Below are 57671 nucleotides of genomic sequence, written 5' to 3'. Positions count from 1 at the left end.
TATCTGTTCGATAACGGCATCTCCCCGTACTTCAGCTACAGCGAATCGTTCGAACCGGTATCGGGTTCCAATAGCACCGGCAAGCCGTTCGATCCGTCGCGCGGTAAGCAGTATGAAGCCGGAGTGAAGTATGTGCCGAAAGATATGCCGGTGGTGGTGACCGCGGCGGTCTATCAGCTGACTAAAGATAAGAACCTGACGGCAGACCCGAACGATCCGACCGGACTGTTCAGCGTGCAAACCGGCGAAATCCGCTCCCGCGGCTTTGAGCTGGAGGCGAAGGCGGCGGTCAATGCCAATATCAACCTGACCGCGGCATACAGCTATACCGACGCCGAATACACTCACGACACCGTCTTCGAAGGCAAGCGTCCGGCGGAAGTGCCGCGTAACATGGCGTCACTGTGGGCGGATTACACCTTCCACGAAACCGCGCTTAGCGGGCTGACGATTGGCGCGGGCGCGCGTTATATCGGTTCGACGGTCAGCTACTACAAAAATGACACCAGCACCGGTAAGAAAAATGATTCCTTCAATGTGGCCGGTTATGCGCTGATGGATGCGACGGTGAAATACGATCTGGCGCGCTTTGGTCTGCCGGGGTCTTCGGTCGGCGTCAACGTCAACAACCTGTTTGACCGCGAATATGTCTCCAGCTGCTATAGCGAGTACGCATGCTACTGGGGAGCGGAACGTCAGGTTGTTGCTACCGCAACCTTCCGCTTCTAACTACTCACGGGCGCGGTTCGCCGCGCCCAATATCAGGTTGTTGCTATGCAGGAACAGACTCCGCACTCTGAAACGACGTTTGCGTTAAATCGCGTGACCTTTCGCGTGCCTGGCCGCACGCTGCTTCATCCCCTTTCGTTGACCTTCCCGGCAGGAAAAGTCACTGGCCTGATAGGCCATAACGGTTCCGGCAAATCCACGTTACTGAAAATGCTTGGCCGCCATCAGCCGCCTTCCGAGGGCGATGTGCTGCTGGACGGCCAGCCGCTGGACAGCTGGAGCAGTAAGGCGTTTGCCCGCAAAGTGGCCTATCTGCCGCAGCAGCTGCCGGCGGCGGAAGGGATGACGGTGCGCGAACTGGTGGCGATTGGCCGCTATCCGTGGCACGGCGCGCTGGGGCGCTTCGGCGCGGCGGATCGCGAAAAAGTAGAAGAGGCCATTGCGCTGGTGGGGCTGAAACCGCTGGCGCATCGGCTGGTGGACAGTCTTTCCGGCGGCGAACGCCAGCGCGCGTGGATCGCCATGCTGGTGGCGCAGGATAGCCGCTGTTTGCTGCTCGATGAACCGACGTCGGCGCTGGATATCGCCCATCAGGTCGATGTGCTGGCGCTGGTGCATCGTCTCAGCCAGCAGCGTGGCCTGACAGTGATCGCGGTCCTGCACGATATTAATATGGCCGCCCGCTATTGCGATTATCTGGTCGCGCTGCGCGGCGGCGAAATGATCGCCCAGGGGACGCCCGCGGAGCTGATGCGCAGCGAAACGCTGGAGCAAATCTACGGCATCCCGATGGGGATCCTGCCGCACCCGGCGGGCGCAGCGCCGGTAAGTTTTGTCTATTGATGGAAAATTCGAACTTTTTCTCACGTCGACGCCTGTTGACGGCAATGGCGCTGTCGCCGCTGCTGTGGCAGATGCGCGACGCGCAGGCGGCAAACGTTGATCCGCAGCGCGTCGTCGCGCTGGAGTGGCTGCCGGCCGAACTGCTGCTGGCGCTCGGCGTTACGCCCTACGGCGTAGCCGATATTCCCAACTACAACCTGTGGGTCAATGAGCCGGCGTTACCCGCTTCGGTGATTGATGTCGGCCTGCGCACTGAACCCAATCTTGAGTTGCTGACACAGATGAAACCGTCGTTTATCGTCTGGTCAGCAGGCTATGGCCCGTCGCCGGAAAAGCTGGCGCGTATCGCGCCCGGTCGCGGTTTCACCTTCAGCGACGGCAAACGGCCGCTGGCGATGGCCCAGCGTTCGCTGCGGGAAATGGCCGACCTGCTGGGTAAGCAACAGCAGGCGAAGCACCATCTGGCGGAGTTCGACGCGTTGATGGAAAGCCTGCGTCCACGATTTGTCGACCGTGACGATCGTCCGCTGCTGATGATTTCGCTACTTGATGCTCGCCATGTACTGGTATTCGGCGAGAACTGCCTGTTCCAGGAAGTGCTCGATCGCTTTGGCATCAAAAACGCCTGGCACGGCGAAGCGGCATTCTGGGGCAGTATCACCGTAGGCATCGATCGGCTGGCGGAATTTAAAGAGGCCGATGTTATCTGTTTCGATCATGGCAACGATCGGGAGATGGCCCAACTGATGGCGACCCCGCTGTGGCAGGCGATGCCTTTCGTGCGTGCGGGGCGTTTCCAGCGTCTTCCGGCGGTGTGGTTCTATGGCGCGACGCTGTCGGCGATGCATTTCGCCCGCGTACTGGCCGATGCGCAGGGGAGGGCAGTATGAACGCGCGTTTCTCGCCGTTAGCTATGATCCTGCTGGCTGTACTGCTGGTTGCCGCTTTCGCGCTGAGCATCGTCAACCTTCAGGTGGCTTTACCTTACGCGCAGTGGCATCAGGCGCTGTGGCAGCCGGATAGCGATAATATCGCCCAGATGCTGTTCCATTACAGCCTGCTGCCGAGGCTGGCTGTATCGCTGCTGGTCGGCGCCGGACTGGGGCTCGTTGGCGTACTGTTCCAGCAGGTACTGCGTAACCCGCTGGCGGAGCCGACCACGCTCGGCGTCGCCACCGGCGCGCAGCTCGGAATGACGGTGACGACGCTATGGGCGATCCCCGGTGTGCTGGCGTCGCAGTTTGCCGCGCTGGCTGGCGCTTGCCTGGTCGGCGCGCTGGTGTTCGGCGTCTCGTGGGGCAAACGTCTATCGCCGGTGACGCTGATTCTGGCCGGTCTGGTGGTGAGTCTCTATTGCGGCGCGGTCAATCAACTGATGGTGATTTTCCATCACGACCAGCTGCAAAGCATGTTCCTGTGGAGTACCGGTACGCTGACGCAGACCGACTGGAGCGTGGCGCAGCGCCTGTGGCCGCAGCTGCTTGGCGGCGCGATGTTGACGCTGCTGTTGTTACGCCCGTTAACGTTGATGGGGCTGGATGATGGCGTGGCGCGGAATCTCGGGCTGGCGCTCTCTCTGGCGCGCCTTGGCGTCTTGACCCTGGCGATAGTAATAAGCGCGCTGCTGGTCAACGCGGTCGGTATTATCGGCTTTATCGGTCTGTTCGCGCCGCTACTGGCGAAAATGCTCGGCGCCCGCCGCCTGCTATCGCGGCTGGTGCTGGCGGCGCTGCTTGGCGCGCTGATCCTGTGGCTTTCCGACCAAATTATTCTCTGGCTCAGCCGGATATGGCGGGAAGTGTCTACCGGGTCAGTCACCGCGCTGATTGGCGCGCCTTTATTACTGTGGCTGCTGCCGCGGCTGCGTAGCATCAGCGCGCCGGTGATGAATGGCGGCGATAAAGCGCTGATTGAGCGCCGCAACGTGCAGTGGTTCGCGCTGGGCGGACTGGCGCTGATGTTGTTGGCGGTAACCGCCGCGCTGACCTTTGGCCGTGATGCGCAGGGGTGGCAATGGGCCAGCGGCGATCTGCTGGAGCAATTGATGCCCTGGCGCTGGCCGCGGGTATTCTCGGCGCTGTTTGCCGGGGTGATGCTGGCCGTTGCGGGTTGTATTATTCAACGCCTGACCGGTAACCCGATGGCCAGCCCGGAAGTGCTGGGTATCAGCTCTGGCGCGGCGTTCGGCGTGGTGTTGATGCTGTTCTTCGTGCCGGGCAACGCTTTTATCTGGCTGCTGCCAGCCGGCAGTCTTGGCGCGGCGGCGACGCTGCTGGTCATCCTGGTCGCCGCCGGGCGCGGCGGATTCTCGCCGCACCGGATGCTGCTGGCGGGGATGGCGCTAAGTACCGCCTTCACCATGCTATTGATGATGCTACAGGCCAGCGGCGATCCGCGAATGGCGCAGATCCTGACGTGGATGTCCGGTTCGACTTATAGTGCGACGCCTGAGATGGTGCTGCGTAGCGGCGTGGTAATGCTGGCGCTATTGGCGCTGGCGCCGCTCTGTCGCCGCTGGCTGACCATCCTGCCGCTCGGCGGCGAGGCGGCGCGAGCGGTAGGGATGGCATTGACGCCATCGCGTATTGGGTTGCTGCTGCTGGCGGCGAGCCTGACGGCAACGGCGACGCTAACCATTGGGCCGTTAAGTTTTGTTGGCCTGATGGCGCCGCACATTGCGAGGATGATGGGCTTTCGCCGGACGATGCCGCATATGGTCATTTCCGGGCTGATTGGCGGGATGCTGCTGGTGTTCGCCGACTGGTGCGGGCGAATGATCATGTTCCCCTACCAAATCCCGGCAGGGCTGTTATCGACGTTTATCGGCGCGCCGTATTTTATCTATTTATTAAGAAAGCAGAGCCGCTAACGATCCCGATGGCCTCAACATCCCCGGTAGCGCTAGCGCTTACCGGGGCTACAGCGTTGTGCGATTTGGTAGCCCGGACAAGGCGCAATGCGCCGCCTCCGGGAAAATCCCCGGTGGCGCTAGTGCTTACCGGGGCTACAGCGCTGTGCGATTTGGTAGCCCGGATAAGGCGCAATGCGCCGCCTCCGGGAAAACCCCTGCGCTACCAGGCATTCAAATACCTTACAGTTTGGCAAACACCCGACGCGCGGCATCGATAGTGTTGTTGATATCCTCTTCGCTATGGGCGATGGACATAAAGCCGGCTTCAAACGCCGACGGGGCGAGGTAAACCCCTTCTTCCAGCATCAGGTGGAAGAAACGCTTGAAACGTTCAACATCGCACTTCACCACGTCCTGATAGCAGGTGACGGTTTCGGCTTCGGTAAAGAAGATGCCGAACATGCCGCCGACATTATTCACCACCAGCGGGATCCCGGTTTCGCGCGCCGCGTTCAGCAGGCCATCCGCCAGTTGATTGGTCAGCTCGGTCAGGGTTTCATGCACGCCCGGCTGCGCCACTTCGCTTAAGCAGGCGAAGCCTGCGGCCATGGCGATAGGGTTGCCTGACAGCGTACCGGCCTGGTATACCGGACCGGTCGGCGCCAGCGCGTCCATGACCTCGCGGCGACCGCCGAAAGCGCCCACCGGCATACCGCCGCCGATGATTTTACCCAGACAGGTCAGATCCGGCTCCACGCCGTAATAAGATTGGGCGCCCGCCAGCGCGACGCGGAAGCCGGTCATCACTTCGTCAATTATCAGCAACGCGCCAAACTCGTCGCACAGCGCGCGCAGGCCCGGCAGGAACTCCGGCTGCGGCGGAATGCAGTTCATATTGCCGGCCACCGGTTCGACGATGATACAGGCGATATCCTGCGGATATTGCTCAAACGCCGCGCGTACCGAGGCAAGATCGTTATAGGTGCAGGTCAGGGTATGCTTCGCGAAATCCGCCGGTACGCCCGGCGAGTTCGGCTGGCCGAGAGTCAGCGCGCCGGAGCCGGCTTTCACCAGCAGGCAGTCGGCATGGCCGTGGTAGCATCCTTCGAACTTGATGATTTTGTCGCGGCCGGTGAAGCCGCGCGCCAGGCGAATGGCGCTCATGGTGGCTTCGGTGCCGGAGTTTACCATGCGCACCATATCCATGGTCGGTACCAGTTCGGTAACCAGTTCCGCCATTTTGACTTCCATTTCGGTTGGCGCGCCGAAGCTTAACCCGCGCTCTGCCGCTTCAATCACCGCATTACGAATGGCCGGATGGTTGTGACCCAGCACCATTGGGCCCCAGGAACCGACATAATCGATATAAGCTTTACCATCGACATCGTACAGGTAGGCGCCATCCGCACGTTCAATAAACAGCGGGGTGCCGCCGACGCCAGTAAAGGCGCGGACCGGCGAGTTGACGCCGCCGGGGATAAGTTCGCGGGCGGCGTTATACAGATTTTCAGATTTGCTCATGGCCAGGATCCTGGTTCGTGAATAAAGTTATCGGGCTATTCTAAGTTATTCCATGAAGGTTATGAAAGTTTTGCCCAATTGAAACATTAAGCGGACGAAACAATTTTTTGGCGACGCGCGGCGCGGAGGCGGCTAGAATGCCTCTCTTCTCATTTGTATTACCAATAAATGATAATGGCATGAAAGCAGAAACTCCCTCTTTTGAAGCACATCAGTTTGTTCGCGTGCGCCGTAGCGATGCGGTCCGCCGTTTGATTCAACGCGACAAAACGCCGCTGGCGGTATTGTTGATGGCGGCGGTGGTCGGCACGCTGGCCGGGCTGGTGGGCGTGGCGTTTGAAAAGAGCGTGAACTGGGTGCAGAACCAGCGAATTGGCGCCCTAGTGCAGGTGGCGGACCACTGGTACCTCGTCTGGCCGCTGGCCTTCATTCTGTCGGGGCTGCTGGCGATGGTTGGCTATTTTCTGGTGCGCCGCTTTGCGCCGGAGGCCGGCGGTTCCGGGATCCCGGAAATCGAAGGCGCGCTGGAAGAGTTGCGCCCGGTACGCTGGTGGCGCGTGCTACCGGTAAAATTCATCGGTGGTATGGGGACGCTGGGCGCCGGGATGGTGCTGGGGCGCGAAGGGCCGATGGTGCAGCTTGGCGGCAATATCGGGCGCATGGTGGTGGATGTGTTTCGTCTGCGCAGCCCGGAAGCGCGGCACACGCTGTTGGCCACCGGCGCGGCATCAGGCCTCTCCGCGGCCTTCAACGCGCCGCTGGCGGGCATCCTTTTTATCATCGAAGAGATGCGCCCGCAGTTCCGCTACAATCTGATTTCGATTAAAGCCGTGTTTACCGGCGTGATCATGTCGAGCATCGTGTTTCGTATTTTTAACGGCGAAGGGGCGATTATCGAAGTCGGCAAGTTAAGCAATGCGCCGGTGAATACCCTGTGGCTGTATCTGGTGCTGGGCATGATCTTTGGCTGTTTCGGGCCATTGTTTAATGCTCTGGTGCTGCGGACGCAGGATATGTTCCAGCGCTTCCACGGCGGCAATATCAAAAAATGGGTGTTGATTGGCGGGCTTATCGGCGGCCTTTGCGGCCTGCTGGGCCTGATGCAGCCGACCGCGGTGGGCGGCGGTTTTAACCTTATCCCGATCGCCGCAGCCGGCAACTTCTCGGTTGGGCTGCTACTGTTCATTTTTATTGCTCGCGTCATTACCACGCTGCTGTGTTTCTCTTCCGGCGCGCCGGGAGGGATTTTCGCCCCGATGCTGGCGCTCGGCACGCTGCTGGGAACGGCATTCGGCATGGCTGCCATCCCGCTGTTTCCCTCCTATCATCTGGATGCCGGTACCTTCGCTATCGCCGGGATGGGGGCGTTGCTGGCGGCTTCGGTACGCGCGCCGCTCACCGGAATTGTACTGGTGCTGGAGATGACCGATAACTATCAGCTCATTTTGCCAATGATTATTACCTGCCTTGGGGCAACACTATTGGCGCAGTTCCTCGGAGGTAAGCCTTTGTATTCGACCATTCTGCAGCGTACCCTGGCGAAACAGAAGGCCGAAGAGGCGGCGAAAGCGCAGCAGGTACCCCGGGAGAATACTTGAACGATTTACCAGGGTATTAGATAATGGCTCAAAAGGTCCGGTTATTCTTTAATCGGCCGGAAGTATCAATGGGAGCAAAAAATGAGTGATGACGTAGCGTTGCCGCTGGAATTTACCGAAGCCGCAGCGAATAAAGTAAAACATCTGATTGCGGATGAAGATAATCCGAACCTGAAACTGCGCGTGTACATCACCGGCGGCGGTTGCAGCGGTTTCCAGTATGGCTTCACCTTTGACGATCAGATCAACGAAGGCGATATGACCATCGAGAAACAGGGCGTCGGCCTGGTGGTTGACCCGATGAGCCTGCAGTATCTGGTTGGCGGCGCCGTCGACTATACCGAAGGCCTGGAAGGTTCACGTTTCATCGTGACTAACCCGAACGCGAAAAGCACCTGCGGCTGCGGCTCCTCGTTCAGCGTTTAAAGATAGTCATACCAGCCCTCTGCCACAGAGAGCAACGAACACGAAAAACGGTAACCATGAGGTTACCGTTTTGCTTTTATTACCGTCCGTTATCATCCAACGCAAAGGTCGGCAGCTTCAGGTGCCAGCGAATCGCCGCCAGGCGTATTACCAGCGTCACCATCATGCCTAACATCGCCGAGTTTTCCAGCGACAGCTGAAAGGTATAGTGCGCCGTCGCGTGCACGATACCGCCGACAATGCAGGCGGTGGCGTAGATTTCGGTGCGCAGAATCATCGGAACTTCTCGCGCCAGCACGTCGCGGATAATCCCGCCGCCGACGCCGGTGACCACGCCCATGCAGATCGCTACCAGCGGGCCGGTATGGGCAATAAAGGCTTTATTCACGCCGATGCCCACAAACACCGCCAGGCCGACGGCATCCAGCACCGGCAGTACCCATTTCGGCATGCGCCGCGGCTGGCGGACCAGTAGAATCGTTAACATACTGGTGACCATCGCTACCACCAGATCGGTCGGATCCTTTACCCAGAACACCGGGCCATTGGCCAGCGCCATATCGCGGATAGTCCCGCCGCCCACGGCGGTAACCACGCCTAATACCAGCACGCCGAAAGGGTCCATGCGTAATTTTCCTGCCAGCAATACGCCGGAGATAGCAAATACGGCTGTGCCAATAATATCCAGCCAATAGACAAGCATCGTCAGTTCCCGCTAAAAGCCTGCTGCCAGGCGGTTATTTTACCTGCTCAAGCGCAGTACAGAGTTGTTTTGCGGCAAGGATAATACGTGGGCCCGCGCGTTCAAACCAGTCGCTATGTAAGGCGATGAGCGAAATTGTGAGCTGATTTTGCCAATAGCGGTCCACGGCGGGAATTTTATCAGGATCGCCGGTGATGACGATCGCCTGCGGATGCCGTGACAGCACCTGTTCGCGGCTGACCTGCGGCCAGGGAACGCGGCTGGCGGCAAAAATATTTTCCCCACCGCACAGGCTCAATACTTGATTCTGGATCGAGGCGCTGTTGCTGGTGAACAGCGGGTTGGCGCCAAACTGCAGAAATACGCGTTTTTTCGGCGCGTTGGCATAGCGGGCTTTTAGCGCCTGGTAATCGTCTTGCATCGCCTGTGCGGCCTGACGGGCTTTTTCCGGCTGCGGGCTCCACGGCGCCAGCATCCGCAGAGCGCTGATGATTTGCTCAATCGAACCGGTTTCAACCCAGATAACTTTGATTCCCAGCGAACTGAGCTGATTCACCTGGCGTTCGGCATTGCCGCCGCGCCATGCCAGCACCAGATCGGGCTTCAGAGCGACGATACGTTCAAGGTTCATTCCCTGCCAACTGGCGACTTGTTCGATTTTCGCCGCGGCGGGAGGGTAGTCGGAATAACTGCTGACGCCGACCGGCGTAATGCCGGCAGCAAAGGCCAATTCGGTATTGGCCGGGGAGAGCGTCACCACCCGCGGCGCGGCGAAAAGCCACGCCGGGGCGAGTAACAGCAGGGCGGTTAACGCCTTCTGTAGCGACTTAGCCACGCGCCAGGTTCTGCACCAGGTTTTCCACCATCAGGGTGGACTGCTTGGCGGCGACGGCGAGGAACTCGTCGAAGCTAAGATGCGACTGCTGGTCAGCGACGTCAGAGATTGCGCGCACCACCACAAAGGGAATGCTGAAGTTATGGCAGACATGGGCGATGGCGGTCGCTTCCATTTCTACGGCAACGGCCTGCGGGAAGTTGTGGCGGATTTTCGCCAGCCCTACCGAGCCGTTGATGAATGCGTCGCCGCTGACGATCAGCCCACGAACGGCGTTGAGATTCAGCGCCTTAATGCAGGTTTCCGCGGCGGCAATCAGTTTGTCATCAGCTTTGAAACCCGCCGGACAGCCAGGTAGTTGGCCGTATTCGTAGCCGAACGCGGTGACGTCGGCATCATGATAACGCGCTTCGTCAGAGACCACGATGTCGCCGACTTTCAGCGTCGGCGCCAGACCGCCCGCGGAACCGGTATTGATAATCACATCCGGCTTGCAGCGCTCCAGCAACAGGGTGGCGCCCATGGCAGCTGCTACTTTACCAATGCCGGATTTCAGCAGAGCAACCTCGGTACCGTGAAGTTGGCCGGTATAGATTTCGCTACCGCCGATAGAGATAGTCTGGCGGTTCTCGATTTTGTCGCGCAGAAGGGTAACTTCTTCTTCCATGGCGCCAATAATGCCAATTTTCATAGATTTACTCGCGATGTGTCAGGATTAGCTGCATAGTCTATCATGCGCTTAAGGGGAAGCGTATTGCTCGCGCGGGAGAGGCTATGGCAAATATTGATTTTCGCAACAAGATTCACTGGCGTCGGCGCTACCGTTCGCCGCAGGGTGTAGAGACGGAACGCGAGATCCTGCGGGTGTTTGAAAGCGATCGCGGGCGCATTATCAATTCACCGGCCATCCGCCGCCTGCAGCAAAAAACCCAGGTCTTTCCACTTGAGCGTAACGCGGCGGTCCGCACCCGACTCACTCATTCGCTCGAAGTCCAGCAGGTCGGGCGCTACATCGCCAAAGAGGTGCTAAGCCGCCTGAAAGAGCAAAAGCTGCTGGAATGCTACGGTCTGGATGAACTGAGCGGCCCGTTTGAAAGCGTGGTGGAGATGGCCTGTCTGATGCACGATATCGGCAATCCGCCATTTGGCCATTTTGGCGAGGCGGCAATTAACGATTGGTTCAGCAAACGGCTGGCGCCGAAAGATGCCGCCAGCCAGCCGTTAAGCCAGGATCGCTGCCAGGTTGACGCGCTGCGTCTGCACGATGGCGAAGGGGTGCTCAACGAACTACGGCGTAAGGTGCGTCAGGATTTGTGCTGCTTTGAAGGCAATGCTCAGGGCATCCGTCTGGTGCACACGCTGATGCGTATGAACCTGACCTGGACCCAGGTCGGCTGCATTCTGAAATATACGCGGCCGGCGTGGTGGCGGGGAGAGACGCTTGCCAGCCATAGCTACTTAATGAAAAAACCTGGTTATTATTTAGCCGAAGAAGAGTATATCGCGCGGCTGCGTAAAGAATTGGATCTGGCGCCTTACAATCGTTTTCCATTAACGTGGATTATGGAAGCTGCCGATGATATCTCATATTGCGTTGCTGACCTCGAAGATGCGGTAGAAAAACGAATATTCAGCGCGGAGCAATTGTATCAGCATCTCTATGATGCGTGGGGCACTCATGAAAAAGGATCATTGTTCGCCCAAGTTGTAGAAAACGCGTGGGAGAAATCGCGCGCAAATTCACTGAGCCGCAGCACTGAAGATCAGTTCTTTATGTATTTACGGGTTAATACGTTGAATAAACTGGTGCCTTATGCGGCGCATCGGTTTATCGAAAACTTACCGGCTATTTTTAGCGGCGATTTTAATCATGCGCTGTTAGAGGACGACAGCGATTGTAGTCAGCTACTTGAACTTTATAAAAACGTCGCCATAAAACAGGTGTTTAGTCATCCTGATGTTGAACAGCTGGAATTGCAGGGCTACCGGGTTATCAGCGGACTGCTGGATATCTACGAGCCGTTACTGAAATTATCGCTGGAGGAGTTCAGCCAATTGGTGGAACAAGATCGGGTACGCAGTTTGCCTATTGCTTCGAGGTTGTTCCAGAAACTTTCGACCCGACATCGGTTGGCTTATGTGGAGGCGGTAAATAAGCTTTCGCGCGATACCGAAGAATATCCCGTGCTGGAGTATTATTACCGCTGTCGATTGATTCAGGACTATATCAGCGGAATGACGGATTTGTATGCGTGGGATGAATATCGCCGTCTGATGGCGGTGGAATAAGTCTGAGTTTTGTAAAGACGGACAATAAATTTTTACTTTTACCGAAACTTAACTCTGGAACTTCGCGCTATAAAATGACTCTGAGAGTGCGTACACAGCAACTTTTTCGTTATCCGAAATTTGAAATTGAGATTGAAACCTATGAAAAAAACCACGTTAGCAATGAGTGCTCTGGCTCTGAGTTTAGGTCTGGCGTTGTCCCCGCTCTCTGCGAGCGCGGCTGAAACGGCTTCCTCGGCGACCACTGCGCAGCAGATGCCGAGCCTGGCGCCGATGCTGGAAAAAGTGATGCCGTCTGTGGTGAGCATCAACGTTGAGGGCAGCACGACTGTTAACACGCCGCGGATGCCGCGTAACTTCCAGCAATTCTTCGGTGACAACTCGCCGTTCTGCCAGGATGGTTCGCCATTCCAGAGCTCTCCATTCTGTCAGGGCGGCGGCCAGGGCGCCCCTGGCGATAACGCGCAGCAGCAGAAATTTATGGCGCTCGGTTCCGGGGTAATTATTGATGCGGCCAAAGGCTACGTGGTGACCAATAACCACGTGGTCGATAATGCCACCACGATTAAAGTTCAGCTGAGCGATGGCCGTAAGTTCGATGCGAAAGTCGTCGGTAAAGACCCGCGCTCCGACATCGCGCTGATTCAAATTCAGGATCCGAAAAACCTGACGGCGATTAAGCTTGCCGACTCTGACGCGCTGCGCGTCGGCGACTACACCGTGGCGATCGGTAACCCGTTCGGCCTCGGCGAAACCGTGACTTCCGGTATCGTCTCCGCATTGGGCCGCAGCGGCCTGAACGTGGAAAACTATGAAAACTTTATCCAGACCGATGCGGCTATTAACCGCGGTAACTCCGGCGGCGCGCTGGTGAATCTCAACGGTGAACTGATCGGTATCAACACCGCAATCCTTGCTCCGGACGGCGGCAACATCGGTATCGGCTTTGCTATTCCGAGCAACATGGTGAAAAACCTGACCGAGCAGATGGTCAAGTTTGGCCAGGTGAAACGCGGCGAACTGGGGATCATGGGTACCGAGCTGAACTCCGAGCTGGCGAAGGCAATGAAAGTTGATGCCCAGCGCGGCGCGTTTGTAAGCCAGGTGATGCCGGGCTCTGCGGCGGCGAAAGCGGGTATTAAAGCTGGCGACGTGATTACCACCCTGAACGGCAAGCCGATCAGCAGTTTCGCGGCGCTGCGTGCGCAGGTCGGTACGATGCCTATCGGCAGCAAAGTCGAGCTGGGCCTGCTGCGCGACGGCAAGCCGGTCAACGTTACCGTTGAACTGCAGCAGAGCAATCAGAACCAGGTTGACTCCAGCAGCATCTTTAACGGCATTCAAGGCGCGGAAATGAGCAACAAGGGCCAGGACAAAGGTGTGGTGGTGAGCAACGTGAAAGCGGGCACGCCGGCGGCGCAGATTGGTCTGAAGAAAGGCGATATCATTGTCGGCGCTAACCAGCAGCCGGTGAAAAACATCGCTGACCTGCGCAAAATCTTCGATGCAAAACCGTCCGTACTGGCGCTGAATATTCAGCGTGGTGATACCTCTATCTACCTGCTGATGCAATAATCTATCAGCGCGCATAAGCCCCTTTCCCGTGCCGGGAAAGGGGCTTTTTTTATTCTGCCCGCAAGTTCTGTGATTCCCCCCACAACTCCATACTTCTCTGTCACGCTTTGTGCATATGCACAGTGCGTAGTTTCAGACACTCTTTTATGCTGATGCCCTGCTCAGGGGAGGGTTACATGGCTGGCTGGCATCTTGATACCAAAATGGCGCAGGATATCGTGGCGCGAACGATGCGCATCATTGATACCAATATTAACGTAATGGATGCCCGCGGGCGCATTATTGGCAGCGGCGATCGTGAGCGTATTGGTGAATTGCACGAAGGCGCGCTGCTGGTGTTGTCGCAGGGGCGGGTGGTTGATATCGATGATGCGGTCGCTCGCCATCTGCACGGCGTGCGTCAGGGGATTAACCTGCCGCTGCGTCTTGAAGGGGAAATCGTCGGCGTTATCGGATTAACCGGCGAGCCCGAATCACTGCGTAAGTATGGTGAGCTGGTGTGTATGACCGCGGAGATGATGCTCGAACAGTCGCGGCTGATGCATCTGCTGGCGCAGGACAGCCGCCTGCGTGAAGAACTGGTCATGAACCTGATTCAGGCGGAAGAAAATACCCCGGCGCTTAACGAATGGGCGCAGAGACTGGGCATCGACCTCAATCAACCACGGGTGGTGGCGATGATTGAAGTTGATAGCGGCCAGCTTGGCGTCGATAGCGCGATGGCAGAACTACAGCAGTTGCAGACAGCGCTGACCACGCCGGATCGCAACAACCTGGTGGCGATTGTCTCGTTGACCGAGATGGTGGTATTGAAACCCGCGTTAAATGCCTTTGGCCGCTGGGACGCCGACGACCACTGCAAGCGCGTTGAGCAACTGATTACCCGTATGAAAGAGAACGGCCAGCTACAGTTCCGCGTTGCGTTAGGTAATTTCTTTACTGGTCCGGGCAGTATCGCACGCTCTTATCGGACCGCGCGTACGACGATGATGGTAGGGAAGCAGCGGATGCCGGAAAGCCGCAGCTACTTTTATCAGGATCTGATGCTGCCGGTGCTGCTGGATAGCCTGCGCGGCGGCTGGCAGGCCAATGAGCTGGCGCGCCCGCTGACGCGGCTGAAGGCGATGGATAACAACGGCCTGTTGCGCCGCACCTTACAGGCATGGTTTCGTCATAACGTGCAGCCGTTGGCCACCTCAAAGGCGCTGTTTATTCATCGTAATACCCTGGAGTATCGGCTCAATCGGATTTCGGAACTAACCGGATTGGACCTGGGAAGTTTTGACGACCGTCTGCTACTGTACATTGCATTGCAGCTGGATGAGCAACGCTGACACACTCCCGCCTCAGGCGGGAGTGGAAATGACGGATTACAGGCGCTGCAGCCCGCGGGGGGTCACTTGCCAGGTGACGGTATTGGGTTGTTGCCAGCTATTGCCATTGAGTGGATTAATAATAACGGAACGATTTCCCGCTTCGGCATGGAAGACTTCAATGGTATAGCCCTCATCCAGGATGGCGGTATCTACATAGTCGCCAAGCTGCGACGATCCTTTAATTGACTGGCGATACACCACCGAACCACGCGTATTGTAGACATTGACCGTGGCGTAAGTGGTCGTAAAGTGCTTATTCGGTACCACCGAATTGGCGCTAAAGGTCAACGCGCCGCTGCCAATATCCATCTCCATCCCGGCAAAGCAAACATCATCATCGCCAAGCAGTTGCCAACTGAAGCGATCGCCATACAGTGCGGTGGTCTCCTAAGTTTCCTCTTCTGTATCAGTGGCTTCCTCATCCGGTTCAGCAGGCGTGAGCGCATAGACTTTGAGGCCCGTTTTCACCACGCGCCAGCGGTTATGCTGTTTCAGTGTGACGGCGTTTTGGGTCGTGCCATTAGTGGCGCTGGAGCGGTATGGTTCATCATGGAAAATCTCGATGATCATCCCTTCCGCGAGGGTAATCGTTTCGCTGTTTGCCAGATTGTTGGTAGCACCGGCGTAGCTGCGTTGATAAACAACCGTATCGTCCTCGGCAGTAACCGTAATGCTGGCATAGGTATGGGTGGTGTAATACGAGTGCGGTGTGCCGGCCCGTGTCGCGACCGTCATTGCGCGTTGTTTATTATCGATAACGATCTGGCAAAACTCGTTATTGCCCTGGCCGCGGAGATCGAGCGTCACGCTTTTGCCCGTTAGCTCGCCCGGATCGTTATTATCCTGAGGCAGGACATCGGCATACGCTTTAAGCAGTTCACTGCGCCGGGGTTCTTCAATATGGGGGAGCATCAGCCAAAGATCGTTTTTACAGACGCACTCTTCCTGCGCTACCAGCGAGGGCTGAGTACGGATAGCCTGAGCGTTATGCTCGAAAATCGCCTCTAAGTCATCCGCCGGACTATTGCCGAGAATAAAGTTATACAGGCCATTATCATCAATGCGCATCAGTTGGTATTTCTCACGCGCGACCAGCGTTAAATATCCCGGCGAGGTTTTCAGCCGTCCCGGCTCCATGTGGGTGATATATAAGTGATAGTGAGGGCTGAATGGAATAATTACTTTACCCGTCGCGCAGTTGGTGCCGTTCATTTTACGCTCAAACACTTTTTCACCGTTGGCGGAGAGTACACTGACTGCGGCATACAATGTCCCGGGGTAGTAGCTGTGCGGGTTGGCGCTGGTCACATTCAGAATAAGCTGCTGGTTTTCGTAATCAACATCCAGGTGGGCAAAAGGCGCATCGCTATAACCTAAAAAGGAGATCGTCACGTTACGTTCGCTGGTATCGTTTTGCTGAACGTAGTTGACGGTGACCGTATTGGCGCCTTCTTTTACGGTGATATAGCTGATATCCGGGCGATATTTTTGCGAGCGGCCTTTAGGCAGTTCGACCTGATACACGCCGATTGGCATGTCCTTCAGGGTCAGGACGTCACTATTAATCACCAGTGAATAATGGTTGCCGCAATTATCCTTGATAGCCAGCGTCTGACCGTAAATTTGCTCCGGGCGATCGATATTCAGCGTCAGGGTCAGCGCCCCCGTTTTGCCTAATATTGCCAGTTCGCTGTTATCCACCAGCCAGAAGAAGGAATCCAGCCCTAACTGTTGGCGCGCGCTATCCCATTCGCTTTGCGGTAGAAAACGATACAGCGGATAGAGCGGTTTTGTCGCCAGCGAGACGATATTTTCCCGGGTGGCGTTTTTCAGCGTTAAACCGCAGAGCTCGATAAACGGCGTCACATCATATCCCGCGGAGGTAGCGATGGCGGTTGCCAGCATATCGGCAAGCTGATGATCCGACTGCTGGAAGCTCTCGCTATTGGCAAGTTGGCGATAGTTCTGATTAAAGGTGCGGAAGGATGCGATACCTGCTTTGAATAACATCAGCATCAGGAATTGCAGGCGAGAACGCAAACCCCAACTGGTGACCGGCGTCTTGTCGGTAATATAGTTAACCAACTGTGCTTCCTGCGCGGCCAGCTTACCGTAGTTGTATAGCCAGCCATCGGTATACAGATGATTATCCTGACTCAGCGTGAGCTGTTGATAGAAGGAGGCGTAAATATTGTTCCACACTTCGCTGACGGAAAGCGTGGGATCCTGCATAAATTTACCCTGATAGCCGTGGCCGATTTCATGCAGGATAACCCACTGCGTGGCGACGTTATCCAGCCAGCCTTCGCCAACCGTTGAGGCGGTCTGCGCGCACCAGTTGGTATTATAATAAGCCGAACCGACGCCATGTTTATCCGCCCGCAAAAAGTAGCGGTTGGCAACGTTCTGATTCCATTGCGAATCGGGATTTTCGCTTAGTCCGGCCCAATCGTTATAGCTGGTGAAAAGGTGGTTATAAAAACGGTGTAACGACGCTAATCCCGCTTTCATCGCGTTGTCGCGGTCGGCGTAGGGCAACAGCAGATTGATAACATCCAGATCCACCAGCGCGAAAGACGATTTATTATTCTCCCAATCCAGGAAAAACGTCTCTTCAGACTGTCCTGATTTCCAGCTGGGGAGCGGTTTCGTCGCCGCGGGTTGTTGGTAAATCACGGAGAACTCGCAGGGGCTGTCGGTAAACAACGTATCGACAAACGGCACAGAATCGACGGTGGTGCTAATCGTTGTCCAACTGGTGGTCAGAGCGCTGGATTTTTCCACTGCGCTATCATCACACATCAGGCGCAGGGTCGAGATGCCGTTGCTGAGATCGGTTTGCCGAATTTTCAGCACCGTATTGGCGGGCAGAATAAAGCCCAGCGCCTGACGATCGTGTTTTCGTCCTTTCTCAAAACCCGCCTTATCCAGCCAGGTGGCGGATTGTAGGGTGTAACATTTTTGTTCAATTTCCTGTGTCATAGCTTGACCTCCTTTTAGGTGGAAATTGAACATAAATGAATTTAAAAAAATAAGTAATTCATATAGATACGTTGATGATGGGAAATGATGTTAGTGAGGGATAACTGAGTTTTGCTGTTAGCGAAGATGATCTACGGGTGACAAAATTGAGGATGGAGTCGGGGAAGAGGGCCAGTAGCTGGCCCGTAGCAGGCGGATTTATTTGCGCGTCAGTTTTTCCAGATCGGCTTCAATTTCACTGATCTTATTGGTGACGACGCTTTCCAGATGGCGTAAATCGTCAAGGATCTTACGCTTGAGGTCGATTTCAGTACGATCGCGCTGGCAGAGCTGATCCAGTTCGTCGATGACATAACGCAGGTTCGGACTAATCTCCTGCACTTCTTTGTAGCCCTGACCGACGCCGTCGGCGACCACGGTTTTACGCTGGCGTGGGTATTTAAACTTCACGCTTTTAGCGAAGAATTCGCCTTTATCTTTCTGGAAATAGATCTTCAGGATGTCGTTGTTAGCTTCCTGGCGCAGGCTATAGCGATCGATTTCATCAGGATTGGTAATGCCAAGACTTTTCAGATTATCGTACATAACGGTACCTTTGATATCATCATAACCATTGAATAATTAACGAAAAAATTCATCTTCGCCAGCGTCAGATATAAAAAAAGCGGGATATCTCCCGCTTTTTGTTCTGCTTAGTCGATGGTACGCAGCAGTTCGTTGATACCGACCTTACCGCGGGTCTTCGCATCAACCTTTTTCACGATCACCGCACAGTACAGGCTGTATTTGCCATCTTTCGACGGCAGGTTGCCGGAAACGACAACCGAGCCCGCCGGCACGCGGCCGTAATGGACTTCGCCGGTTTCGCGATCGTAAATTTTGGTGCTCTGGCCGATGTACACGCCCATGGAGATCACCGCGCCTTCTTCAACGATAACGCCTTCAACGATTTCAGAGCGCGCGCCGATGAAGCAGTTATCTTCGATGATGGTCGGGTTAGCCTGCAGCGGCTCGAGAACGCCGCCGATACCGACGCCACCGGACAGGTGAACGTTTTTACCGATCTGCGCGCAAGAGCCGACGGTGGCCCAGGTATCAACCATGGTGCCTTCATCAACATAAGCGCCGATGTTGACGTAGGACGGCATCAGCACGGTATTACGCGCGATGAACGCGCCCTGGCGGACTGCCGCCGGCGGCACTACGCGGAAGCCTTCTTTCTGGAAGCGTGCTTCATCGTAGTCGGCGAATTTCATTGGAACTTTATCGAAGTAGCGGCTTTCCGCACCATCGATAACCTGGTTATCGTTAATACGGAAAGAGAGCAGTACCGCTTTCTTCAGCCATTGATGCGTCACCCACTGACCGTCGATCTTCTCAGCGACGCGCAGCGCACCGGAATCCAGCAGGGCAATAACCTGGTTAACCGCTTCGCGGGTGACGGTATCCACATTTGCCGGCGTGATGTCGGCGCGACGCTCAAAGGCGGACTCAATAACGTTCTGTAACTGCTGCATTGTTTCTTTCCATTCACTTAAAAAAAATACGTTACCCTTTATCGTTTGGATTGAGGGCCTCTGTCAACCGTTGTTGCACTTCTTGTTGCAGCTCATTATTAAGGGCACGCCGGTCGGCGGTGGCGATTATAAATAAATCTTCTACTCGCTCGCCAATTGTCGTAATTCGGGCTCCGTGAAGCGAAATCCCGAGGTCGGCGAACACCTGACCGACGCGGGCGAGCAGCCCTGGCTGATCGAGCGCAATGAGCTCAAGAAATGATTTCCGGTCGGTATGGGTCGGCAGAAAATTCACCTCAGTGGCGACGGAAAAATGACGTAGTTTAGCCGCCTGGCGACGCGGGGCCGGCGGCTCCCAACTGCGTTGAGTTATTGTCTGCTCAAGACCGTGGCGAATCGCCTCGTGGCGATCGGCGGAAAGCGGGCTGCCGTCGGGTTCAAGGACGATAAAGGTATCCATCGCCATGCCGTCGCGGGTGGTGAAGATCTGCGCATCGTGAACGCTGAGGTTGCGCCGATCCAGTTCGCCGCAGACGGCGGCGAACAGGTAAGGGCGGTCCGGGCTCCAGATGAAGATCTCGGTGCCGCCGCGGGTGGCCCGCGAACTCAGCAGGATCATCGGTTTACTGAGATCGTGCTTCAGCAGGTTGCGGGCGTGCCAGGCGAGCTGGTTCGGCGTATGCCGCACAAAGTAGTTCGCCCGGCAGCGGTTCCAAATCTGGTGCAGCGCCTCTTCATTGATATTGTCCATGCGCAACAGCGCCAGCGCCTGCAGCTGATGGTGGCGTACCCGTTCACGCATATCCGGCGTGCTCTGCATACCGCGGCGCAGCTGTTTTTCGGTGGCGAAATAGAGCTCGCGTAGCAGGCTTTGCTTCCAGCTGTTCCACAGCGTTTCGTTGGTGGCGCAGATATCGGCGACGGTCAGGCATACCAGATAGCGCAGGCGATTTTCCGTCTGTACCTCTTCGGCGAACTGTTTAATCACCTCCGGGTCCTGAATGTCGCGGCGCTGGGCGGTTACCGACATCAATAGATGCTGGCGTACCAGCCAGGCGACCAGCTGCGTCTCCCGCGAATTGAGCCCGTGGAGCTCGGCGAATTTCAGCACGTCTTCGGCGCCGAGAATCGAGTGATCGCCGCCGCGGCCTTTAGCGATATCGTGAAACAGGGCGGCGATGAGGATAAGTTCAGGATGGGCCAGCCGCGGCCACAGCTCAACGCACAGCGGATGGCGGCTGCGGGTCTCTTCTTTCGCGAAGCTTTCCAGCTTTAACAAGACGCGTATGGTGTGTTCGTCGACGGTATAGGCGTGAAACAGGTCGAACTGCATCTGACCGACAATATGCGACCACTGCGGCATATAGGCCCACAGCACGCTGTGGCGATGCATCGGCAGCAGGCCGCGACTCACCGCGCCCTGATGGCGCAGCATGCTGAGGAAGAGAGTTCGCGCCTCCGGGATATAGCACAGCGGCTGCGTCAGGTGGCGGCGCGCGTGGCGCAGGTGGCGCAGAGTAGTGGAGTAAATGCCGGTGATGCTGCTGTTGCGCACCATAATAAAGAACATCCGCAGAATTGCCTGCGGCTCGCGCATAAACAGGGTGTCGTCACGCAGGTCTATCAGGGTGCCGCGCAGTTGGAAATCATCATCAATAGGCCGCGGCTTTTCGTTCTCGGTTAGCGCGAGGATCGCCTCGTCAAACAACTGCAGTAGCATGTTATTGAGTTCACTCACCCGACGCGTGACGCGGAAGAAATCTTTCATCATGTGTTCGATCGGCTGATTACCTTCGCCTTCATAGCCGAGGCGGTGGGCGACATTCAACTGACGATCGAAAAGCAGGCGGTTATCGTAGCGATTCACTTCAAGATGCAAAGCAAAACGGATACGCCAGAGCTGGTGCAGGCACTCGTTAAGCTCGTTGCGCTCGGCTTCGGTGAGGAAGCCGAAACCGACCATTTCATCAAGCGAGGTGGCGCCGAAGTGGCGGCGGGCCACCCATTGTAGGGTATGTATATCGCGCAGGCCGCCGGGGCTGCTTTTGACGTCCGGCTCCAGGTTGTAACTGGTGCCATGGTAGCGCTGGTGGCGAACATTCTGCTCTTCAACCTTGGCGGCGAAGAACTTTTCCGACGGCCAGAAGCCGTCGCTGAAAATATGTTTTTGCAGTTCAAGAAACAGCGCGACATCGCCGATGAGTAGGCGGGATTCAATTAAGTTGGTGGCGACGGTAAGATCTGAAAGCCCTTCGAGCAAACACTCTTCGAGGGTACGCACGCTGTGGCCGACTTCGAGCTTAACGTCCCACAGCAGGGTCAGGAGCTCGCCGACCTTTTGCGCCTGCTCGTCCGGCAGCTTTTTACGGCTCAGAATTAGCAGGTCGACGTCGGAGAGCGGGTGCAGCTCGCCGCGGCCATAGCCGCCAACGGCCACTAGCGCCAGGTCGCAGACAGATTCAAAACCATAGTCGACCCACAGCCGCTGCAGCAGCTGGTCGATAAACTCGGTGCGCGCCGCGATGAGCTGCTCTGCGGCGATGCCGTTATCAAATGCCTCTCCGAGCCAGTGCTGGAAGGTATCGATGTGCGCCTTGATTGCGGCACAGTTCAGATCGCCCTGCGGCCAGTTCACCGGATGTTCCGGCGGGATGGGCAGAAGAGGGGAGGCTGTGTCAGGTAAAGAGTTGCTCATCGCGTCACCATAAGAAAAAACTATCTAATAAAAAAGCCGGCGGGCGCCGGCTTTTCATTATTCGTCGTGCGAGATTATCGCCGGGATGGTGTCATCCTTGCGTAGCGTCAGAATTTCGCAGCCGTTATCGGTTACCACAATAGTATGCTCGTACTGCGCAGACAAGCTACGGTCTTTGGTTTTCACCGTCCAGCCGTCCTTCATGCTGCGGATCTCTTTCTTACCGGCGTTGACCATCGGTTCGATGGTGAAGGTCATACCCGGCTTGAGCACCACGTCGGTTTCCGGCGAATCATAGTGCAGTACCTGCGGTTCTTCGTGGAAGCCGCGGCCGATACCGTGCCCGCAGTACTCGCGCACCACGGAAAAACCTTCCGCTTCAACGAATTTCTGGATCGCCGCGCCGATCGCGCGCAGGTTGATCCCCGGTTTAACCATCTTCAGCGCCAGATAGAGGCTTTCCTGGGTGATGCGGCACAGGCGCTCGCCGAGGATAGTCGGTTTACCGACGATGAACATTTTTGAGGTATCGCCGTGGAACTCATCTTTAATCACGGTCACGTCGATATTAACGATGTCGCCGTCTTTCAGCAGTTTGCCGTCATCCGGGATGCCGTGGCACACCACTTCATTAATAGAGATACAGACCGATTTCGGGAAGCCGTGATAGCCGAGGCAGGCGGAGACCGCTTTCTGTTCATTAACAATGTAGTCGTTGCAGATGCGATCCAGCTCGCCTGTGCTGACGCCCGGTTTGACGTAGGGTTCGATCATTTCCAGCACTTCGGCGGCCAGGCGGCCGGCAACGCGCATTTTTTCGATGTCTTCAGATGTCTTGATAGAGATAGCCATGGAATATGTCCAGCAGTGTCGATTTTTTCGACAATAATAGATTAAGTCCTGTCAATGGTAACAGTCCGGGTACGCTGGTGCCAAATTGAGAATCATTAACAGCACGAGACGTCAACAAGAGTTGGTGTCTGGCCAGGTTTTGTGGTATAAAGCGCGCCGGACTTCCGTTCCATCTCAGATACACAAGGATGGGCGTAAGCGACATACTCATATTGTGTAAATAACACACACGTATCGGCACATATTCCGGGGTGCCCTTTGGGGTCGGTAATATGGGATACGTGGAGGCATAACCCCAATTTAATCTATAGAGGTTTTAAACATGGCAACTGTTTCCATGCGCGACATGCTCAAGGCTGGTGTTCACTTCGGTCACCAGACCCGTTACTGGAACCCGAAAATGAAGCCTTTCATCTTCGGCGCGCGTAACAAAGTTCACATCATCAACCTTGAGAAAACTGTACCGATGTTCAACGAAGCTCTGGCTGAGCTGAACAAAATCTCTGCCCGTAAAGGCAAGATCCTGTTCGTTGGTACTAAGCGCGCTGCAAGCGAAGCGGTAAAAGAAGCTGCTAACAGCTGCGACCAGTTCTTCGTGAACCATCGCTGGCTGGGCGGTATGCTGACTAACTGGAAAACCGTTCGTCAGTCCATCAAACGTCTGAAAGACCTGGAAACTCAGTCCCAGGACGGTACTTTCGAGAAGCTGACCAAGAAAGAAGCGCTGATGCGCACTCGTGAGCTGGACAAGCTGGAAAACAGCCTGGGCGGTATCAAAGACATGGGCGGCCTGCCGGACGCACTGTTCGTTATCGACGCTGACCACGAGCACATCGCTATCAAAGAAGCAAACAACCTGGGTATCCCGGTATTTGCTATCGTTGATACCAACTCTGATCCGGACGGCGTAGACTTCGTTATCCCGGGTAACGACGATGCAATCCGCGCAGTTAGCCTGTACCTGGGCGCTGTTGCAGCTACCGTTCGTGAAGGTCGCTCTCAGGACCTGGCTTCTCAGGCGGAAGAAAGCTTCGTAGAAGCTGAATAATAAGGTTTAAGCCCTTATTAGTACCGTGTATGAATAGGGGCCAATTTTAGGCCCCTTTTTTCAATTTATGCTGTTTGGCCGCAGGCCGGGCAGTTTCCACATCTCCCGAGGATTTTAGAATGGCTGAAATTACCGCTTCCCTGGTAAAAGAGCTGCGCGAACGTACTGGCGCAGGCATGATGGATTGCAAAAAAGCACTGACTGAAGCTAATGGCGACATCGAGCTGGCAATCGAAAACATGCGTAAATCCGGCGCGATCAAAGCGGCGAAAAAAGCAGGCAACGTTGCTGCTGACGGCGTGATCAAAACCAAAATCGACGGCAACTACGGTTACATTCTGGAAGTTAACTGCCAGACTGACTTCGTTGCTAAAGATGGTGGTTTCCAGGCATTTGCTGACAAAGTACTGGACGCCGCTGTTGCTGGTAAAATCTCCGACGTTGAAGTTCTGAAAGCGCAGTTCGAAGAAGAACGTGTTGCCCTGGTTGCTAAAATCGGTGAGAACATCAACATCCGTCGTATCGCTATCCTGGAAGGCGACGTTCTGGGCAGCTACCAGCACGGTGCGCGCATCGGCGTTCTGGTTGCCGCTAAAGGCGCTGACGAAGAGCTGGTTAAGCAGCTGGCAATGCACGTTGCTGCAAGCAAGCCGGAATTCGTTAAGCCGGAAGACGTTTCTGCTGAAGTAGTAGAAAAAGAGTACCAGGTTCAGCTGGACATCGCGATGCAGTCCGGTAAGCCGAAAGAAATCGCAGAGAAAATGGTTGAAGGCCGTATGAAGAAATTCACCGGCGAAGTTTCTCTGACTGGTCAGCCTTTCGTTATGGAACCGAGCAAATCTGTTGGTCAGCTGCTGAAAGAGCACAACGCCGACGTTACTGGCTTCATCCGCTTTGAAGTGGGCGAAGGCATCGAGAAAGTTGAGACTGACTTTGCAGCAGAAGTTGCTGCGATGTCCAAGCAGTCTTAATTTTTAAAAAAAGGAGCCGCCTGAGGGCGGCTTCTTTTTGCGCCTCTCTTGTAAAATCAGCCAATCGCTTATAGTGACTGCGCTGAACGATGACATACAATGTCGTCAGAATTAACTCATCTCAATCGTTGACAGTCTCAGGAAAGAAACATGGCTACCAATGCAAAACCCGTCTACAAACGTATTCTGCTGAAGTTAAGTGGCGAAGCTCTGCAGGGTTCAGAAGGCTTCGGTATTGATGCAAGCATACTTGACCGTATGGCTCAGGAAATCAAAGAACTGGTTGAACTGGGTATTCAGGTTGGCGTAGTGATTGGTGGCGGTAACCTGTTCCGTGGTGCTGGTCTGGCGAAAGCGGGTATGAACCGCGTTGTGGGCGACCACATGGGCATGCTGGCAACGGTCATGAACGGCCTGGCAATGCGTGATGCGCTCCATCGCGCCTATGTGAACGCTCGCCTGATGTCCGCAATCCCGCTGAACGGCGTGTGTGACAACTACAGCTGGGCGGAAGCGATTAGCCTGCTGCGTAACAATCGCGTGGTGATCCTCTCCGCAGGTACCGGCAATCCATTCTTTACTACCGACTCCGCAGCCTGCCTGCGCGGTATTGAAATCGAAGCCGACGTGGTACTGAAAGCGACCAAGGTTGACGGCGTGTTTACCGCTGACCCGGCGAAAGATCCTTCCGCCACCATGTACGATCAGCTGACCTACAGCGAAGTACTGGATAAAGAGCTGAAAGTGATGGATCTTGCCGCCTTCACCCTGGCGCGCGACCACAAACTGCCGATTCGCGTATTTAACATGAACAAGCCTGGCGCGCTGCGTCGTGTGGTGATGGGCGAAAAAGAAGGCACATTGATTACGGAATAATTCCCGTCGGCGCTAATTCCGGGTAATATTCCGCTTTACTTTAGCGGGGAAGTTGCCCGGTTAATTGAATTAATCCGGACTATACTTAGCTCACTTTTGCGGTGAGCGACCGTGTGGTCTGTCTGAGACAAGTTTTCAAGGATTCGTAACGTGATTAGCGATATCAGAAAAGATGCTGAAGTACGCATGGAAAAATGCGTTGAAGCATTCAAAAACCAAATCAGCAAAATTCGCACGGGTCGTGCTTCTCCAAGCCTGCTGGATGGCATCATTGTAGAATACTACGGTACGCCGACTCCGCTGCGTCAGCTGGCAAGCGTTACGGTAGAAGATTCCCGTACGCTGAAAATCAACGTCTTCGACCGCTCTATGAGCCCGGCCGTTGAAAAAGCGATTATGGCGTCTGACCTGGGTCTGAACCCAAGCTCTGCGGGTAGCGATATCCGCGTTCCGCTGCCGCCGCTGACAGAAGAACGTCGTAAAGATCTGACCAAGATCGTGCGTGGCGAAGCTGAACAGGCGCGTGTCGCCGTGCGTAACGTTCGCCGTGACGCGAACGACAAAGTTAAAGCTCTGCTCAAAGAGAAAGAGATCAGCGAAGATGACGATCGCCGCTCTCAGGACGACGTGCAGAAAATGACTGACGCCGCCATTAAGAAAGTTGATGCGGCGCTGGCAGAGAAAGAAGCGGAACTGATGCAGTTCTGATTTTCTGCCGTTACGCGGGCCCGGGATATTCGGGCTGCGTAAAGTCTGAAACGCCGTACAGAAGACCGTACGCTCAATATTTGGGATTGCGTAAAAATAGCTGGCCTTGTAGCCTTCCGTTCTATACCGAAGGTCATTCGCCGCCGTTTTAGCCCCGAGGATTGATGCATAAAGGGCTTGCTGGCGGCGTTTTGCTTTTTATCCTGTCACAATTCTTCTGGACGTCTCATGAAGCAATTAACCGTTCTCGGTTCGACCGGTTCAATCGGCTGCAGCACGCTGGACGTGGTGCGCCATAATCCCGAAAGCTTTTCCGTCGCCGCGCTGGTCGCGGGGAAAAATGTCGACCGTATGGTTGAACAATGTCTGGAATTTTCTCCCCGCTTCGCGGTGATGGATGATGCGCAAAGCGCTGAGCGTTTGCGTACGCTGCTGCGTGAGCAGGGCTGCCGCACGGAAGTGCTGAGCGGTAAGCAGGCGGCGGCCGACGTCGCGGCGCTGGATGAGGTCGATCAGGTGATGGCGGCCATCGTTGGCGCGGCCGGTCTGGCGCCGACGCTGGCGGCCATTCGCGCCGGCAAAACGGTGTTGTTAGCGAATAAAGAGTCGCTGGTGACCTGCGGCCGCCTGTTTATGGACGCGGTTCAGCAGTACGGCGCTCGCCTGTTGCCGGTTGATAGCGAACATAACGCGATTTTTCAGAGTTTGCCGGAAACAATTCAAAACCATCTGGGATACGCTGACCTGACGCAGAACGGCGTCTCGTCGATTCTGCTGACCGGTTCCGGTGGACCTTTCCGGGAAACGGCGATTTCTGAGCTGGCGGCAATGACGCCGGATCAGGCTTGCCGCCATCCGAACTGGTCAATGGGACGCAAAATTTCCGTTGATTCCGCCACGATGATGAATAAAGGGCTGGAGTACATCGAAGCCCGCTGGCTGTTTAATGCCTCTGCTCAGCAGATGGAAGTCATTATTCATCCGCAATCGGTGATTCACTCCATGGTTCGCTATCAGGACGGCAGCGTGCTGGCGCAATTAGGCGAGCCGGATATGCGCACGCCGATCGCCCATACCATGGGTTGGCCGCAGCGCCTGAACTCCGGCGTTAAACCGTTGGACTTCTGTCAATTGAGCAACCTGAGTTTCTCAGCGCCGGATTACGATCGCTATCCGTGCCTGAAGCTGGCAATGGACGCTTTTGATGTCGGCCAGGCCGCGACGACGGCGTTGAATGCCGCTAACGAAGTTTCGGTGGCGGCGTTTCTGAATAGTGAAATCCGCTTTACCGATATTGCGGCGGTTAACCAGGCGGTGCTGGATAGTATGGCGCTCAATGAACCGCAAAGTATTGATGAAGTGGTTGCGATTGATGCCGAAGCGCGCGTCGCCGCACAGCGACAACTCCGATAACACATGGCGTAGGGGAGCCCCTGTAACGCGTTGTGATATTTGTGGGCGCTGGGCTTCGGTGATATAGTCTGCGCCACCCGATCGTTGCATTTTGTTGTGAAAGATTACGGTGGCCGTGGCAAGACACGGCTTTTTTGCGTAAAGCTTTTGGTTGTTCTCTGCGATTGGCTGTAGCTCCGGCGCCGGATAAAAATGCGTATTCAGCGCTGCCCGGCGGCGTGTGTGTTGTGGCTTAGCTAATCCTTATTATGGACTTAAAACGCGTTATGTTGTCTGCTAATCAAACTGTCAGCAAAATGTCGCCTGCGCATGGTTGTCGCCATGTCGCCATTATCATGGACGGCAACGGTCGTTGGGCGAAACAACAAGGTAAAATTCGCGCCTTTGGCCATAAAGCTGGAGCGAAATCTGTTCGTCGCGCGGTCTCCTTCGCGGCGAATAATGGTATTGAAGCATTAACGCTTTACGCATTCAGTAGTGAAAACTGGAACCGTCCGGCGCAGGAAGTGAGCGCGCTGATGGAACTGTTTGTCTGGGCCCTGGATAGCGAAGTAAAAAGCCTGCATCGTCACAATGTCCGCCTGCGGATTATCGGCGAGACGACGCGCTTTAATGCCCGGCTGCAGGAGCGTATCCGTAAGGCGGAAGCGCTAACGGCAAACAATACCGGACTAACGCTGAATATCGCCGCTAATTACGGCGGCCGCTGGGATATCGTCCAGGGCGCGCGTCAACTAGCCGAACAGGTACAAAACGGGTTGCTAAAACCTGAAGAGATCACGGAAGACATGTTGAGTCAGCAGGTGTGCATGCATGAACTGGCTCCCGTTGATTTAGTTATTAGGACCGGGGGAGAGCACCGAATAAGTAACTTTTTGATTTGGCAAATTGCCTATGCCGAACTTTACTTTACGGATGTTCTTTGGCCCGATTTTGCTGAACAGGACTTTGAAGGTGCACTCCATGCATTCGTTAGTCGAGAGCGTCGTTTTGGCGGCACAGAAGAGCCGGGTGGCAGTCATGCCTGATGGGGGTCACTTTTGCTGAAGTATCGCCTGATTTCCGCTTTCGTTTTAATTCCCGTCGTAATTGCGGCGCTTTTTCTATTGCCGCCCGCGGGTTTTGCTATCGTCACCCTGGTCGTTTGTATGCTCGCCGCGTGGGAGTGGGGGCAATTAAGCGGTTTCACCTCAACGACGCAGCGCGTGTGGCTGGCGGTGCTTTGCGGCCTGCTGCTGGCGCTAATGCTCTTTATGTTGCCTGAATACCACTATGACGCTCATCAACCGATGGTTGAGGGATCGTTATGGGCTTCGTTTGGCTGGTGGATTGTCGCCTTGGTGCTGGTGCTCTCTTATCCGGCCTCGGCGGCGTTGTGGCGCCATTCAAAAGCGCTGCGTCTGATCTTCGGCGTGCTGACTATTGTCCCGTTTTTCTGGGGCATGCTGGCGCTGCGGGCCTGGCATTATGCCGATAACCACTATAGCGGCGCGGTGTGGCTGCTGTACGTCATGATTCTGGTGTGGGGGGCGGATTCCGGCGCCTACATGTTCGGTAAAATGTTCGGTAAGCATAAGCTGGCGCCAAAGGTTTCCCCGGGGAAAACCTGGCAGGGTTTCTTCGGTGGCCTGCTGACGGCCGCGGTTATCTCCTGGGCGTACGGCATGTGGGCTCATCTGGATGTCACCCCAACCGTGTTGCTGATTTGCTCGGTGGTGGCGGCGCTGGCTTCAGTGCTGGGCGATTTGACGGAAAGTATGTTTAAGCGTGAAGCCGGCATCAAGGATAGCGGGCATCTGATCCCTGGACATGGCGGTATTTTAGATCGCATTGATAGCCTGACGGCTGCGGTGCCGGTGTTCGCTTGTCTGCTGTTGTTAGTCTTCAGGACGATTTGACGGAAGGTTTTATGCTGAGCGTTCTCTGGAATTTGGCCGCTTTTATTATTGCGCTTGGCGTACTGATCACCGTGCACGAGTTCGGCCATTTCTGGGTGGCTCGTCGCTGCGGCGTGCGCGTTGAACGTTTTTCCATTGGTTTTGGTAAAGCGCTGTGGCGCCGCGTAGATAAGCAGGGTACTGAATTTGTTATCGCGCTGATCCCGCTTGGCGGCTATGTGAAGATGCTCGACGAACGCGTCGAGCCGGTGGCGCCGGAAATGCGTCATTACGCTTTCAATAATAAAACCGTCGGTCAGCGTGCGGCCATCATTGCCGCAGGCCCTATCGCCAACTTCATTTTTGCCATCTTTGCTTACTGGCTGGTGTTTATCATCGGCGTCCCTGGCGTACGTCCGGTTGTTGATGAAATATCGCCCAATTCCATCGCTGCGCAAGCACAAATTGCAAAAGGAATGGAACTTAAAGCGATAGATGGCATCGAAACGCCTGATTGGGATGCAGTTCGTATGGCGTTAGTCGCGAAGATCGGCGACCAACAAACAATACTTACCGTCGCCCCTTTCGGGACGAACCAACGTCAGGATAAAATCCTCGATCTGCGTCACTGGGCGTTTGAGCCGGATAAACAAGATCCGGTGGCCTCGCTGGGCATCAAGCCGCGTAGCGCGCAGATTGATACCGCGCTGGCTGAGGTACAATCTCAGTCGGCCGCGCAGAAAGCAGGTTTGCAAGCGGGAGACAGGATCGTTAAAGTCGATGGTCAACCGTTAACGCAGTGGATGACGTTTGTTAATCTGGTGCGTGATAATCCGGGCAAGGCGCTGGCTCTGGAGGTCGACAGACAAGGTACGCCGCTGTCGTTGACTTTGACTCCGGATACGAAGTCGGTGAAAGGCAAGGCTGAAGGGTTTGCAGGGGTAGTACCAAAGGTTATCCCGCTGCCTGATGAATACAAGACAGTGCGTCAGTACGGGCCGTTTGCCGCCATCGCCGAAGCCACGGATAAAACCTGGCAACTGATGTCGTTAACGGTCAGGATGCTGGGCAAATTGATAACCGGTGATGTCAAACTGAACAACCTCAGTGGGCCGATTTCTATCGCTCAGGGGGCTGGAATGTCAGCGGAATTTGGGTTGATTTACTATCTGATGTTCCTTGCGCTGATAAGCGTGAACCTTGGAATAATCAACTTGTTCCCGTTACCCGTCCTCGACGGGGGGCATCTGCTGTTTTTGGCGATTGAAAAGCTGAAGGGCGGGCCGGTATCCGAGCGAGTTCAAGACTTTAGTTATCGCATTGGCTCAATACTGCTGGTGCTGTTAATGGGGCTTGCACTTTTCAATGATTTCTCTCGGTTGTAAGAGAGTTTGTTAGGAAGAACGCATAATAACGATGGCGATGAAAAAGTTGCTCATAGCGTCGCTGCTGTTTAGCAGCGCGACTGTATACGGTGCTGAAGGGTTCGTGGTGAAGGACATTCATTTCGAAGGCTTGCAGCGTGTCGCTGTTGGTGCGGCCCTCCTCAGCATGCCAGTGCGTCCTGGCGATACGGTGACCGATGATGATATCAGTAACACCATTCGCGCTCTGTTTGCCACTGGCAACTTTGAGGACGTCCGCGTCCTGCGCGATGGTGATACCCTGCTGGTGCAGGTGAAAGAGCGCCCAACAATTGCGAGCATTACCTTCTCCGGCAACAAGTCGGTGAAGGATGACATGCTCAAGCAAAACCTTGAGGCATCCGGCGTTCGCGTTGGGGAATCTCTCGATCGCACCAAGCTTGCCGATATCGAAAAAGGGCTGGAAGATTTCTACTACAGCGTCGGTAAATATAGCGCCAGCGTTAAAGCTGTCGTGACGCCGCTGCCGCGTAACCGCGTCGACCTGAAACTGGTTTTCCAGGAAGGCGTCTCGGCGAAAATCCAGCAGATTAACATTGTCGGTAACCACGCTTTCACCACTGACGAACTGATTTCTCACTTCCAACTGCGCGATGAAGTGCCGTGGTGGAACGTTGTCGGCGATCGTAAATACCAGAAACAGAAACTGGCGGGCGACCTTGAAACCCTGCGCAGTTACTATCTGGATCGCGGCTACGCGCGTTTCAACATCGATTCGACGCAGGTTAGCCTGACGCCGGACAAGAAAGGCATCTATATCACCGTAAACATCACCGAAGGCGAGCAGTACAAGCTCTCCGGCGTGCAGATTACGGGCGATCTGGCGGGCCATTCCGCGGAAATCGAATCGCTGACCAAAATTGAGCCGGGCGAGCTGTATAACGGCACCAAAGTGACCAAAATGGAGAATGATATTAAGAAACTCCTCGGTCGCTATGGTTACGCCTATCCGCGCGTCCAGTCGCAGCCGGAAATCAATGACACGGATAAAACCGTGAAGCTGCATATCAACGTTGATGCCGGTAACCGTTACTACGTGCGTAAAATTCGCTTCGAAGGTAACGACACCTCCAAAGATTCCGTCCTGCGCCGCGAAATGCGCCAGATGGAAGGAGCGTGGCTGGGCAGTGACCTGGTCGATCAGGGTAAAGACCGTCTTAACCGTTTAGGTTATTTCGAAACCGTCGATACCGATACCCAGCGCGTGCCGGGTAGCCCGGATCAGGTCGATGTCGTTTACAAGGTGAAAGAGCGTAATACCGGTAGCCTGAACTTCGGTATCGGCTACGGTACCGAAAGCGGCGTCAGCTTCCAGGCAGGCGTTCAGCAGGATAACTGGTTAGGCACCGGCTACTCCGTTGGCATCAACGGGACCAAGAACGACTACCAGACCTATGCTGAACTGTCGGTCACCAACCCGTATTTCACCGTAGATGGCGTGAGCCTCGGCGGCCGCATCTTCTATAACGACTTCGATGCGAACGACGCGGATCTGTCTGACTATACCAACAAAAGCTATGGTACAGACGTCACCCTCGGCTTCCCGATCAACGAATACAACTCGCTGCGCGCAGGTTTAGGTTACGTTCATAACTCCCTGTCCAATATGCAGCCGCAGGTGGCGATGTGGCGTTACCTGAATTCGATGGGGCAGTACCCGGATACCACCAACGACAATAACTCGTTTAGCGCCGACGACTTCACCTTCAACTATGGTTGGACGTACAACCGCCTCGATCGCGGCTACTTCCCGACTGAAGGTTCGCGTGTCAACCTGAACGGTAAAGTCACTATTCCGGGCTCTGATAACGAATACTACAAAGTGACGCTGGATACTGCGACCTATGTACCGATCGATGACGATCATCAGTGGGTCGTGCTTGGTCGTACGCGCTTCGGTTACGGTGATGGACTCGGCGGCAAAGAGATGCCGTTCTATGAGAACTTCTATGCCGGTGGTTCAAGTACCGTTCGCGGCTTCCAGTCGAATACGATTGGTCCGAAAGCGGTTTATCTCCCTTCAACTACCAGTCGTGATGACTATGATACGGAATGTGCGAGCACTGAAAGCGCGCCTTGTAAATCGGACGATGCGGTGGGCGGTAACGCCATGGCGGTCGCCAGCCTTGAGCTGATTACCCCAACGCCGTTTATCAGCGATAAATACGCTAACTCGGTGCGTACTTCCGTGTTTATGGATATGGGGACCGTCTGGGATACTAACTGGGATTCCACGAAGTACGGTGGCTACCCTGATTACAGCGATCCAAGCAACATTCGTATGTCTGCGGGTATCGCGGTACAGTGGATGTCGCCGTTGGGGCCGTTGGTCTTCTCCTACGCCCAACCGTTTAAAAAGTACGATGGAGACAAAGCCGAGCAGTTCCAGTTTAACATTGGTAAAACCTGGTAATTGTCGGCGACAACGGAATGTAAGTGCAGTATAGCGCTGACTGTAGGCGATGGCGGATGCTATCGCCTGGCCACGCAAATAACGGTACCCCTGGGTACTCATGGGATGGTAAGGAGTCAATTGTGAAAAAGTGGTTATTAGCTGCAGGTCTGGGTTTAGCAATGGTAACTTCCGCTCAGGCGGCAGATAAAATTGCTCTGGTTAACATGAATAACCTGTTCCAGCAGGTTGCTCAGAAAACTGGCGTTTCCAAAACGCTGGAGAACGAGTTCAAAGGCCGCGCTAGCGAACTGCAGCGTATGGAAGGCGATCTGCAGTCTAAAATGCAGCGTCTGCAGTCCATGAAACCGGGCGCAGATCGTACCAAACTGGAAAAAGACGTGATGTCTCAGCGTCAGACCTTCTCTCAGAAAGCACAGGCTTTTGAGCAGGATCGCGCACGTCGTTCCAATGAAGAACGTGGCAAACTGGTTACCCGTATCCAGACTGCCGTTCAGAGCGTAGCGAAAGATCAGAGCATCGATCTGGTTGTTGACTCTAATGCCGTGGCATACAACAGCAGCGATGTTAAAGACATCACCGCTGATGTACTGAAACAGGTTAAATAAGTAATGCCTTCAATTCGACTGGCTGACTTAGCACAGCAGTTGGATGCAGAATTACACGGTGATGGCGATATCGTCATCACCGGCGTTGCGTCCATGCAGAGCGCTAAAGCAGGCCAAATTACTTTCATGGTAAATCCTAAATACCGTGAACACCTGGCCGCTTGCCAGGCCTCCGCCGTTGTCATGACGCCGGACGATTTACCGTTTGCCCATAGCGCCGCGCTGGTAGTGCGTAATCCCTACCTGACCTACGCGCGCATGGCTCAAATTTTAGATACCACGCCGCAGCCGGCGCAAGACATCGCCGCAAGCGCGGCGATCGACCCAACGGCGAAGCTGGGTAACAACGTCTCCGTCGGCGCGAATGCCGTTATCGAATCCGGCGTGGTGCTGGGCGATAACGTGGTTATTGGCGCTGGCTGTTTCGTTGGCAAAAATAGCAAAATCGGCGCCGGCTCGCGTTTATGGGCCAACGTTACCATTTACCACGAGATTGAGATCGGTGAAAATTGCCTGATCCAGTCCAGTACGGTGATCGGCGCGGACGGTTTCGGTTACGCTAACGATCGCGGTAACTGGGTGAAGATCCCGCAGCTTGGTCGCGTTATTATTGGCGATCGTGTGGAGATCGGCGCCTGTACCACCATCGATCGCGGCGCGCTGGACGATACCGTGATCGGCAATGGCGTTATCATTGATAACCAGTGCCAGATTGCGCACAACGTGGTGATTGGCGACAATACCGCCGTCGCTGGCGGCGTGATTATGGCCGGCAGCCTGAAAATTGGGCGTTACTGCATGATCGGCGGCGCCAGCGTGATTAACGGCCATATGGAAATCTGCGATAAAGTCACCGTAACCGGGATGGGGATGGTTATGCGTCCTATCTCTGAACCTGGCGTCTATTCCTCAGGTATTCCGCTGCAGCCGAACAAGGCGTGGCGTAAAACTGCGGCGCTGGTGATGAATATTGACGAGATGAGCAAGCGCCTGAAAGCGGTTGAGCGCAAGGTTAATCAACAAGACTAAATTCATCATTCGGTCACGTTACATTCCCGGCCTGTTGCATTCGTTAATAAGATTGCCGCAGGCCGTGTTATTATTGCCTTTTAGTATATTTAGACAGGAAGAGTATTTTGACTACTGACACTCATACTCTGCACATTGAAGAGATTCTGGAACTTCTGCCTCACCGTTACCCGTTCCTGCTGGTAGACCGCGTGCTGGATTTTGAAGAAGGTCGTTTTCTGCGCGCAGTAAAAAATGTTTCCGTAAACGAGCCGTTTTTCCAGGGGCATTTCCCTGGTAAGCCGATTTTACCTGGCGTGCTGATTCTGGAAGCGATGGCGCAGGCCACCGGCATTCTGGCTTTCAAAAGCGTTGGAAAACTTGAGCCGGGCGAACTGTACTACTTCGCGGGTATCGATGAAGCGCGTTTCAAACGTCCGGTAGTGCCAGGCGACCAGATGATTATGGAAGTCACTTTCGAGAAAACCCGCCGCGGACTGACCCGTTTCAAAGGCGTTGCGCTGGTTGACGGTAAAGTGGTTTGCGAAGCGACGATGATGTGTGCGCGTAGCCGGGAGGCCTGATACGTGATTGATAAAACCGCCTTTATTCATCCTACCGCCATTGTAGAAGAAGGCGCCGTCATTGGCGCTAATGTCCACATTGGTCCGTTTTGTATTGTGGGCGCCAACGTCGAAATTGGCGAGGGCACCGTACTGAAGTCTCATGTCGTTGTGAATGGCCACACTAAAATTGGCCGCGACAATGAGATCTACCAGTTCGCTTCGATCGGTGAAGTTAACCAGGATCTGAAATATGCTGGCGAGCCGACTCGAGTGGAAATTGGCGATCGCAACCGCATTCGCGAAAGCGTCACCATTCATCGCGGCACAGTACAGGGCGGTGGATTAACGAAGGTGGGCAGCGATAACCTGCTGATGATCAACGCCCACGTGGCGCACGATTGTACGCTTGGCGACCGCTGCATCCTGGCCAACAACGCGACGCTGGCCGGTCACGTGTCTCTGGATGATTTCGTCATCATCGGCGGCATGACTGCAGTACATCAGTTCTGCATCATCGGCGCGCACGTTATGGTAGGCGGCTGCTCCGGCGTCGCTCAGGACGTTCCGCCGTTCGTGATTGCCCAGGGCAACCATGCCACGCCGTTTGGCGTCAACATCGAAGGTCTGAAACGCCGCGGCTTTAGCCGTGAAGCGATTACCGCGATTCGTAACGCCTATAAACTGCTGTACCGCAGCGGCAAAACGCTGGACGAAGCCAAGCCGGAAATCGCCGAACTGGCGGCTCAGCATCCTGAAGTTCAGCCATTTGTCGATTTCTTTGCCCGTTCAACTCGCGGCTTGATTCGTTAATGGCCGAACAGCGTCCCCTGACGATTGCCCTGGTCGCCGGAGAAACCTCCGGCGATATTCTTGGCGCCGGTCTCATCCGCGCCCTCAAAGCTCGCGTCCCTGATGCGCGCTTTGTCGGCGTGGCGGGGCCGCTGATGCAGGCGGAAGGATGCGAAGCCTGGTACGAAATGGAAGAGCTGGCCGTGATGGGCATTGTTGAAGTGCTTGGTCGACTGCGCCGCTTACTGCATATTCGCGCCGATTTAACGCGCCGTTTCGGTGAACTGCGTCCCGATGTCTTCGTTGGCATCGACGCCCCTGATTTCAATATTACCCTCGAAGGTAACCTGAAAAAGCAGGGCATCAAAACCATTCATTACGTCAGCCCGTCCGTTTGGGCATGGCGACAAAAACGCGTTTTCAAAATTGGCAGATCCACCGATCTGGTCCTGGCATTCCTGCCTTTCGAAAAAGCGTTTTACGACAGATTTAACGTTCCCTGCCGTTTCATCGGCCACACCATGGCGGATGCCATGCCGCTGGATCCTGACAAGGGCGCGGCACGTGACCGTCTGGGTATTCCGCATGATGTTCACTGCCTGGCGTTGCTGCCCGGTAGCCGCGGCGCGGAGGTCGAAATGCTCAGCGCCGACTTCCTGAAAACCGCGCAGCTTCTGCGTGGTACCTATCCCGACCTGCAGGTTGTGGTGCCGCTGGTCAATGCCAAACGGCGGGAACAGTTTGAGCGAATCAAAGCTGAGACGGCGCCGGATATGACGGTACATATGCTGGATGGTCAGGCGCGCGATGCGATGATCGCCAGTGATGCCGCGCTGCTGGCCTCGGGGACGGCGGCGCTGGAGTGCATGCTGGCGAAATGCCCGATGGTCGTTGGCTACCGCATGAAGCCGTTTACCTTCTGGCTGGCGAAGCGGTTGGTGAAAACCGATTATGTCTCTTTGCCAAATCTGCTGGCCGGGCGCGAGCTGGTGAAAGAGCTGCTGCAGGATGAATGCGAGCCGCAGGCGCTGGCCGCCGCTCTGAAGCCGCTGCTGGCCGACGGCAAAACCAGCCACGATATGCATGATACTTTCCGCGCGCTGCATCAGCAGATCCGCTGCAACGCGGATGAGCAGGCGGCGGACGCAGTACTGGAGTTAGCAAAATGATGGAGTTCGTCTATCCACATACCCATCTGGTCGCCGGTGTCGATGAGGTTGGCCGCGGGCCGCTGGTCGGCGCGGTGGTCACTGCCGCGGTAATCCTTGATCCGCGTAAGCCGATCGTAGGCCTCAACGACTCTAAAAAATTAAGCGAAAAGCGCCGCTTGGCGCTGTTCGATGAAATCAAAGACAAAGCGCTGTGCTGGAGCCTGGGGCGCGCCGAGCCGCATGAAATCGACGAGCTAAACATCCTGCATGCCACGATGCTGGCGATGCAGCGCGCCGTCGCTGGCCTGAGTATTACCCCTGAGTTCGTGCTTATCGACGGCAACCGCTGCCCATCGCTACCGATGCCGTCGCAGGCGGTAGTGAAAGGCGATAGCCGGGTGGCGGAAATCAGCGCAGCGTCTATTCTGGCTAAAGTCACTCGCGACGCCGAAATGGCTACGCTGGATATTGCATTTCCGCAATACGGTTTTGCCCAGCACAAAGGCTATCCTACCGTTGTACATCTGCAAAAACTGCAGGAACACGGCGCAACAGAGCACCACCGGCGTAGTTTCGGCCCGGTGAAACGCGCGCTGGGCCTGGCGTCCAACTAAGTCACTGGGATCTAAAGATGTCTGAACCACGTTTCGTACACCTGCGGGTGCACAGCGACTATTCCATGATCGATGGGCTGGCGAAAACCGGGCCGCTGGTGAAAAAGGCGGCCGCTTTGGGCATGCCTGCGCTGGCGATCACCGATTTCACCAACCTCTGCGGTCTGGTTAAGTTCTACGGAACGGGCCATGGCGCCGGGATTAAACCAATTGTCGGCGCTGACTTCCATGTTCAGTGCGATCTGCTTGGCGATGAATTCACCGAGCTGACGGTTTTAGCGGCCAACAATACCGGCTATCAGAACCTGACTCTGCTCATTTCTCGTGCCTATCAGCGCGGCTATGGCGCGCTGGGGCCATGGATCGATCGCGACTGGCTGGTTGAGCATCAGGAAGGGCTGATTCTGCTGTCCGGCGGGCGTAAAGGCGACGTTGGCGTCAGCCTGATCCGCGGAAACATGCCGCTGGTAGAGCAGTGTCTCGCCTTCTATCAACAACATTTTCCGGATCGCTACTATCTGGAGCTGATCCGTACCGGTCGTCAGGACGAAGAAAGCTATCTTCATGCCGCGGTTCAACTGGCGGAAGAGCATGGTTTGCCGGTAGTGGCGACCAACGATGTGCGCTTCCTGGAAACCGGCGACTTCGACGCTCATGAAATCCGCGTCGCCATTCACGATGGCTTCACCCTCGACGATCCGAAGCGTCCGCGTAACTACTCGCCGCAGCAATATATGCGCAGCGAGGAGGAGATGTGCGAGCTATTTGCTGACATCCCGGAAGCGCTGGAAAACACCGTTGAGATCGCCAAACGCTGCAACGTCACCGTGCGCCTTGGCGAATACTTCCTGCCGCAGTTCCCGACCGGCGACATGACTACCGAAGATTTTCTGGTGATGAAGTCGAAAGAGGGGCTGGAAGAGCGTCTCGAATTCCTGTTCCCGGATCCCGAAGAGCGCGCTAAGCGTCGCCCGGAATATGACCAACGTCTGGATGTGGAACTGCAGGTTATCAACCAGATGGGGTTCCCTGGCTACTTCCTGATCGTCATGGAATTTATCCAGTGGTCCAAGGATAACGGCGTGCCGGTAGGGCCGGGGCGAGGTTCCGGCGCCGGCTCGCTGGTGGCCTACGCGTTGAAAATCACCGACCTTGACCCGCTGGAGTTCGACCTGCTGTTCGAACGTTTCCTCAACCCGGAACGTGTTTCGATGCCCGACTTCGACGTCGATTTCTGCATGGAGAAACGCGACCAGGTGATTGAGCACGTGGCGGATATGTATGGCCGCGACGCGGTATCGCAGATCATCACCTTCGGTACCATGGCGGCGAAGGCGGTTATTCGCGACGTGGGCCGCGTGCTGGGCCACCCTTACGGCTTTGTTGACCGAATCTCTAAGCTGGTGCCGCCGGATCCTGGCATGACGCTGGCGAAAGCCTTTGAAGCGGAACCACAGCTGCCGGAAATCTACGAAGCGGACGAAGAAGTTAAAGCGCTGATCGATATGGCGCGTAAGCTGGAAGGCGTAACGCGTAACGCCGGTAAGCACGCGGGCGGCGTGGTTATCGCGCCGACCAAAATCACCGATTTCGCGCCGCTGTACTGCGATGAGCAGGGGCTGCACCCGGTTACCCAGTTTGATAAGAACGACGTTGAATATGCCGGGCTGGTAAAATTCGACTTCCTCGGCCTGCGTACGCTGACCATCATCAACTGGGCGCTGGAGATGATCAACAAGCGCCGGGCGAAGAACGGCGAAGGGCCGCTGGATATCGCCGCGATACCGCTGGATGACAAGAAAAGCTTCGACATGCTGCAGCGCTCGGAAACCACCGCGGTATTCCAGCTTGAATCGCGCGGCATGAAAGATCTGATTAAGCGCCTGCAGCCTGACTGCTTCGAAGACATGATCGCACTGGTGGCCCTGTTCCGTCCGGGCCCGCTGCAGTCGGGGATGGTAGATAACTTTATCGACCGTAAGCACGGCCGTGAAGAGATTTCCTACCCGGACGTGCAGTGGCAGCATGAATGTCTGAAACCTGTACTGGAGCCGACTTACGGCATCATTCTGTACCAGGAACAGGTCATGCAGATAGCCCAGGAGCTCTCTGGTTATACCCTCGGCGGCGCGGATATGCTGCGTCGTGCGATGGGTAAGAAAAAGCCGGAAGAGATGGCCAAGCAGCGTTCTGTCTTCGAAGAAGGTGCGAAGAAAAATGGCGTTGACGGCGAACTGGCGATGAAAATCTTTGACCTGGTGGAGAAATTCGCCGGTTATGGATTTAACAAATCCCACTCCGCCGCCTATGCGCTGGTCTCCTACCAGACGCTGTGGCTGAAAGCCCACTATCCGGCCGAGTTTATGGCGGCGGTGATGACTGCCGATATGGACAACACCGAGAAGGTGGTGGGCCTGGTCGATGAGTGCTGGCGCATGGGGCTGAAAATCCTGCCGCCGGACATTAACTCCGGCCTGTATCATTTCCACGTCAACGATGATGGGGAAATCGTGTATGGTATCGGCGCCATTAAAGGCGTCGGCGAAGGCCCGATTGAAGCCATCATTGAAGCGCGTAACAATGGCGGTTACTTCCGCGAGCTGTTTGACCTGTGCGCCCGTACCGATATTAAAAAACTCAATCGCCGGGTGTTGGAAAAACTGATTATGTCCGGGGCGTTCGACCGCCTCGGCCCGCATCGTGCGGCGCTGATGAACTCGCTGAACGATGCGCTGAAAGCCGCCGATCAGCACGCCAAAGCCGAAGCCATCGGTCAGGCGGATATGTTCGGCGTGCTGGCGGAAGAGCCGGAACAAATCGAGCAATCCTACGCCAGCTGCCAGCCGTGGCCAGAGCAGGTGGTGCTGGATGGTGAAAGGGAAACGCTGGGGCTATATCTGACCGGCCACCCGATTAACCAATATCTAAAAGAGATCGAACGCTACGTTGGCGGCGTGAGACTCAAAGACATGCACCCAACCGATCGTGGTAAAGTGACCACGGCGGCGGGGCTGGTTATTGCTGCGCGGGTAATGGTCACCAAGCGCGGCAATCGTATCGGCATCTGTACGCTGGATGACCGTTCCGGGCGTCTGGAGGTGATGTTATTCACCGACGCGCTGGATAAATACCAGCAGTTGCTGGAAAAAGACCGCATACTTATCGTCAGCGGACAGGTCAGCTTTGATGACTTCAGCGGGGGCCTTAAAATGACCGCCCGTGAAGTCATGGATATTGACGAAGCCCGGGAAAAATATGCTCGCGGGCTTGCTATCTCGCTGACGGACAGGCAAATTGATGACCAGCTTTTAAACCGACTCCGTCAGTCTCTGGAACCCCACCGTTCGGGAACCATTCCAGTACACCTCTATTATCAGAGGGCGGATGCGCGCGCGCGGTTGCGTTTTGGCGCAACATGGCGCGTCTCTCCGAGCGATCGTTTACTCAACGATCTGCGTGGCCTTATCGGCTCGGAGCAGGTGGAACTGGAGTTTGACTAATACAGGAATACTATGAGTCTGAATTTCCTAGATTTTGAACAGCCTATCGCAGAGCTGGAAGCGAAAATCGATTCCCTGACTGCTGTAAGCCGTCAGGATGAGAAACTGGATATTAACATCGATGAAGAAGTGCATCGTCTGCGCGAAAAAAGCGTAGAGCTGACGCGCAAAATCTTCGCCGATCTTGGCGCATGGCAGGTAGCCCAGCTGGCGCGTCATCCACGTCGTCCCTATACCCTGGATTATGTCCGCCTGGCTTTCGACGAATTTGACGAGCTGGCAGGCGATCGCGCCTATGCTGACGATAAAGCTATCGTCGGCGGTATTGCGCGTCTTGATGGTCGCCCGGTGATGATCATCGGTCATCAGAAAGGCCGTGAAACCAAAGAGAAGATCCGTCGTAACTTTGGTATGCCGGCGCCGGAAGGCTACCGCAAAGCGCTGCGCCTGATGGAAATGGCTGAGCGTTTCAAAATGCCGATCATTACCTTCATCGACACCCCTGGCGCCTATCCGGGCGTTGGCGCGGAAGAGCGCGGCCAGTCGGAAGCGATTGCCCGCAACCTGCGTGAAATGTCGCGTCTGAGCGTGCCGGTTATCTGCACCGTGATTGGCGAAGGTGGCTCCGGCGGCGCGCTGGCGATCGGCGTAGGTGATAAAGTCAACATGCTGCAGTACAGCACCTATTCAGTTATCTCGCCGGAAGGCTGTGCGTCCATTCTGTGGAAAAGCGCGGATAAAGCGCCGCTGGCCGCGGAAGCGATGGGTATCATCGCGCCACGCCTCAAAGAGCTGAAGCTGATTGATTCCATCGTTCCAGAACCGCTGGGCGGCGCTCATCGTAACCCGGAAGCGATGGCGGCGAGCCTGAAGGCACAGCTGTTGGCCGACCTGGCTGACCTGGATACTCTCAGCGAAGAAGAGCTGCGTAATCGCCGCTATCAGCGTCTGATGAGCTACGGCTACGCCTGATTTATCAGCGCATCACAATTCTCTAAGGGGCCGGATTTCTGGCCCTTTTTTTATCATTTTTTCACTGAGGTAAGATGATACGTCAATGAGGTGATGTGATTAGCCGATGATGTCTTTTTCCCGTGACACTGCGCTCACTGCCGGGGACAACGCCTGGGCAGACCGTTCATAAGGAAAAGGAGAATAATATTATGGCAATTCATAAAACCGTCGCCTTAAGCGCCGTGGCCGCAGGGATCTTGTTAAGTCTGGGGGCCGCACAGGCGGCGCCGCTGCTCAGCGCCACTGAAACAACCACCATGACCGCCAGCGAACTGGCGGCAAAAGAAAAAGCGCTAACCGACTTTCCGCTGATGGAAGCGGTTAAATCCTCTATTCGCACCCTCGATAATGCCGTGGTGGAGCAGATTGAACCCGGTAGGGCGGCGAATCCGGAGAACGTTAAGCGCGTTGAAGGCATGCTTAGCGAGCAGGATTGGGATTATCTGTTCCCGATGCGCGCGCCGGAATATACCTACAGCAATTTCCTGAAGGCGATCGGTAAATTCCCGGCGGTATGCGGTACCTATACCGATGGTCGCGATAGCGATGCTATCTGCCGTAAATCGCTGGCGACGATGTTTGCCCACTTTGCTCAGGAAACCGGCGGCCACGAAAGCTGGCGCGATATTCCGGAATGGCGCCAGGCGCTGGTCTATCTGCGCGAAGTCGGCTGGACCGAAGGTCAAAAGGGCGGCTATAACGGCGAATGTAACCCGGATGTCTGGCAGGGGCAGACCTGGCCTTGCGGTAAAGATGCCGATGGCGATTTCCTCAGCTATTTTGGCCGCGGCGCTAAACAGCTCTCCTATAACTACAACTACGGCCCGTTCTCAGAGGCGATGTATGGCGACGTTCGCCCGCTGTTGGATAAACCACAGTTGGTGGCCGATTCATGGATGAACCTCGCCAGCGCCGTGTTCTTCTTTGTTTATCCGCAGCCGCCGAAACCTTCCATGCTGCACGTTATCGACGGTACCTGGCAGCCCAACGATCGCGATAAGAGCAATGGCTTGGTGCCAGGGTTTGGCGTGAGCATCCAGATCATCAACGGCGGCGTCGAGTGCGGCGGCGCAACGGAAAACGCCCAATCGCTTAACCGTATTGCCTATTACAAAGAGTTCGCCAACTACCTCAAAGTACCTATTGCCGATGATGAAGTGCTGGGCTGTAAGAACATGAAGCAGTTTGATGAAGGCGGAGCCGGTGCGCTGCCAATCTACTGGGAACAGGATTGGGGATGGGATCCGAACACCGCGGACGGTAAAACCAATGCCTGCCAGCTGGTGAGCTATCAGACGCCGTACAGCGCATTTAAAGAGGGGGATTACAGCAAATGCGTGCAGCACTACTTCAACGTAACCGTGGTTGATGATGCGGGTAGCGATGGCGCGTCTGATAAGACGGATGACGTTACGCCTGCTCCACAGGTAAACGTCGCGCCGGTGGCGCGTATTGCCGGCCCGGTCGGCGCAGTCGAAGCCGGTAGCCTGGTGTCGCTGAGCGCGGAAGCCTCTACCGATGCCAACGGCGATAAGCTGAGCTATAGCTGGATGTCGCAGGATGGCCAGACGTTAAGTGGCGCGGATAAGGCGGTGATCAATTTTAGCGCTCCGCAGAGCGACAAAGATGCCCAGTATGTCGTTAGCCTGACCGTTAGCGATGGCAGCTTATCCAGCACGGCCACTTATACTCTGAATGTGAAGGCGAAGGCGGCGGCGGATGACGCGAAGGAGGAGCCGGCAGGCGATAGCGGCGCTATCAGCTATCCGGCATGGAGCGCCAGCCAGAGCTGGAAACCAGGTGACATCGTCAATAACCACGGCGCGCTTTTCCAGTGTAAACCGCTGCCGGAAGGGGCATGGTGCAACGTGGCGCCAACCTACTACGAACCGGGCGCAGGTCTGGCCTGGGGTGATGCCTGGAAAGCGCTGTAATCATCGCTTTGCTATGACTCAGGACTAAGATAAATCCGCCAGTGCTAAGCACTGGCGCGATTGATATTATGCTTACCTTAGGTAAATCCAGGAGGAAAGCGTGAATATCATCGCCATCATGGGGCCCCACGGCGTCTACCATAAAGACGAACCGATCAAAGAGCTGGAAGCCGCTCTGCAGAAGCAAGGATTCCAGACTATCTGGCCGCAAAACAGCGCCGACCTGCTGCAGTTTATCGAGCACAACCCGCGTATCTGCGGCGTGATCTTCGACTGGGACGAGTACAGCGTTGATTTATGCAGCGATATCAATCGCCTGAATGAATATCTCCCACTGTATGCTTTTATCAATACGCACTCGACGATGGACGTCAGCAGCCAGGACCTGCGCATGGCGCTATGGTTCTTTGAATATGCGCTGGGGCTGGCGGAAGATATCGCTACTCGTATTCGTCAGTATACCAACGAGTATCTGGACAACATCACGCCGCCATTTACCAAAGCGTTATTTAACTATGTGCAGGAGGGAAAATATACCTTTTGTACACCCGGACACATGGCGGGAACCGCCTATCAGAAAAGCCCGGTCGGCTGCCTGTTTTATGATTTCTTCGGCGGTAATACGCTGAAAGCCGATGTTTCTATCTCTGTTACCGAACTGGGGTCGCTGCTGGACCATACCGGCCCGCATCTGGAAGCGGAAGAGTATATCGCTCGCGCCTTTGGCGCCGAGCAGAGCTACATGGTGACCAACGGCACCTCGACGTCGAATAAAATTGTCGGCATGTATTCGGCGCCCGCTGGCAGTACGTTGCTGATCGACCGTAACTGCCATAAATCGCTGGCGCATCTGCTGATGATGAGCGATATCGTGCCGCTGTGGTTAAAACCGACGCGTAACGCGCTGGGGATCCTCGGCGGCATTCCGAAACGGGAATTTACCCGCGATAGCGTCCAGCACAAAGTAGAGACAACTTGTGGCGCGCAGTGGCCGGTGCATGCGGTGATCACCAACTCCACCTATGACGGGCTGTTGTATAACACCACCTGGATTAAACAGACCCTTGACGTGCCGTCGATCCACTTCGATTCCGCCTGGGTGCCTTATACCCACTTCCACCCGATTTATCAGGGGAAAAGCGGCATGAGCGGCGATCGCGTACCGGGGAAAGTGATCTTCGAAACCCAGTCGACGCATAAAATGCTGGCGGCGTTGTCGCAGGCTTCGTTGATCCATATTAAAGGCAGCTACGATGAAGATACCTTCAATGAAGCCTTTATGATGCATACCTCTACCTCACCGAGCTATCCGATCGTCGCCTCGATAGAAACCGCGGCGGCGATGCTGCGCGGTAACTCCGGAAAACGCCTGATTCAGCGCTCCATCGAACGCGCGCTACATTTCCGTAAGGAGGTGCAGCGCTTGCGTGAAGAGGCCGACGGCTGGTTCTTTGACATCTGGCAACCAGAAGAGGTTGAAGAAGCGCAGTGCTGGCCGGTTTCCCCAGGAGAAGCGTGGCACGGATTCCAGGATGCCGATGACGACCATATGTTCCTCGATCCAGTAAAAGTCACCATTCTCACGCCGGGTATGGACGAGCAGGGCAATATGGCGGAAGAGGGGATCCCGGCCGCGCTGGTGGCGAAATTCCTCGACGAGCGCGGCGTGGTGGTGGAGAAAACCGGGCCTTACAATCTGCTGTTCTTGTTCAGTATCGGTATCGATAAAACCCGGGCGATGGGCCTGCTGCGCGGTCTGACCGAGTTTAAACGCGCCTACGATCTCAACCTGCGGGTGAAAAATATGTTGCCGGATCTCTATGCCGAGGATCCGGACTTCTACCGCAATATGCGCATCCAGGATCTGGCGCAGGGGATCCACCGCCTGATCCGTCAGCATCAGCTCTCACAGCTGATGCTGCGGGCCTTTGACGTGCTGCCGGAGATGAAAATGACCCCGCATCAGGCCTGGCAGCGGCAGATTAAGGGCGAAGTCGAAACCATCGAACTGGAGAATCTGGTGGGGCGTATTTCGGCTAACATGATCCTGCCGTATCCGCCTGGCGTGCCGCTGCTGATGCCGGGGGAGATGATCACCGAAGAGAGCCGCGCGGTGCTCGATTTCCTGTTGATGCTCTGCTCGATCGGTCGCCACTATCCAGGTTTTGAAACCGACATCCACGGGGCCAAACGCGATGAAGACGGCGTCTACCGTGTACGAGTCTTAAAAAATAATTAGGGGCTTGCGCGGCGGCGGGCGGCGCGAGTAACGTGTTGGGCTTCAACAGGAGGAGAACAACCATGCTGGGTTTAAAACGAGTTCACCATATTGCCATCATCGCGACAGACTACGCGAAGAGCAAAGCGTTCTATTGCGACATCCTCGGGTTTACGCTGCAGAGCGAGTTCTACCGCGCCGAGCGTGATTCGTGGAAGGGCGACCTGGCGCTGAACGGCGAGTACGTTATCGAGCTGTTTTCGTTCCCGTTCCCTCCTGCGCGCCCAAGCCGTCCGGAAGCCTGTGGTCTGCGCCACCTGGCGTTTAGCGTCGACGATATTGATGCCGCGGTTGCGCATTTGCAGGCGCATGGCGTCGCCTGTGAAGCTATCCGCATCGATCCGTTTACCGATAAGCGTTTCACCTTCTTCAACGATCCCGACGGCCTGCCGCTGGAGATTTACCAACAGTAATACTTGCCAGAACCAGCCCTGGCGCGTAACGTGCCGGGCTATCTCTTCTTAGCTGCGTAAGCACGATCATGACGCCGGATATTGCCTCATCGCTTCGACCACATCGTCAGTTTCTGCTGGCCTTCAGCGGCGGCCTGGACTCAACCGTCCTGCTGCACCGGCTGGTACGCTGGCGCCAGCGCGAGCCAGCGATTCAGCTGCGCGCGATTCACATTCACCACGGCCTGAGCGCCAACGCTGACCATTGGGTTGAGCATTGCGAACAGATTTGCCAGCAATGGCAGGTACCGTTACAGGTGGTGCGCGTGACGCTGGCGGATGAGGGGTTGGGGATTGAAGCGCATGCTCGCCAGGCGCGCTATCAGGCTTTCCGTGAGGCGCTGCTGCCAGGCGAGGCGTTATTGACGGCACAACATCTCGACGACCAATGCGAGACCTTCCTGCTGGCGCTTAAGCGCGGTAGCGGCCCGACCGGCTTGTCGGCGATGGCCGCCAGTAGCGAGTTCGCCGGCGGAAAATTGCTACGTCCGCTGCTCAATGAGAGCCGTGAATCCCTGCATCAATGGGCGCTGACTCATCAACTGCGGTGGATTGAAGACGAAAGTAATCAGGACGATGCCTACGATCGTAACTTTCTGCGTCTGCGGGTGGTACCGCTGCTGAGCGAGCGCTGGCCGCATTTTGCCGATGCTGTCGCCCGTAGCGCCAGCTTATGTGGCGAACAGGAACAGTTGCTTGATGAAATGCTGTCGGCGGAGCTTGCCGCGCTGGTTGATGAGCGTGGTTCGCTGGCGATAGAACCGCTGAGCGCGATGAGCGCGCCGCGTCGTGCGGCGCTGTTGCGCCGCTGGCTGGCATCCCAACAGGCGCCGATGCCGTCGCGCGAAATGCCGGAGCGCATCTGGCAGGAAGTGGCGCTTGCGCGTGAAGACGCCGCGCCTTGTCTGCGCTTAGGCGGTTTTGCCGTCCGGCGCTACCAGCAGCGCCTGTTTTGGGTAAAGCATCTGGCAAGCCTGACGGAACGGGAAATACCATGGGGTGATGCGACTAAAGCGCTGATACTACCGGAAACGCTGGGAGAACTGGCGTTGCAGCCCGGTGGGCCGCTACGCGCGCCACGCGCGGATGAACCGGTATCGATACGTTTTCGCGCCAGCGGTAATCTGCACATCGTCGGGCGTCCGGGCGGGCGTAAGCTTAAGAAAATCTGGCAGGAAATGGCGGTCGCGCCCTGGCGTCGCGATACCACGCCACTATTGTTTTATGGCGAAACGTTGATCGCGGCGGCCGATGGGCTGTTTGTCACCAGAGAGGGGCAAGTACAGGAAGGCGAGGGGTTACAGCTGGTATGGCGGAAAACGGGCGGCTAAGCCGCCCGATGGGCTTCAGGATTCGCTGACCACCACGGTGCCGATTTCAGGATGGCTGAAACTGGCGATTTTATCCAGACGTAGCTCACGGACGTTACCGCCAAGTTCTACCACCAGATACTCGACATTTTTACGCGAGATAAGATCGTTTGCTTTGGCCTGCAGCTGTTCACCATCTTTCAGGGCCAGCGCCAGCACCAGGTGATGCTGGCAGGCAAGCTCGAGGTTGTCATAATCATCGCAGTTAATGGGTTGATAAGTATCATTCATTGACATAATCGCTCACCAATAAGTTTGCTGCCGCATAAGCGGCCTTTTCCCTGACTGACTCCGAAAGGGCCTGATCCGCCGCAACCTCATTTAATACTTTCAACACGCAGCCCAGCGCATCCGGGATATACCCTAAGTCTCCGCTGGCTATTTCCGCATACCGCTTGCGTATTAACTCACAATATTGATCCACATGCCCTCCTGTCAGCGTTCTGACTTAACCGTGGGATGCAAGTTTAAGCCTACGAAGATAAACTCTGTTTAGCAAGGTGACTATACCATAGTCATCTAAGCAATATCAGCAGGATGAAAGGAGGACCCGCGATTGACGACAGCCTTTTGTCGCTAGTTTCGCTACAATGTATGCCATTTTTTTCAGGAGTTTATTCATGGCGCTGAAAGCGACGATTTATAAAGCTGTGGTTAACGTTGCCGATTTGGATCGCAACCAGTTTCTGGATGCTAACCTGACGCTGGCGCAACATCCTTCCGAAACCCAGGAGCGTATGATGCTGCGCCTGCTGGCGTGGATAAAATATGCCAACGAGCGCCTGCAGTTCACCCGCGGGTTGTCCTCGGATGATGAACCGGAGCTATGGCAGTTAAACGACCATTTGGGCATCGATCTGTGGATTGAGCTGGGGCTGCCGGACGAGAAGCGCCTCAAGAAAGCCTGCTCGCGGGCGCAGGAGGTGGCGCTATTCGCCTATAATAGCCGGGCGGCTGAAATCTGGTGGCAGCAGAATCAGAATAAGCTTGCGGCGTATCCGAAGCTGACCATCTGGTATCTTGATGATGCGCAACTGGCGCAGCTGAGCGCTTTTGCCGATCGCACCATGACGCTGCAGGCAACCCTGCAGGACGGCGGCATCTGGTTATCCGACGATCGGAATAATCTGGAAATTCATTTAACGGCCTGGCAGCAGCCGGCATGATCATGATTAGCCGCAGCGTTTCCATCCCGGATGAGGAGATTTCGCTTACCGGGGTCCGCGCACAGGGGGCGGGCGGTCAGCACGTGAATAAGGCTTCGACGGCGATTCACTTACGTTTTGATATTAAAGCATCGAGCCTGCCGGAGTTTTATAAAGAGCGCCTGCTTGCCGCCAGTCACCACTTAATTTCTGCTGACGGTGTGGTTATCATTAAGGCTCAGGAATATCGCAGCCAGGAGATGAACCGCGAAGCGGCGATCTCGCGGCTGGTTGCGTTAATAAAAGAATTAACCGCAGTGCAAAAAAGCCGCCGGGAGACGCGACCGACTCGGGCGTCAAAAGAGCGACGACTTGCCTCCAAGGCGCAAAAGTCCTCAGTCAAAGCGCTGCGTGGGAAAGTTCGCCATTGAGCGGCATGGCGGACGGGTGGAATGGATTATAAGGAATTCACAGTGAAGAAAATTGTATTTTCGCTCGCAGCGGCCTGTTCGCTCTTTGCGCTGTTTGGCTGTAACCATCGCGCTGAGGTGGAGACGGTACAGCCGACGGCAATGGAAGAGCTGAAGCCGATGCAGCAAAGCTGGCGCGGTATTTTGCCTTGCGCGGATTGCGAAGGGATTGAGACTTCGTTATTTCTTGAGAAAGACGGCACCTGGGTAATGAACGAACGTTATCAGGGCGTTAGCCGCGAGCCGTCATCTTTCGCTTCGTATGGCACCTGGGCGCGTACCGCTGATAAGCTAGTGCTGACCAACAGTAAAGGCGAGAAATCTTACTATCGGGCGAAAGGCGATAAGCTTGAGATGCTCGATCGCGACGGCAACCCGATTAACTCTGCGCTTAACTATACGCTGGAGTCGGTGAAGGCCAGCCTGCCGACGACGCCGATGGCGATGCGCGGGATGTATTTCTATATGGCGGATGCGGCAACCTTTACCGATTGTGTGACGGGTAAAACGGTAGCCGTGGCAAATAATGCCCAGCTTGAGCGAGATTATGCCGCTGCGCGCGGGACGGATACTCGTCCGGTATTGCTGGTGGTTGAAGGACACTTCACGCTTGAAGCGAATCCCGATACCGGCGAGATGATGAAAACGCTAATGACGGATAAAGACAGCAAATTTATTCCGGGTAAAGACTGCGGTAATTAATTCTTGCAGTTGCTATAAAAAAGGCCTCGCTATTGCGAGGCCTTTTAGCTTTTAAGGGGAAATTACCCCTTAATTTGCTGCACCAGGTAGTTCACGATATCCCCGGTCTTAATCAGCTGCTTCTCGCCGTTGCGACGATGTTTGTATTCGATATCATCGTTGTCGAGGTTACGGTCGCCCAGCACGATGGTGTGCGGGATGCCGATCAGCTCCATATCGGCGAACATCACGCCCGGACGCTCTTTACGGTCGTCCATCAGCACGTCGATGCCATGCGCACGCAGCTCGGCGTACAGCTTCTCGGCCAGCTCCTGCACGCGATAGGACTTGTGCATGTTCATCGGCAGAATAGCGACCTGGAACGGCGCGATGGCGTCCGGCCAGATAATCCCGCGATCGTCAAAGTTCTGCTCAATGGCTGCGGCCACTACGCGGGTCACCCCAATACCGTAGCAGCCCATGGTCAGGACCTGGTTGCGGCCGTCTTCACCCTGTACCGCGGCATTCATCGCCTGGGAGTACTTGGTGCCCAACTGGAAGATGTGGCCGACTTCGATACCACGCTTGATAAGCAGAGTACCTTTACCATCCGGGCTCGGATCGCCGGCAACGACGTTACGAATATCAGCAACTTCCGGAGTCGCGACATCGCGATCCCAGTTAATGCCGAAATAGTGTTTGCCATCGATGTTGGCGCCGGCGGCGAAATCGCTCATGGCCGCGACGGTACGGTCGATAACCACCGGAATCGGCATGTTTACCGGACCGAGAGAACCCGGGCCGGCGTTAACGATAGCGCGGATCTCTTCTTCGCTGGCGAAGGTCAGCGGGCTGGCGACCTGCGGCAGTTTTTCCGCTTTTACTTCGTTGAGTTCGTGATCGCCGCGTACCAGCAGGGCGACCAGCGGGTAGCTGCTATCTTCTACCGCTTTCACCAGCAGGGTCTTAACGGTTTTTTCGATTGGCAGATTGAACTGCTCAACCAGCTCGGCGATGGTTTTCGCGTTCGGCGTGTCTACCAGCGTCATTTCTTGCGTCGCGGCTGCGCGCGGCTCTTTCGGCGCGACGGCTTCGGCAAACTCAATGTTCGCCGCGTAGTCGGAGCTGTCAGAGAAGATCACGTCATCTTCGCCGCTCTGCGCCAGTACCTGGAACTCATGGGAAGCGCTACCGCCGATCGAACCGGTGTCAGCCTGTACCGCGCGGAAATCCAGCCCCATACGGCTGAAGATTTTGCTGTAAGCGGTATACATCGCGTCATAGGTTTCCTGCAGCGATTCCTGAGAGGTATGGAAAGAGTAAGCATCTTTCATCAGGAACTCACGGGAGCGCATCACGCCGAAACGCGGGCGAACTTCATCGCGGAACTTGGTCTGAATCTGATAAAAGTTCAGCGGCAGCTGTTTGTACGAGTTCAGCTCATTGCGAATCAGGTCAGTAATGACCTCTTCGTGAGTCGGCCCGAGGACGAATGGGCGATCGCCACGATCGGCAATGCGCAGCAGCTCAGGGCCATATTGCTCCCAGCGACCGCTCTCCTGCCACAGTTCAGAAGGCTGAACTACCGGCATTAACACCTCGATAGCACCGGCGTTGTTCATCTCTTCACGCACGATGTTCTCGACTTTTTTCAGAACGCGCACGCCGGTCGGCAGCCAGGTGTACAACCCTGAGGCCAGCTTGCGGATCATCCCGGCGCGCAGCATCAGCTGATGGCTGATGACTTCGGCGTCGGCAGGTGTCTCCTTCAGAGTGGAGAGCAGATATTGGCTAGTACGCATGTTGTTACGGTTCCATTTGGACGATCGGAACAGGCTGGAGAGCCAGCCTGAAACAAAAAAAGTGGTTTAGTTTACCAGTGTGGCAAAGATGCCAAAAGAGAGGAAAATAAAATTAGCGCGGTTCGAGAGAAAAGACTTCAAAACCGGAGGGGATTACCCGCCAGCGCACGTTGAAATCGAGCAACCAGACGGCGTAGGTTTTCCCTGCTTCTTCCTCTTTGCGATAAGCCGGACGCGGATCCTGCGCCAGTACTTCACGGATAAACGCTTTGATATGCGGGTAGCGTTTTTCCAGCGTCAGTAACTGTGCTTCTATTTCCGGCGTAAAGCTGACATTCATGCCTGCCAGCGGCGCCTGTTGCGCATAGCTAGCGCTGGCATCAGGCAGGGCTTCGGCAAAGGGAAGATAAGGTTTGATATCAACCACCGGCGTGCCGTCAACGAGATCGAGGCTGCCAAGTTCCAGTATTACCTGATCCTTCTGGCAGCGAACGCCTTTCAGTTCAACCAGCGACATGCCGATAGGGTTGGGGCGAAATGTCGAGCGGGTCGCGAAGACGCCCATGCGCGCGTTGCCGCCAAGGCGGGGAGGGCGCACGGTCGGGCGCCAGCCGCCAGCCATGGTCTGATGAAAGACGAACAGCACCCACAGATGGCTGAAGTTTTCCAGTCCACGCACGGCGTCAGCCTGGTTATAGGGCGCGAGCAGATGAAGTTCTCCGCCGCCGTGTTCAACCAGACCAGGCTGGCGAGGAACGGCAAACTTCTCTTTATACGGCGAGCGGATGACGCCTATTTGCGCGAACTGAAATGCACTCATTGCGCCGAGACGTTAAGCGCTGAACCCAGGCAAACGGCCTGACGGTAGCAGCCTGGCGTACCGCTGGTCACTTCGCAGCTGTGCAGCAGCACGGCGTTGGCCTTCATTTTGGCCGCGTTGATTTGCATGCGTTTACGGGCGGTCGGGATGTTCGGTGGGGAGTCCTGGTTTGAAGCCTGGCATGATTCGCCGCTCACTTCACCCAGATCGCGGAAGGGTTTCCCAACCAGCGCGGCGGCATCGGTATAGATTCTGACCGGCGCGGGACGTGAGACTTTTGGTTTAGCCGTTTCCGTCTGGACTGGCGTGGTTGCGGTGCTTTTAACAGGCTCAACGGGGGATCTGCTTAGCATAGAACAACCGCTTAACATGAGTGCTAACAAACAGACCGGTAAAGCACGCATAGTATTTCCTCAATGAATTATAAAACAGGGCGCTATTGAATCAGGTGCTTGCAAAAATGACAAGACGGGCATAAAGCCCGTCCTGAATGATATTACGCTGAAAGCAGATTACCAGCCTTTCACTGCGCCGCCGTTAAAGATTTTGTTAGCGGCTTCGTAAACTTCATCGCTTTGGTAAGCCTGAACAAATTTCTTAACATTTTCCGCGTCTTTATTATCTTCGCGGGCGACGATCAGGTTTACATACGGCGAGTTTTTGTCTTCAACGAAGATACCGTCTTTCGCCGGCGTCAGGCCAATCTGGCTGGCGTAGGTGGTGTTGATGACTGCCAGAGCGATCTGCGCGTCGTCCAGAGAACGCGGCAGCTGCGGTGCTTCCAGCTCAACGATCTTCAGGTTTTTCGGGTTCTCAACCACATCCAGAGATGTCGGCAGCAGACCTACGCCTTCTTTCAGTTTAATCAGACCCACTTGCTGTAGCAGCAGCAGGGAGCGGCCGAGGTTGGTCGGATCGTTCGGTACGGCAATCTGTGAGCCCGGCTGCAGTTCGTCCAGAGATTTGATTTTCTTCGAGTAGCCAGCGATCGGATAGACGAAGGTGTTGCCGACGGAAACCAGCTTATAACCGCGGTCTTTAATCTGCTGGTCGAGATACGGTTTGTGCTGGAAGGCGTTAACGTCGATGTCGCCTTTGCTCAGTGCTTCGTTCGGCAACACGTAGTCGTTGAAGGTCACCAGCTCAACGTCAAGGCCATACTTCTCTTTTGCCACTTTCTGCGCGACTTCAGCAACCTGCTGTTCCGCACCGACGATCACGCCGACTTTAATATGGTTAGGATCTTTTTCATCCTGACCGCAACCCACCAGAGCCAGAGAACCGATTAATGCGCCAACTGCCGCAAAGGTTTTGAAATTAAAGGCCATGTTATTTCCTTCCTGTAAGAATTAGTGTTGTGTGTCAATAACGTTATTTGTGAGTCACAGCCCGGACGATACGATCGCCAGAGAATTGAATTAAATAAACCAGAATAACCAGCAATACCAGTACGGTGTTCATTACTGTCGCGTTATAGCCGATGTAGCCGTACTGATAGCCAATCTGACCCAAGCCACCGGCACCGACCGCACCGCCCATTGCGGAATAACCCACCAGGGTGATGAGCGTAATGGTGGCGGCGTTCACCAGACCCGGCAGCGCTTCAGGGAGCAGGACTTTACGCACGATCTGCATTGGCGTTGCGCCCATGGCGCGTGAGGCTTCGATAAGCCCGGTCGGGATCTCCAACAGCGCGTTTTCCACCATACGTGCGATAAACGGCGCGGCGCCAACCGTTAATGGCACAATCGCTGCCTGCAGGCCGATAGAGGTACCGACGATCACGCGGGTAAATGGAATCATCCACACCAGCAGAATAATAAATGGAATCGAGCGGAAGATATTAACCAGCGCCGATAGCGTACGATACAGCCGGGCGCTGGCGGCAATCTGCCCCGGACGGGTAACGTACAGCAGTACGCCGACCGGCAGGCCGAGCACAAAGCCAAAGAAGCCGGAGACAAACGTCATAGCCAGCGTTTCCCACACGCCGCGAACCAGCAGCCAGATCATTGGTTCAGACATATCCCAGTACCTCTACTTTTACATGATGTTCCTGCAGCCAGGCGATCGCCGCCTGGGTATCTTCCTGTGTGCCGTGCATTTCGGTCAGCATGATGCCGAACTTCACTCCGCCGGCGTAATCCATCTGCGCGCTAATAATGTTGTTATTCACATTAAAGCGGCGGGCGGTTTCCGACAGCAGCGGCGCATCGACGGAATGGCCGGTAAACTCCATACGCAGCATCGGCACGCTGTCAGGCAACTGCGTGGGCTTCAGGCGCGCCTGATAGTCATCCGGAATATCCAGATGCAGGGTAGATTGAATGAACTGTTGGGCGAGCGGCGTCTTAGGATGGGAGAAGACTTCGCTCACGGTGTCCTGCTCGATCAGTTGACCATTGCTAATGACCGCCACACAGTCGCAGATACGTTTAACTACGTCCATTTCATGGGTGATCAACAGAATGGTCAGCCCCAGACGACGGTTAATGTCTTTCAGCAGTTCGAGGATCGAACGGGTCGTTGCCGGGTCCAGCGCGCTGGTGGCTTCATCGCACAGCAGCACCTTTGGATTGCTGGCCAGCGCGCGGGCAATCGCCACACGCTGTTTCTGGCCGCCGGAGAGGTTTGCCGGATAGCTGTCATGCTTATCGCCAAGACCAACCAGGTCAAGCAGTTCATTAACACGGCGTTTGATTTCCGCCGGCGGTGTGTTATCCAGCTCAAGCGGCAGCGCCACGTTGCCGAAAACGGTACGTGAAGCGAGCAGATTAAAGTGCTGGAAGATCATGCCAATCTGACGGCGCGCGCGAGTCAGTTCTTTTTCAGTCAGCGCGGTGAGTTCCTGGTTATCTACCTGCACGCTGCCTTCGGTTGGGCGTTCCAGCAGGTTAACGCAGCGAATCAGCGTACTTTTACCTGCGCCGGAAGCGCCGATCACGCCGTAAATTTGCCCGGCAGGGACATGCAGGCTGACATTGTTCAGCGCCTGTATGGTGCGGTTCCCCTGCTGGAACACTTTGGTAATATTCGAAAGTTTAATCATCAGTTATTTATTATCGTTTAGCCGTTTGCCGTGGCATTTTCTTCTGCCGTGTGCAGGCGATGCCTGTCAATGAAATGGATGTTAAGGCATCCAGACGTCTAAATCAATCTGACTCTTTATAATGAGCACTTTCTTGCATGCCGAAACATGCGATACTAACGGCATTAGCCTTTATCAGGAGCAAACCGGTGGCAAAGTCTGTACCCGCAATTTTTCTCGACCGTGACGGCACGATTAATATCGATCATGGTTACGTCCACGAAATCGACAGCTTTGAGTTTATCGACGGCGTCATTGATGCCATGCGTGAACTAAAGGCAATGGGATTTGCGTTAGTGCTGGTGACCAACCAGTCAGGCATCGCGCGCGGTAAATTCACGGAAGCGCAATTTGAGACCCTCACCGAATGGATGGATTGGTCGCTGGCAGACCGCGGCGTGGATCTCGACGGTATCTATTATTGTCCGCATCACCCGCAGGGGAGCGTTGAAGAGTTCCGCCAGACCTGCGATTGCCGTAAGCCGCATCCGGGGATGCTCATTTCCGCACGCGATTTCCTGCATATTGATATGGCCGCTTCTTATATGGTGGGTGATAAAGTCGAAGACATGCAGGCGGCTGCAGCGGCGAATGTCGGAACGAAAGTGCTGGTGCGTACCGGTAAGCCGGTTACCGAAGAAGCGGAAAGCGCAGCGGATTGGGTGCTAAATAGCCTGGCGGACCTGCCTGCGGCTATTAAAAAGCGGCAAAAATAAGCGTTGCGTATAAAAGATGAGCGGTTGAAATAAAAATGTATTTTTCCGCTTGTCATTCCCGGCGGGCTCCCTATAATGCGCCTCCATCGACACGGCAGATGTGAATCACTTCACACAAACAGCCGGTTCGGTTGAAGAGAAAA

General features: G+C 55.5%; 50 protein-coding genes and 1 pseudogene (1 of these 51 running past the window's edge). 34 read left to right on the top strand and 17 right to left on the bottom strand.

Annotation, left to right across the window (positions count from 1 at the left end):
• The 4 genes in view from fhuA to fhuB are tightly spaced (at most 45 nt apart) and all read left to right on the top strand, a layout consistent with a single transcriptional unit that may run on beyond the window.
• A protein-coding gene (fhuA, locus tag ABLU78_RS05750; RefSeq protein ID WP_032713384.1) for a ferrichrome porin FhuA crosses the window boundary here: on the top strand, positions 1 to 729 show its 3' portion. It extends 1482 nt beyond the left edge of the window; 729 of the gene's 2211 nt are visible here — the last part of the coding sequence; its start codon lies off the left edge, out of view; the stop codon is at positions 727 to 729.
• Between the two features lie 45 nt (positions 730 to 774).
• Positions 775 to 1572 carry a Fe3+-hydroxamate ABC transporter ATP-binding protein FhuC gene (gene fhuC / locus ABLU78_RS05745; protein WP_020079587.1) on the top strand — a complete coding sequence of 266 codons (798 nt, stop codon included), beginning with the start codon at positions 775 to 777 and terminating at the stop codon, positions 1570 to 1572.
• Entirely contained in the window at positions 1572 to 2462 is an 891-nt protein-coding gene (fhuD, locus tag ABLU78_RS05740) for a Fe(3+)-hydroxamate ABC transporter substrate-binding protein FhuD (RefSeq protein WP_048230147.1), read from the top strand. Before fhuC ends, fhuD begins: the two co-directional genes overlap by 1 nt.
• Positions 2459 to 4441, top strand: a complete 1983-nt coding sequence (fhuB, locus tag ABLU78_RS05735; protein WP_048230148.1) for a Fe(3+)-hydroxamate ABC transporter permease FhuB — start codon at positions 2459 to 2461, stop codon at positions 4439 to 4441. Before fhuD ends, fhuB begins: the two co-directional genes overlap by 4 nt.
• Positions 4442 to 4663: 222 nt before the next feature.
• On the opposite strand, the gene hemL is transcribed toward fhuB, so the two are convergent.
• Positions 4664 to 5944, bottom strand: a complete 1281-nt coding sequence (gene hemL / locus ABLU78_RS05730) for a glutamate-1-semialdehyde 2,1-aminomutase (RefSeq protein WP_048230149.1) — start codon at positions 5942 to 5944, stop codon at positions 4664 to 4666.
• Between the two features lie 179 nt (positions 5945 to 6123).
• Here hemL and clcA point away from each other — a divergent pair, with 179 nt between their 5' ends.
• Together clcA and erpA are read left to right on the top strand one after the other, a co-directional pair.
• Positions 6124 to 7542: a H(+)/Cl(-) exchange transporter ClcA gene (gene clcA / locus ABLU78_RS05725; protein WP_015368182.1), complete on the top strand. Its 1419-nt coding sequence runs from the start codon at positions 6124 to 6126 to the stop codon at positions 7540 to 7542.
• Positions 7543 to 7623: 81 nt separating this feature from the next.
• Positions 7624 to 7968 (top strand): iron-sulfur cluster insertion protein ErpA, encoded by a 345-nt coding sequence (gene erpA / locus ABLU78_RS05720; protein ID WP_015368181.1) that lies wholly within the window; start codon positions 7624 to 7626, stop codon positions 7966 to 7968.
• Between the two features lie 79 nt (positions 7969 to 8047).
• On the opposite strand, the gene ABLU78_RS05715 is transcribed toward erpA, so the two are convergent.
• The 3 genes from ABLU78_RS05715 to mtnN are packed head-to-tail and all read right to left on the bottom strand — an operon-like array spanning position 8048 to position 10197.
• Positions 8048 to 8671, bottom strand: a complete 624-nt coding sequence (locus tag ABLU78_RS05715; protein ID WP_045386064.1) for a TRIC cation channel family protein — start codon at positions 8669 to 8671, stop codon at positions 8048 to 8050.
• 34 nt (positions 8672 to 8705) lie between these two features.
• Positions 8706 to 9506 (bottom strand): vitamin B12 ABC transporter substrate-binding protein BtuF, encoded by an 801-nt coding sequence (gene btuF, locus ABLU78_RS05710; protein ID WP_045386066.1) that lies wholly within the window; start codon positions 9504 to 9506, stop codon positions 8706 to 8708.
• Positions 9499 to 10197 (bottom strand): 5'-methylthioadenosine/S-adenosylhomocysteine nucleosidase, encoded by a 699-nt coding sequence (gene mtnN, locus ABLU78_RS05705; RefSeq protein WP_015704439.1) that lies wholly within the window; start codon positions 10195 to 10197, stop codon positions 9499 to 9501. Before mtnN ends, btuF begins: the two co-directional genes overlap by 8 nt.
• An 83-nt stretch (positions 10198 to 10280) precedes the next feature.
• On the opposite strand from mtnN, the gene dgt reads away from it, so the two are divergent.
• The 3 genes from dgt to cdaR all read left to right on the top strand — a co-directional run bounded on the left by dgt (position 10281) and on the right by cdaR (position 14704).
• Positions 10281 to 11795 (top strand): dGTPase, encoded by a 1515-nt coding sequence (dgt, locus tag ABLU78_RS05700; protein ID WP_032709913.1) that lies wholly within the window; start codon positions 10281 to 10283, stop codon positions 11793 to 11795.
• 141 nt (positions 11796 to 11936) lie between these two features.
• Positions 11937 to 13370, top strand: a complete 1434-nt coding sequence (gene degP / locus ABLU78_RS05695; protein ID WP_015704441.1) for a serine endoprotease DegP — start codon at positions 11937 to 11939, stop codon at positions 13368 to 13370.
• A gap of 176 nt (positions 13371 to 13546) precedes the next feature.
• Positions 13547 to 14704 carry a DNA-binding transcriptional regulator CdaR gene (gene cdaR / locus ABLU78_RS05690; protein ID WP_020079583.1) on the top strand — a complete coding sequence of 386 codons (1158 nt, stop codon included), beginning with the start codon at positions 13547 to 13549 and terminating at the stop codon, positions 14702 to 14704.
• Positions 14705 to 14740: 36 nt separating this feature from the next.
• On the opposite strand, the pseudogene ABLU78_RS05685 reads toward cdaR, so the two are convergent.
• From ABLU78_RS05685 to map, 5 genes and pseudogenes are all read right to left on the bottom strand, one after another.
• Positions 14741 to 17728 (bottom strand): annotated as a pseudogene (locus tag ABLU78_RS05685) (putative mucin/carbohydrate-binding domain-containing protein).
• A gap of 198 nt (positions 17729 to 17926) precedes the next feature.
• Complete coding sequence (locus tag ABLU78_RS05680) at positions 17927 to 18313, bottom strand: DUF3461 family protein (protein WP_015368173.1); 387 nt, start codon at positions 18311 to 18313, stop codon at positions 17927 to 17929.
• Positions 18314 to 18420: 107 nt separating this feature from the next.
• The gene (gene dapD, locus ABLU78_RS05675; RefSeq protein WP_015368172.1) at positions 18421 to 19245 is read right to left on the bottom strand and encodes a 2,3,4,5-tetrahydropyridine-2,6-dicarboxylate N-succinyltransferase; all 825 of its coding nucleotides are present in this window, start codon (positions 19243 to 19245) and stop codon (positions 18421 to 18423) included.
• A gap of 31 nt (positions 19246 to 19276) precedes the next feature.
• Entirely contained in the window at positions 19277 to 21940 is a 2664-nt protein-coding gene (glnD, locus tag ABLU78_RS05670; protein WP_020079581.1) for a bifunctional uridylyltransferase/uridylyl-removing protein GlnD, read from the bottom strand.
• Positions 21941 to 21997: 57 nt separating this feature from the next.
• Positions 21998 to 22792, bottom strand: coding sequence for a type I methionyl aminopeptidase (gene map / locus ABLU78_RS05665; RefSeq protein ID WP_015704444.1), 795 nt, complete (start codon positions 22790 to 22792; stop codon positions 21998 to 22000).
• 322 nt (positions 22793 to 23114) lie between these two features.
• Between map and rpsB the strand changes: the two genes are divergently transcribed.
• The 21 genes from rpsB (at position 23115) to tilS (ending at position 48767) form a co-directional block, all read left to right on the top strand.
• Positions 23115 to 23840: a 30S ribosomal protein S2 gene (gene rpsB / locus ABLU78_RS05660; protein WP_004858107.1), complete on the top strand. Its 726-nt coding sequence runs from the start codon at positions 23115 to 23117 to the stop codon at positions 23838 to 23840.
• A 119-nt stretch (positions 23841 to 23959) separates the two neighbouring features.
• On the top strand, positions 23960 to 24811 hold the full coding sequence (gene tsf / locus ABLU78_RS05655; RefSeq protein WP_015368168.1) for a translation elongation factor Ts: 852 nt from the start codon (positions 23960 to 23962) through the stop codon (positions 24809 to 24811).
• 150 nt (positions 24812 to 24961) lie between these two features.
• Entirely contained in the window at positions 24962 to 25687 is a 726-nt protein-coding gene (gene pyrH / locus ABLU78_RS05650; RefSeq protein WP_004098747.1) for a UMP kinase, read from the top strand.
• A gap of 150 nt (positions 25688 to 25837) precedes the next feature.
• On the top strand, positions 25838 to 26395 hold the full coding sequence (frr, locus tag ABLU78_RS05645) for a ribosome recycling factor (protein WP_015368165.1): 558 nt from the start codon (positions 25838 to 25840) through the stop codon (positions 26393 to 26395).
• A gap of 228 nt (positions 26396 to 26623) precedes the next feature.
• Positions 26624 to 27808, top strand: a complete 1185-nt coding sequence (gene ispC, locus ABLU78_RS05640; RefSeq protein WP_015704446.1) for a 1-deoxy-D-xylulose-5-phosphate reductoisomerase — start codon at positions 26624 to 26626, stop codon at positions 27806 to 27808.
• Positions 27809 to 28074: 266 nt separating this feature from the next.
• Positions 28075 to 28836, top strand: coding sequence for a (2E,6E)-farnesyl-diphosphate-specific ditrans,polycis-undecaprenyl-diphosphate synthase (ispU, locus tag ABLU78_RS05635; protein WP_032710057.1), 762 nt, complete (start codon positions 28075 to 28077; stop codon positions 28834 to 28836).
• 12 nt (positions 28837 to 28848) lie between these two features.
• Positions 28849 to 29706 (top strand): phosphatidate cytidylyltransferase, encoded by an 858-nt coding sequence (gene cdsA / locus ABLU78_RS05630; RefSeq protein WP_015368161.1) that lies wholly within the window; start codon positions 28849 to 28851, stop codon positions 29704 to 29706.
• 11 nt (positions 29707 to 29717) lie between these two features.
• Positions 29718 to 31070 carry a sigma E protease regulator RseP gene (rseP, locus tag ABLU78_RS05625; protein WP_045390141.1) on the top strand — a complete coding sequence of 451 codons (1353 nt, stop codon included), beginning with the start codon at positions 29718 to 29720 and terminating at the stop codon, positions 31068 to 31070.
• A gap of 31 nt (positions 31071 to 31101) precedes the next feature.
• The gene (bamA, locus tag ABLU78_RS05620) at positions 31102 to 33522 is read left to right on the top strand and encodes an outer membrane protein assembly factor BamA (RefSeq protein WP_015704448.1); all 2421 of its coding nucleotides are present in this window, start codon (positions 31102 to 31104) and stop codon (positions 33520 to 33522) included.
• Between the two features lie 122 nt (positions 33523 to 33644).
• Positions 33645 to 34130 (top strand): molecular chaperone Skp, encoded by a 486-nt coding sequence (skp, locus tag ABLU78_RS05615; protein WP_015368157.1) that lies wholly within the window; start codon positions 33645 to 33647, stop codon positions 34128 to 34130.
• 3 nt (positions 34131 to 34133) lie between these two features.
• Entirely contained in the window at positions 34134 to 35159 is a 1026-nt protein-coding gene (lpxD, locus tag ABLU78_RS05610) for a UDP-3-O-(3-hydroxymyristoyl)glucosamine N-acyltransferase (RefSeq protein ID WP_015368156.1), read from the top strand.
• Between the two features lie 107 nt (positions 35160 to 35266).
• Positions 35267 to 35722: a 3-hydroxyacyl-ACP dehydratase FabZ gene (fabZ, locus tag ABLU78_RS05605; protein ID WP_004145858.1), complete on the top strand. Its 456-nt coding sequence runs from the start codon at positions 35267 to 35269 to the stop codon at positions 35720 to 35722.
• A 3-nt stretch (positions 35723 to 35725) separates the two neighbouring features.
• Positions 35726 to 36514, top strand: coding sequence for an acyl-ACP--UDP-N-acetylglucosamine O-acyltransferase (gene lpxA / locus ABLU78_RS05600; protein WP_015368155.1), 789 nt, complete (start codon positions 35726 to 35728; stop codon positions 36512 to 36514).
• Complete coding sequence (lpxB, locus tag ABLU78_RS05595) at positions 36514 to 37662, top strand: lipid-A-disaccharide synthase (protein WP_015368154.1); 1149 nt, start codon at positions 36514 to 36516, stop codon at positions 37660 to 37662. The genes lpxA and lpxB overlap by 1 nt, the downstream gene beginning before the upstream one ends.
• Positions 37659 to 38258, top strand: coding sequence for a ribonuclease HII (rnhB, locus tag ABLU78_RS05590; RefSeq protein ID WP_015368153.1), 600 nt, complete (start codon positions 37659 to 37661; stop codon positions 38256 to 38258). The genes lpxB and rnhB overlap by 4 nt, the downstream gene beginning before the upstream one ends.
• A 17-nt stretch (positions 38259 to 38275) precedes the next feature.
• Positions 38276 to 41758 (top strand): DNA polymerase III subunit alpha, encoded by a 3483-nt coding sequence (dnaE, locus tag ABLU78_RS05585; protein WP_015704450.1) that lies wholly within the window; start codon positions 38276 to 38278, stop codon positions 41756 to 41758.
• 12 nt (positions 41759 to 41770) lie between these two features.
• Positions 41771 to 42730: an acetyl-CoA carboxylase carboxyl transferase subunit alpha gene (gene accA / locus ABLU78_RS05580; protein ID WP_015368151.1), complete on the top strand. Its 960-nt coding sequence runs from the start codon at positions 41771 to 41773 to the stop codon at positions 42728 to 42730.
• A 191-nt stretch (positions 42731 to 42921) separates the two neighbouring features.
• Positions 42922 to 44706, top strand: a complete 1785-nt coding sequence (locus ABLU78_RS05575; protein WP_048230153.1) for a chitinase — start codon at positions 42922 to 42924, stop codon at positions 44704 to 44706.
• A gap of 100 nt (positions 44707 to 44806) precedes the next feature.
• A complete protein-coding gene (locus ABLU78_RS05570) occupies positions 44807 to 46945 on the top strand; it encodes a lysine decarboxylase LdcC (RefSeq protein WP_046883573.1) in 2139 nt (712 codons plus the stop codon).
• Positions 46946 to 47007: 62 nt separating this feature from the next.
• Complete coding sequence (locus ABLU78_RS05565) at positions 47008 to 47397, top strand: VOC family protein (protein ID WP_015704453.1); 390 nt, start codon at positions 47008 to 47010, stop codon at positions 47395 to 47397.
• 68 nt (positions 47398 to 47465) lie between these two features.
• Positions 47466 to 48767 (top strand): tRNA lysidine(34) synthetase TilS, encoded by a 1302-nt coding sequence (gene tilS / locus ABLU78_RS05560; RefSeq protein ID WP_045386079.1) that lies wholly within the window; start codon positions 47466 to 47468, stop codon positions 48765 to 48767.
• A gap of 15 nt (positions 48768 to 48782) precedes the next feature.
• Here tilS and rof read toward each other — a convergent pair whose 3' ends face one another.
• Positions 48783 to 49043 (bottom strand): Rho-binding antiterminator, encoded by a 261-nt coding sequence (gene rof, locus ABLU78_RS05555; protein WP_015368146.1) that lies wholly within the window; start codon positions 49041 to 49043, stop codon positions 48783 to 48785.
• The gene (locus ABLU78_RS05550) at positions 49030 to 49230 is read right to left on the bottom strand and encodes a YaeP family protein (protein ID WP_015368145.1); all 201 of its coding nucleotides are present in this window, start codon (positions 49228 to 49230) and stop codon (positions 49030 to 49032) included. Before ABLU78_RS05550 ends, rof begins: the two co-directional genes overlap by 14 nt.
• Before the next feature lie 196 nt (positions 49231 to 49426).
• On the opposite strand from ABLU78_RS05550, the gene ABLU78_RS05545 reads away from it, so the two are divergent.
• From ABLU78_RS05545 to nlpE, 3 genes are read left to right on the top strand one after another with little or no spacing between them, the layout of a single operon-like run.
• On the top strand, positions 49427 to 49972 hold the full coding sequence (locus ABLU78_RS05545) for a YaeQ family protein (protein WP_015368144.1): 546 nt from the start codon (positions 49427 to 49429) through the stop codon (positions 49970 to 49972).
• Positions 49969 to 50382, top strand: a complete 414-nt coding sequence (arfB, locus tag ABLU78_RS05540) for an alternative ribosome rescue aminoacyl-tRNA hydrolase ArfB (RefSeq protein ID WP_015368143.1) — start codon at positions 49969 to 49971, stop codon at positions 50380 to 50382. The genes ABLU78_RS05545 and arfB overlap by 4 nt, the downstream gene beginning before the upstream one ends.
• A gap of 42 nt (positions 50383 to 50424) precedes the next feature.
• Entirely contained in the window at positions 50425 to 51123 is a 699-nt protein-coding gene (nlpE, locus tag ABLU78_RS05535) for an envelope stress response activation lipoprotein NlpE (protein ID WP_015704456.1), read from the top strand.
• A gap of 62 nt (positions 51124 to 51185) precedes the next feature.
• Here the strand turns inward: nlpE and proS are convergent, their stop codons facing one another.
• From proS to metN, 6 genes are all read right to left on the bottom strand, one after another.
• Positions 51186 to 52904: a proline--tRNA ligase gene (proS, locus tag ABLU78_RS05530; protein ID WP_015368141.1), complete on the bottom strand. Its 1719-nt coding sequence runs from the start codon at positions 52902 to 52904 to the stop codon at positions 51186 to 51188.
• Between the two features lie 112 nt (positions 52905 to 53016).
• Complete coding sequence (gene tsaA / locus ABLU78_RS05525; protein WP_020079574.1) at positions 53017 to 53724, bottom strand: tRNA (N6-threonylcarbamoyladenosine(37)-N6)-methyltransferase TrmO; 708 nt, start codon at positions 53722 to 53724, stop codon at positions 53017 to 53019.
• A complete protein-coding gene (gene rcsF, locus ABLU78_RS05520; protein WP_015704458.1) occupies positions 53721 to 54128 on the bottom strand; it encodes an Rcs stress response system protein RcsF in 408 nt (135 codons plus the stop codon). The genes tsaA and rcsF overlap by 4 nt, the downstream gene beginning before the upstream one ends.
• Before the next feature lie 108 nt (positions 54129 to 54236).
• Positions 54237 to 55052, bottom strand: coding sequence for a methionine ABC transporter substrate-binding lipoprotein MetQ (metQ, locus tag ABLU78_RS05515; protein ID WP_015368138.1), 816 nt, complete (start codon positions 55050 to 55052; stop codon positions 54237 to 54239).
• A 43-nt stretch (positions 55053 to 55095) separates the two neighbouring features.
• Positions 55096 to 55749, bottom strand: a complete 654-nt coding sequence (locus ABLU78_RS05510) for a methionine ABC transporter permease MetI (protein ID WP_015368137.1) — start codon at positions 55747 to 55749, stop codon at positions 55096 to 55098.
• Positions 55742 to 56773 carry a methionine ABC transporter ATP-binding protein MetN gene (gene metN, locus ABLU78_RS05505; RefSeq protein WP_015368136.1) on the bottom strand — a complete coding sequence of 344 codons (1032 nt, stop codon included), beginning with the start codon at positions 56771 to 56773 and terminating at the stop codon, positions 55742 to 55744. Before metN ends, ABLU78_RS05510 begins: the two co-directional genes overlap by 8 nt.
• A gap of 188 nt (positions 56774 to 56961) precedes the next feature.
• On the opposite strand from metN, the gene gmhB reads away from it, so the two are divergent.
• Entirely contained in the window at positions 56962 to 57528 is a 567-nt protein-coding gene (gene gmhB / locus ABLU78_RS05500; protein ID WP_048230155.1) for a D-glycero-beta-D-manno-heptose 1,7-bisphosphate 7-phosphatase, read from the top strand.
• Positions 57529 to 57671 lie beyond the last annotated feature (143 nt).

Origin of the sequence: Klebsiella sp. JN_Kp122, from assembly GCF_040062085.1 — a bacterium.
In the GTDB taxonomy this organism is placed as follows: Bacteria; Pseudomonadota; Gammaproteobacteria; order Enterobacterales; family Enterobacteriaceae; genus Klebsiella; species Klebsiella aerogenes.
Note: the sequence above shows the minus strand (reverse complement) of the source record. Positions and strands in the feature narration are given on the sequence as shown.

What these genes read in the sequence shown, in the direction of transcription:
- fhuC (WP_020079587.1), top strand. Translation starts at nt 775, where the DNA reads ATGCAGGAACAGACTCCGCACTCTGAAACGACGTTTGCGTTAAATCGC.
- fhuD (WP_048230147.1), top strand. Translation starts at nt 1,572, where the DNA reads ATGGAAAATTCGAACTTTTTCTCACGTCGACGCCTGTTGACGGCAATG.
- fhuB (WP_048230148.1), top strand. Translation starts at nt 2,459, where the DNA reads ATGAACGCGCGTTTCTCGCCGTTAGCTATGATCCTGCTGGCTGTACTG.
- hemL (WP_048230149.1), bottom strand. Translation starts at nt 5,944, where the DNA reads ATGAGCAAATCTGAAAATCTGTATAACGCCGCCCGCGAACTTATCCCC.
- clcA (WP_015368182.1), top strand. Translation starts at nt 6,124, where the DNA reads ATGAAAGCAGAAACTCCCTCTTTTGAAGCACATCAGTTTGTTCGCGTG.
- erpA (WP_015368181.1), top strand. Translation starts at nt 7,624, where the DNA reads ATGAGTGATGACGTAGCGTTGCCGCTGGAATTTACCGAAGCCGCAGCG.
- ABLU78_RS05715 (WP_045386064.1), bottom strand. Translation starts at nt 8,671, where the DNA reads ATGCTTGTCTATTGGCTGGATATTATTGGCACAGCCGTATTTGCTATC.
- mtnN (WP_015704439.1), bottom strand. Translation starts at nt 10,197, where the DNA reads ATGAAAATTGGCATTATTGGCGCCATGGAAGAAGAAGTTACCCTTCTG.
- dgt (WP_032709913.1), top strand. Translation starts at nt 10,281, where the DNA reads ATGGCAAATATTGATTTTCGCAACAAGATTCACTGGCGTCGGCGCTAC.
- degP (WP_015704441.1), top strand. Translation starts at nt 11,937, where the DNA reads ATGAAAAAAACCACGTTAGCAATGAGTGCTCTGGCTCTGAGTTTAGGT.
- cdaR (WP_020079583.1), top strand. Translation starts at nt 13,547, where the DNA reads ATGGCTGGCTGGCATCTTGATACCAAAATGGCGCAGGATATCGTGGCG.
- ABLU78_RS05680 (WP_015368173.1), bottom strand. Translation starts at nt 18,313, where the DNA reads ATGTACGATAATCTGAAAAGTCTTGGCATTACCAATCCTGATGAAATC.
- dapD (WP_015368172.1), bottom strand. Translation starts at nt 19,245, where the DNA reads ATGCAGCAGTTACAGAACGTTATTGAGTCCGCCTTTGAGCGTCGCGCC.
- glnD (WP_020079581.1), bottom strand. Translation starts at nt 21,940, where the DNA reads ATGAGCAACTCTTTACCTGACACAGCCTCCCCTCTTCTGCCCATCCCG.
- map (WP_015704444.1), bottom strand. Translation starts at nt 22,792, where the DNA reads ATGGCTATCTCTATCAAGACATCTGAAGACATCGAAAAAATGCGCGTT.
- rpsB (WP_004858107.1), top strand. Translation starts at nt 23,115, where the DNA reads ATGGCAACTGTTTCCATGCGCGACATGCTCAAGGCTGGTGTTCACTTC.
- tsf (WP_015368168.1), top strand. Translation starts at nt 23,960, where the DNA reads ATGGCTGAAATTACCGCTTCCCTGGTAAAAGAGCTGCGCGAACGTACT.
- pyrH (WP_004098747.1), top strand. Translation starts at nt 24,962, where the DNA reads ATGGCTACCAATGCAAAACCCGTCTACAAACGTATTCTGCTGAAGTTA.
- ispC (WP_015704446.1), top strand. Translation starts at nt 26,624, where the DNA reads ATGAAGCAATTAACCGTTCTCGGTTCGACCGGTTCAATCGGCTGCAGC.
- ispU (WP_032710057.1), top strand. Translation starts at nt 28,075, where the DNA reads ATGTTGTCTGCTAATCAAACTGTCAGCAAAATGTCGCCTGCGCATGGT.
- rseP (WP_045390141.1), top strand. Translation starts at nt 29,718, where the DNA reads ATGCTGAGCGTTCTCTGGAATTTGGCCGCTTTTATTATTGCGCTTGGC.
- bamA (WP_015704448.1), top strand. Translation starts at nt 31,102, where the DNA reads ATGGCGATGAAAAAGTTGCTCATAGCGTCGCTGCTGTTTAGCAGCGCG.
- lpxD (WP_015368156.1), top strand. Translation starts at nt 34,134, where the DNA reads ATGCCTTCAATTCGACTGGCTGACTTAGCACAGCAGTTGGATGCAGAA.
- lpxB (WP_015368154.1), top strand. Translation starts at nt 36,514, where the DNA reads ATGGCCGAACAGCGTCCCCTGACGATTGCCCTGGTCGCCGGAGAAACC.
- rnhB (WP_015368153.1), top strand. Translation starts at nt 37,659, where the DNA reads ATGATGGAGTTCGTCTATCCACATACCCATCTGGTCGCCGGTGTCGAT.
- dnaE (WP_015704450.1), top strand. Translation starts at nt 38,276, where the DNA reads ATGTCTGAACCACGTTTCGTACACCTGCGGGTGCACAGCGACTATTCC.
- accA (WP_015368151.1), top strand. Translation starts at nt 41,771, where the DNA reads ATGAGTCTGAATTTCCTAGATTTTGAACAGCCTATCGCAGAGCTGGAA.
- ABLU78_RS05575 (WP_048230153.1), top strand. Translation starts at nt 42,922, where the DNA reads ATGGCAATTCATAAAACCGTCGCCTTAAGCGCCGTGGCCGCAGGGATC.
- ABLU78_RS05565 (WP_015704453.1), top strand. Translation starts at nt 47,008, where the DNA reads ATGCTGGGTTTAAAACGAGTTCACCATATTGCCATCATCGCGACAGAC.
- tilS (WP_045386079.1), top strand. Translation starts at nt 47,466, where the DNA reads ATGACGCCGGATATTGCCTCATCGCTTCGACCACATCGTCAGTTTCTG.
- rof (WP_015368146.1), bottom strand. Translation starts at nt 49,043, where the DNA reads ATGTCAATGAATGATACTTATCAACCCATTAACTGCGATGATTATGAC.
- ABLU78_RS05545 (WP_015368144.1), top strand. Translation starts at nt 49,427, where the DNA reads ATGGCGCTGAAAGCGACGATTTATAAAGCTGTGGTTAACGTTGCCGAT.
- arfB (WP_015368143.1), top strand. Translation starts at nt 49,969, where the DNA reads ATGATCATGATTAGCCGCAGCGTTTCCATCCCGGATGAGGAGATTTCG.
- proS (WP_015368141.1), bottom strand. Translation starts at nt 52,904, where the DNA reads ATGCGTACTAGCCAATATCTGCTCTCCACTCTGAAGGAGACACCTGCC.
- tsaA (WP_020079574.1), bottom strand. Translation starts at nt 53,724, where the DNA reads ATGAGTGCATTTCAGTTCGCGCAAATAGGCGTCATCCGCTCGCCGTAT.
- rcsF (WP_015704458.1), bottom strand. Translation starts at nt 54,128, where the DNA reads ATGCGTGCTTTACCGGTCTGTTTGTTAGCACTCATGTTAAGCGGTTGT.
- metQ (WP_015368138.1), bottom strand. Translation starts at nt 55,052, where the DNA reads ATGGCCTTTAATTTCAAAACCTTTGCGGCAGTTGGCGCATTAATCGGT.
- ABLU78_RS05510 (WP_015368137.1), bottom strand. Translation starts at nt 55,749, where the DNA reads ATGTCTGAACCAATGATCTGGCTGCTGGTTCGCGGCGTGTGGGAAACG.
- metN (WP_015368136.1), bottom strand. Translation starts at nt 56,773, where the DNA reads ATGATTAAACTTTCGAATATTACCAAAGTGTTCCAGCAGGGGAACCGC.